Source organism: Arthrobacter sp. 05L417, from assembly GCF_056397865.1.
This window is the reverse complement of sequence record NZ_JBFTOG010000032.1, coordinates 1-57495: the sequence shown is the minus strand read 5'-3', so window position 1 is coordinate 57495 and position 57495 is coordinate 1. Positions and strand designations below refer to the sequence as shown.

49 protein-coding genes (1 of these 49 only partly in view) are annotated in these 57495 nt (G+C 64.5%); 14 read left to right on the top strand and 35 right to left on the bottom strand.

What is annotated here, in order from left to right; all coding sequences use genetic code 11:
- On the bottom strand, window positions 1-1650 hold the 5' portion of the coding sequence (locus tag AC1DJW_RS19645) for a nitrite/sulfite reductase (RefSeq protein ID WP_284755363.1). Its footprint begins 96 nt before the window's first position; only the first 1650 of its 1746 coding nucleotides appear in the window; it begins with the start codon at window positions 1648-1650; the stop codon falls past the left edge of the window.
- Between the two features lie 133 nt (window positions 1651-1783).
- Window positions 1784-2482 carry a sirohydrochlorin chelatase gene (locus AC1DJW_RS19640; protein WP_476902279.1) on the bottom strand — a complete coding sequence of 233 codons (699 nt, stop codon included), beginning with the start codon at window positions 2480-2482 and terminating at the stop codon, window positions 1784-1786.
- A gap of 63 nt (window positions 2483-2545) precedes the next feature.
- On the opposite strand from AC1DJW_RS19640, the gene AC1DJW_RS19635 reads away from it, so the two are divergent.
- Both AC1DJW_RS19635 and AC1DJW_RS19630 read left to right on the top strand, forming a co-directional pair.
- Window positions 2546-3217: a trimeric intracellular cation channel family protein gene (locus tag AC1DJW_RS19635; RefSeq protein ID WP_284755359.1), complete on the top strand. Its 672-nt coding sequence runs from the start codon at window positions 2546-2548 to the stop codon at window positions 3215-3217.
- 13 nt (window positions 3218-3230) lie between these two features.
- Window positions 3231-3653, top strand: coding sequence for a hypothetical protein (locus tag AC1DJW_RS19630; protein ID WP_284755357.1), 423 nt, complete (start codon window positions 3231-3233; stop codon window positions 3651-3653).
- Between the two features lie 152 nt (window positions 3654-3805).
- Here the strand turns inward: AC1DJW_RS19630 and AC1DJW_RS19625 are convergent, their stop codons facing one another.
- From AC1DJW_RS19625 to AC1DJW_RS19610, 4 genes are all read right to left on the bottom strand, one after another.
- Entirely contained in the window at window positions 3806-4711 is a 906-nt protein-coding gene (locus AC1DJW_RS19625) for a hypothetical protein (protein WP_476902275.1), read from the bottom strand.
- Between the two features lie 487 nt (window positions 4712-5198).
- Window positions 5199-6302 carry a polyprenyl synthetase family protein gene (locus AC1DJW_RS19620; protein WP_284755354.1) on the bottom strand — a complete coding sequence of 368 codons (1104 nt, stop codon included), beginning with the start codon at window positions 6300-6302 and terminating at the stop codon, window positions 5199-5201.
- 9 nt (window positions 6303-6311) lie between these two features.
- On the bottom strand, window positions 6312-7709 hold the full coding sequence (locus AC1DJW_RS19615) for a geranylgeranyl reductase family protein (RefSeq protein ID WP_476902274.1): 1398 nt from the start codon (window positions 7707-7709) through the stop codon (window positions 6312-6314).
- Window positions 7710-7731: 22 nt separating this feature from the next.
- The gene (locus AC1DJW_RS19610; protein WP_084784263.1) at window positions 7732-8508 is read right to left on the bottom strand and encodes a demethylmenaquinone methyltransferase; all 777 of its coding nucleotides are present in this window, start codon (window positions 8506-8508) and stop codon (window positions 7732-7734) included.
- Between the two features lie 128 nt (window positions 8509-8636).
- On the opposite strand from AC1DJW_RS19610, the gene AC1DJW_RS19605 reads away from it, so the two are divergent.
- The 4 genes from AC1DJW_RS19605 (at window position 8637) to AC1DJW_RS19590 (ending at window position 12986) form a co-directional block, all read left to right on the top strand.
- A complete protein-coding gene (locus AC1DJW_RS19605; protein ID WP_476902273.1) occupies window positions 8637-10049 on the top strand; it encodes an isochorismate synthase in 1413 nt (470 codons plus the stop codon).
- A gap of 200 nt (window positions 10050-10249) precedes the next feature.
- Window positions 10250-11203, top strand: a complete 954-nt coding sequence (locus tag AC1DJW_RS19600; RefSeq protein WP_284755349.1) for an ABC transporter substrate-binding protein — start codon at window positions 10250-10252, stop codon at window positions 11201-11203.
- A 35-nt stretch (window positions 11204-11238) separates the two neighbouring features.
- Window positions 11239-12213: an amino acid ABC transporter permease gene (locus AC1DJW_RS19595; RefSeq protein WP_284755347.1), complete on the top strand. Its 975-nt coding sequence runs from the start codon at window positions 11239-11241 to the stop codon at window positions 12211-12213.
- On the top strand, window positions 12210-12986 hold the full coding sequence (locus AC1DJW_RS19590; RefSeq protein WP_459341415.1) for an amino acid ABC transporter ATP-binding protein: 777 nt from the start codon (window positions 12210-12212) through the stop codon (window positions 12984-12986). The genes AC1DJW_RS19595 and AC1DJW_RS19590 overlap by 4 nt, the downstream gene beginning before the upstream one ends.
- A gap of 124 nt (window positions 12987-13110) precedes the next feature.
- Here AC1DJW_RS19590 and menD read toward each other — a convergent pair whose 3' ends face one another.
- The 4 genes from menD to AC1DJW_RS19570 all read right to left on the bottom strand — a co-directional run bounded on the left by menD (window position 13111) and on the right by AC1DJW_RS19570 (window position 19028).
- Window positions 13111-14820 (bottom strand): 2-succinyl-5-enolpyruvyl-6-hydroxy-3-cyclohexene-1-carboxylic-acid synthase, encoded by a 1710-nt coding sequence (gene menD, locus AC1DJW_RS19585; protein WP_476902272.1) that lies wholly within the window; start codon window positions 14818-14820, stop codon window positions 13111-13113.
- A gap of 166 nt (window positions 14821-14986) precedes the next feature.
- Window positions 14987-17077 (bottom strand): PhoX family protein, encoded by a 2091-nt coding sequence (locus AC1DJW_RS19580; protein ID WP_476902271.1) that lies wholly within the window; start codon window positions 17075-17077, stop codon window positions 14987-14989.
- Window positions 17078-17185: 108 nt separating this feature from the next.
- Window positions 17186-18175, bottom strand: a complete 990-nt coding sequence (locus AC1DJW_RS19575) for an o-succinylbenzoate synthase (protein WP_459341417.1) — start codon at window positions 18173-18175, stop codon at window positions 17186-17188.
- A gap of 25 nt (window positions 18176-18200) precedes the next feature.
- Window positions 18201-19028, bottom strand: coding sequence for a hypothetical protein (locus AC1DJW_RS19570; RefSeq protein WP_476902270.1), 828 nt, complete (start codon window positions 19026-19028; stop codon window positions 18201-18203).
- A gap of 370 nt (window positions 19029-19398) precedes the next feature.
- Between AC1DJW_RS19570 and AC1DJW_RS19565 the strand changes: the two genes are divergently transcribed.
- Window positions 19399-20451: a LacI family DNA-binding transcriptional regulator gene (locus tag AC1DJW_RS19565; RefSeq protein ID WP_476902269.1), complete on the top strand. Its 1053-nt coding sequence runs from the start codon at window positions 19399-19401 to the stop codon at window positions 20449-20451.
- Window positions 20452-20568: 117 nt separating this feature from the next.
- Here AC1DJW_RS19565 and AC1DJW_RS19560 read toward each other — a convergent pair whose 3' ends face one another.
- The 4 genes from AC1DJW_RS19560 to AC1DJW_RS19545 form a co-directional block, all read right to left on the bottom strand.
- Complete coding sequence (locus AC1DJW_RS19560) at window positions 20569-22041, bottom strand: glycoside hydrolase family 32 protein (protein WP_476902268.1); 1473 nt, start codon at window positions 22039-22041, stop codon at window positions 20569-20571.
- 24 nt (window positions 22042-22065) lie between these two features.
- Window positions 22066-22869, bottom strand: coding sequence for a carbohydrate ABC transporter permease (locus tag AC1DJW_RS19555; RefSeq protein ID WP_284755372.1), 804 nt, complete (start codon window positions 22867-22869; stop codon window positions 22066-22068).
- Window positions 22870-22961: 92 nt separating this feature from the next.
- On the bottom strand, window positions 22962-23930 hold the full coding sequence (locus AC1DJW_RS19550; RefSeq protein WP_284755334.1) for a carbohydrate ABC transporter permease: 969 nt from the start codon (window positions 23928-23930) through the stop codon (window positions 22962-22964).
- Window positions 23927-25345 (bottom strand): extracellular solute-binding protein, encoded by a 1419-nt coding sequence (locus AC1DJW_RS19545; RefSeq protein WP_284755333.1) that lies wholly within the window; start codon window positions 25343-25345, stop codon window positions 23927-23929. Before AC1DJW_RS19545 ends, AC1DJW_RS19550 begins: the two co-directional genes overlap by 4 nt.
- Window positions 25346-25787: 442 nt before the next feature.
- Between AC1DJW_RS19545 and AC1DJW_RS19540 the strand changes: the two genes are divergently transcribed.
- The 3 genes from AC1DJW_RS19540 to AC1DJW_RS19530 are packed head-to-tail and all read left to right on the top strand — an operon-like array spanning window position 25788 to window position 29935.
- Window positions 25788-27959, top strand: a complete 2172-nt coding sequence (locus AC1DJW_RS19540) for an amylo-alpha-1,6-glucosidase (RefSeq protein ID WP_476902267.1) — start codon at window positions 25788-25790, stop codon at window positions 27957-27959.
- Window positions 27960-28982 carry a glycosyltransferase gene (locus AC1DJW_RS19535; RefSeq protein WP_476902266.1) on the top strand — a complete coding sequence of 341 codons (1023 nt, stop codon included), beginning with the start codon at window positions 27960-27962 and terminating at the stop codon, window positions 28980-28982.
- Window positions 28983-29014: 32 nt separating this feature from the next.
- Window positions 29015-29935 carry a phosphatase PAP2 family protein gene (locus AC1DJW_RS19530; RefSeq protein ID WP_476902265.1) on the top strand — a complete coding sequence of 307 codons (921 nt, stop codon included), beginning with the start codon at window positions 29015-29017 and terminating at the stop codon, window positions 29933-29935.
- 33 nt (window positions 29936-29968) lie between these two features.
- On the opposite strand, the gene AC1DJW_RS19525 is transcribed toward AC1DJW_RS19530, so the two are convergent.
- From AC1DJW_RS19525 to AC1DJW_RS19515, 3 genes are read right to left on the bottom strand one after another with little or no spacing between them, the layout of a single operon-like run.
- The gene (locus AC1DJW_RS19525) at window positions 29969-31225 is read right to left on the bottom strand and encodes a hypothetical protein (RefSeq protein ID WP_476902264.1); all 1257 of its coding nucleotides are present in this window, start codon (window positions 31223-31225) and stop codon (window positions 29969-29971) included.
- On the bottom strand, window positions 31215-32036 hold the full coding sequence (locus tag AC1DJW_RS19520; RefSeq protein ID WP_476902263.1) for a TIGR03943 family putative permease subunit: 822 nt from the start codon (window positions 32034-32036) through the stop codon (window positions 31215-31217). Before AC1DJW_RS19520 ends, AC1DJW_RS19525 begins: the two co-directional genes overlap by 11 nt.
- Window positions 32026-33078, bottom strand: a complete 1053-nt coding sequence (locus AC1DJW_RS19515; protein ID WP_476902278.1) for a permease — start codon at window positions 33076-33078, stop codon at window positions 32026-32028. Before AC1DJW_RS19515 ends, AC1DJW_RS19520 begins: the two co-directional genes overlap by 11 nt.
- Before the next feature lie 385 nt (window positions 33079-33463).
- Here AC1DJW_RS19515 and AC1DJW_RS19510 point away from each other — a divergent pair, with 385 nt between their 5' ends.
- Window positions 33464-35446: an S-layer homology domain-containing protein gene (locus tag AC1DJW_RS19510; RefSeq protein WP_284755320.1), complete on the top strand. Its 1983-nt coding sequence runs from the start codon at window positions 33464-33466 to the stop codon at window positions 35444-35446.
- Window positions 35447-35588: 142 nt separating this feature from the next.
- Here AC1DJW_RS19510 and AC1DJW_RS19505 read toward each other — a convergent pair whose 3' ends face one another.
- Window positions 35589-36371, bottom strand: coding sequence for a hypothetical protein (locus AC1DJW_RS19505; RefSeq protein WP_476902262.1), 783 nt, complete (start codon window positions 36369-36371; stop codon window positions 35589-35591).
- 93 nt (window positions 36372-36464) lie between these two features.
- On the opposite strand from AC1DJW_RS19505, the gene AC1DJW_RS19500 reads away from it, so the two are divergent.
- Window positions 36465-37259, top strand: coding sequence for an alpha/beta fold hydrolase (locus tag AC1DJW_RS19500; RefSeq protein WP_476902261.1), 795 nt, complete (start codon window positions 36465-36467; stop codon window positions 37257-37259).
- A 43-nt stretch (window positions 37260-37302) separates the two neighbouring features.
- On the opposite strand, the gene AC1DJW_RS19495 is transcribed toward AC1DJW_RS19500, so the two are convergent.
- The 15 genes from AC1DJW_RS19495 to AC1DJW_RS19425 form a co-directional block, all read right to left on the bottom strand.
- Complete coding sequence (locus tag AC1DJW_RS19495; protein WP_476902260.1) at window positions 37303-38574, bottom strand: acyltransferase family protein; 1272 nt, start codon at window positions 38572-38574, stop codon at window positions 37303-37305.
- Between the two features lie 174 nt (window positions 38575-38748).
- On the bottom strand, window positions 38749-39969 hold the full coding sequence (locus AC1DJW_RS19490) for an MFS transporter (RefSeq protein WP_476902259.1): 1221 nt from the start codon (window positions 39967-39969) through the stop codon (window positions 38749-38751).
- Between the two features lie 106 nt (window positions 39970-40075).
- Window positions 40076-41083 (bottom strand): hypothetical protein, encoded by a 1008-nt coding sequence (locus AC1DJW_RS19485; RefSeq protein ID WP_476902258.1) that lies wholly within the window; start codon window positions 41081-41083, stop codon window positions 40076-40078.
- A gap of 123 nt (window positions 41084-41206) precedes the next feature.
- Window positions 41207-42082 carry a glycoside hydrolase family 25 domain-containing protein gene (locus tag AC1DJW_RS19480; RefSeq protein WP_476902257.1) on the bottom strand — a complete coding sequence of 292 codons (876 nt, stop codon included), beginning with the start codon at window positions 42080-42082 and terminating at the stop codon, window positions 41207-41209.
- 369 nt (window positions 42083-42451) lie between these two features.
- Window positions 42452-43741 carry a MinD/ParA family ATP-binding protein gene (locus AC1DJW_RS19475; protein ID WP_459341435.1) on the bottom strand — a complete coding sequence of 430 codons (1290 nt, stop codon included), beginning with the start codon at window positions 43739-43741 and terminating at the stop codon, window positions 42452-42454.
- 142 nt (window positions 43742-43883) lie between these two features.
- Window positions 43884-44480, bottom strand: a complete 597-nt coding sequence (locus AC1DJW_RS19470) for a P-loop nucleotide/nucleoside kinase family protein (RefSeq protein WP_476902256.1) — start codon at window positions 44478-44480, stop codon at window positions 43884-43886.
- A 104-nt stretch (window positions 44481-44584) separates the two neighbouring features.
- Entirely contained in the window at window positions 44585-45880 is a 1296-nt protein-coding gene (locus AC1DJW_RS19465) for an MFS transporter (RefSeq protein ID WP_284755307.1), read from the bottom strand.
- Between the two features lie 114 nt (window positions 45881-45994).
- On the bottom strand, window positions 45995-46642 hold the full coding sequence (locus tag AC1DJW_RS19460) for a bifunctional 4-hydroxy-2-oxoglutarate aldolase/2-dehydro-3-deoxy-phosphogluconate aldolase (protein ID WP_476902255.1): 648 nt from the start codon (window positions 46640-46642) through the stop codon (window positions 45995-45997).
- A 54-nt stretch (window positions 46643-46696) separates the two neighbouring features.
- Window positions 46697-47227, bottom strand: a complete 531-nt coding sequence (locus AC1DJW_RS19455) for a DinB family protein (protein WP_476902254.1) — start codon at window positions 47225-47227, stop codon at window positions 46697-46699.
- Window positions 47228-47375: 148 nt separating this feature from the next.
- The gene (locus AC1DJW_RS19450) at window positions 47376-47717 is read right to left on the bottom strand and encodes a DUF5655 domain-containing protein (RefSeq protein ID WP_390278376.1); all 342 of its coding nucleotides are present in this window, start codon (window positions 47715-47717) and stop codon (window positions 47376-47378) included.
- Window positions 47718-47900: 183 nt separating this feature from the next.
- On the bottom strand, window positions 47901-48332 hold the full coding sequence (locus tag AC1DJW_RS19445; RefSeq protein WP_390278373.1) for an arsenate-mycothiol transferase ArsC: 432 nt from the start codon (window positions 48330-48332) through the stop codon (window positions 47901-47903).
- A 43-nt stretch (window positions 48333-48375) separates the two neighbouring features.
- Entirely contained in the window at window positions 48376-49746 is a 1371-nt protein-coding gene (locus AC1DJW_RS19440) for an FAD-dependent oxidoreductase (RefSeq protein ID WP_390278370.1), read from the bottom strand.
- A 48-nt stretch (window positions 49747-49794) separates the two neighbouring features.
- Window positions 49795-50217, bottom strand: a complete 423-nt coding sequence (locus AC1DJW_RS19435) for an arsenate reductase ArsC (protein WP_284755300.1) — start codon at window positions 50215-50217, stop codon at window positions 49795-49797.
- Entirely contained in the window at window positions 50214-50939 is a 726-nt protein-coding gene (locus AC1DJW_RS19430) for an aquaporin (RefSeq protein ID WP_476902253.1), read from the bottom strand. Before AC1DJW_RS19430 ends, AC1DJW_RS19435 begins: the two co-directional genes overlap by 4 nt.
- Window positions 50936-51286 carry an ArsR/SmtB family transcription factor gene (locus AC1DJW_RS19425; RefSeq protein WP_390278943.1) on the bottom strand — a complete coding sequence of 117 codons (351 nt, stop codon included), beginning with the start codon at window positions 51284-51286 and terminating at the stop codon, window positions 50936-50938. Before AC1DJW_RS19425 ends, AC1DJW_RS19430 begins: the two co-directional genes overlap by 4 nt.
- Window positions 51287-51429: 143 nt before the next feature.
- On the opposite strand from AC1DJW_RS19425, the gene AC1DJW_RS19420 reads away from it, so the two are divergent.
- Complete coding sequence (locus tag AC1DJW_RS19420) at window positions 51430-52242, top strand: DeoR/GlpR family DNA-binding transcription regulator (RefSeq protein ID WP_284755297.1); 813 nt, start codon at window positions 51430-51432, stop codon at window positions 52240-52242.
- Between the two features lie 27 nt (window positions 52243-52269).
- On the opposite strand, the gene AC1DJW_RS19415 is transcribed toward AC1DJW_RS19420, so the two are convergent.
- Window positions 52270-54618 carry a glycosyltransferase family 2 protein gene (locus AC1DJW_RS19415; RefSeq protein WP_476902252.1) on the bottom strand — a complete coding sequence of 783 codons (2349 nt, stop codon included), beginning with the start codon at window positions 54616-54618 and terminating at the stop codon, window positions 52270-52272.
- A gap of 218 nt (window positions 54619-54836) precedes the next feature.
- On the opposite strand from AC1DJW_RS19415, the gene AC1DJW_RS19410 reads away from it, so the two are divergent.
- Entirely contained in the window at window positions 54837-56402 is a 1566-nt protein-coding gene (locus AC1DJW_RS19410; protein WP_476902251.1) for a chitinase, read from the top strand.
- A 213-nt stretch (window positions 56403-56615) separates the two neighbouring features.
- On the opposite strand, the gene AC1DJW_RS19405 is transcribed toward AC1DJW_RS19410, so the two are convergent.
- Window positions 56616-57245: a LysM peptidoglycan-binding domain-containing protein gene (locus AC1DJW_RS19405; protein WP_476902250.1), complete on the bottom strand. Its 630-nt coding sequence runs from the start codon at window positions 57243-57245 to the stop codon at window positions 56616-56618.
- Window positions 57246-57495: the final 250 nt, after the last annotated feature.

Below are 57495 nucleotides of genomic sequence, written 5' to 3'. Positions count from 1 at the left end.
GTAGTCGGGCAGGTCCTCGACGTAAACCTTGAGGCCGCGCACGGTGCGTCCGAGGCCTGCTTCTTCGCGGTTGGACGAAGCCAGCCCGCCGCCCAGGTGAACCTGGAAGCCCGGGGTGGGGTCGCCGTCGGGCGTTGGCAGCATCATGCCCTTGAGCCCGATGTCCGCGGTCTGAATGCGGGCGCAGGAGTTGGGGCAGCCGTTGATGTGCAGGGACAGCGCCTGGGGCAACTGGCCGCTGTCCGCGAGGTCGGCCAGGCGGCGTTCCAGTTCGGCGACCGCGGTGGCTGCCGTGACCTTGGTTTCCACGATGGCGAGCTTGCAGAATTCGATGCCGGTGCAGGCGATGGTGCCGCGGCGGAACACGGACGGGCGGGCGGAGAGGCCGAGGGTGTCCAGTTCGGCGACGAGCGGTTCCACCTGCTCCTTGGCGACGTCCAGCACAACGATCTTCTGGTGCGGCGTGGTGCGCAGGCGGAAGGAGCCGCGGGCTTCGAGGGTGTCCGCGAGCTTCACGAGCTGGCTGCCGGAGAGACGACCGGCCAAGGGCGTGGCTCCGATGAAGAACTTGCCGTCCTTCTGCTCGTGGATGCCGACGTGGTCGCCGGGCGTCGAGGGCTTGGGCGCTGCGGGGCCGTCGGAAAGCTTGAAGCCGAGGTATTCGTCTTCAAGGATCTGGCGGAACTTCTCGGGACCCCAATCGGCCATGAGGAACTTCAGGCGTGCCTTGGTGCGCATCCGGCGGTAACCGTAATCGCGGAAGATGCTGGTGACGCCGAGCCACACTTCGGCGGCTTCCTCGGGCTTCACGAATGCGCCGAGCCGCTTGGCAAGCATGGGGTTGGTGGAAAGCGCGCCGCCCACCCAGAGGTCATAGCCGACGCCGAGTTCCGGGTGGACCATGCCGACCAGGCCGAAGTCGTTGATCTCGTGGACCACGTCCTGCGAGGGGTGGCCGGTGATGGCGGTCTTGTATTTGCGCGGCAGGTTGGCGAGCTCGGGGTCGCCGATGAAGCGTTCCGCGAGTTCGTGGATCAGCGGCGTGGGATCGATGATCTCGTCCTTGGCGATGCCGGCAACCGGGGAGCCCAGGATGACACGCGGGACGTCGCCGCAAGCCTCGGTGGTGGACAGGCCAACGGATTCGAGGCGGCGCCAGATCTCCGGCACGTCCTCCACGCGGATCCAGTGCAGCTGGATGTTCTGGCGGTCGGTCAGGTCGGCGCTGCCACGGGCGAAGTCCACGGAGATCTGGCCGATGACGCGCAACTGCTCGGTGGTGAGCGCACCGCCGTCGATCCTCACACGGAGCATGAAGTACTTGTCCTCAAGCTCGTGCGGCTCAAGCGTGGCGGTCTTGCCGCCGTCGATCCCGGGCTTGCGCTGGGTGTAGAGGCCCCACCAGCGGAAACGGCCGTGCAAGTCCGTGCCGTCGATCGAGTCGAAGCCGTGCTTGGAGTAGACAGACTCGATACGCTCGCGGACGTTGAGCCCGTTGTCTTCCTGCTTCCAGGTCTCGTTGGCGTTAAGCGGCGCAGTGCCGTCGACCTTCCACTGGCCATGGGGTTTCGCGGCAGGACGGGCGGTGCGGGCCGGGCGCTTGGGTGCAGCCTCGTCCGCAGACGCTCCGGCTAGAGCTGTATCAGTCATGCATCGACTGTAGGGCTGGCCTGAGAGGCGTAACAAAGGTCCGGGAAACGGAAAGTCACCTAGGGAAACATTTCGTCACGAACCGCCGTCGGGCCTTGTGGGACCGGCTCGGCTATGCATCCAAAAGAACAGTTCAGGAGCGCGCAGCAACCACCGCGTCGTAGCGTTCCAAGGCGATCTCCGCGAGGACCGGAGAGGGCAGCAGCGGCGCCGTCACGATGTCGGCTCCGGCCTTGGACAGTTGGTCGTGGAAGTAGCCCGTGGCCAGCAGATACGACGACACCACCACCCGGCCGCCGTCGTCGGTGAGTTCGGCGCGTAAGGCCGCGACGCCGTCGGGCACGTTCGGCTCGGCACTCGCGCCATAGGCGACGCGCACCTTGTTGGGCAGCAGCTCGGCGAGCTGGCGCGCCTGCTCTTCCGAATCGACGGAACCGTCCGGCAGCGACGAGCCCGCGGCGGCGAGCAGCACGCCGTCGTCGTCGCCCAGGCCCGAGTCGCGCAACCGTGCGGCGAGCAGCTCCGCGAGCCGCGGATCCGGCCCCAGCGGCGGCGCCGCGGACACCTCGGGTCGGGACTTGATCGCCTTGGGGATGTCCACCTTGACGTGGTAGCCGGTGCTGAGCAGCAAGGGAACGACGACGGCGGGCGTGCCTTCCGGGAGGCCGGCCACCACGCCGCCCAACTCGGGCTCCTGGACGTCGACGTAGGCCTCGACGACGGTCAGGCCGGGGCGCAAAGCCTCGATTTCGGCCAAGACCTGGCGGATAGCGGCTTGCCCTTCGACGTTCCGGGTTCCGTGGGCGCACGCGATCAAGACGGGGCTGTTCATGCGTGCAAGCGTAACGTTGGGCGAGCATGATCGCCCGTCTGTGAACGAAGAACGGAGCTGCATTTGTTCACTTTTGACCTTGCGCTGGTATGGCTGGATCTGGCCGGCGTCTTCTTTTTCGCCGTGTCCGGATCCTTGCTCGCGGCCAAGAAGCAGTTCGACATCATCGGCTCGCTCCTCTTGGCTTCGCTGGTCGGTCTGGGCGGCGGTGTCATCCGAGACATCGTCATCAACGCCGGCCCGCCCGCGGCGTTCACCAACCCGGTGTACCTGCTACCACCCTTGTTGGCCGCGGTGCTGGTGTACTTCCTGTTTTCGAGCATCCAGCGCTTCACGTCCCTCTTGACACTGTTCGACGCCGGCGGGCTGGCCTTGTTCTGCATCACCGGGACGCTCAAGGCACTGGCCGCCGGGATGAATCCGGTGGCTGCAATCTTGTTGGGAGTCACCACGGCTGTGGGTGGCGGCTTGCTCCGCGACATCACGGCCAACGAAATTCCCACCCTCTTCAACGCCCGGGACCTCTACGCCCTGCCGGCCCTAACGGGAGCCGCCCTGACGGCCTTGCTCTGGAACATCGGCGCCTTCAACGGGGTTACAGCCGGGGTCATTGCCGCCTGGGTTTTCGCCTTCCGGGTGGTGGCTTGGCGGCGCGGTTGGCGGGTGCCCCTCGCGGTCCGGGGATGGCACCGCGCCGGGGTGTCCTCGGGCGCCGATTCACGTGGCCGCGATTAGCTAGGATGGGAGCATGACTGACATGTTCCTCGAGAAGTTCCGCGCGCTTGTACCGAAGTATCTCGAGGACGAATGGCAGGAAGAAGACGGGCTGTCCGCGGCTGAGCTGGACGAGGCCCTATCCGCCCACTCGTTCACCATTCCCATGGTCCTGCGGGAGTTCTACCTCGCGATCGGTGGCTGCGAGGATCTCATGGAGGCGTACCACTACTTCTGGGACCCCGAAGAGCTCGAAGTGGACGACGAAGGTTTCCTCATGTTCCTGGAGGACGAGGAAGAGCAGTTCACCTGGGGCTTCCGCGTAGGCGACCTCGGCGTCCCCGATCCCATCGTGTGGCGCCGCAACAACGCCCGCGGCCAGTGGAAATCCGAAGAAGGCACGTTCTCCGAGTTCGTGTTCGACATGTTCGACTGGGCTTTCAGCGACGAAGACTAGGGTTTTTTGGGGGGGCTTTAGTGGGCGCCGCGCCTTCCTGACCCTGTTTGAATTTCGAAGAGCCGCGACACGCCTGGATCAGGGTGTGTCGCGGCTTTTTTCGTGCCAAAGAGGGTCGGACGGCGCGCGCTTTGGTGGAGTCTGCTGCTGGATTACGACGGCGGCACCCACCCGGGCGCGTATCTTGCGGGGGCGAAGCGGCCGACTTCCCGGTGCCGCAACACGGTCAAGACCTCGTTGACCATCTCTTCAGGACGGTGGACCACGTCCTTGTAGAAGTAGTGCAACGACAAGAGCCCACCCTTCACACTGGCGTTGTCCCGGTACCGGTCCTTCTTGACCTGCCGCGGCTCCAGATGCGTATGGCCGTCGAGTTCCACTACAAGGCACTCGTTGATCAAGCAGTCCACCTCCCCCACCCCCGCCAGTTCCACATGCATCCGGACCCGGAGGCCCGCCCGGACAAAGTGCGTGTGTGCGAGCACTTCCAGCAAGGAATCAGCCCTGGGCAGCACAAGATCCAGCGCAGCCCTCGCTGCTCCGTTGCGGTTGCCTTGCAGTTTCGTCTTAAGGAAGTCTGTGGTGATCAACCCGCGGCTAACTGCGGACTGGACAATTACCAAGGATTCCAGTTCGGGTCGGCATCTCAGGGCGTGGATAAGGACATCAGCCAGGCCGGCCACAGGAAGGTACGGATGCCCCGGGTGCCTACATCGGGCATGGTCCACCACACCGTCCCGGACTAGGCCGCTACCGCAGCTGAGATGGATGGCCTCGGGTCTCCGGGAACTCCCCAGTCCTTGGACGCCTCCTGGCTCCTGCAGCTGCCACAAATTGTAGAAACGAACAGCCGAAACGCAGGTCAAGACGCCATTCGCCGCTAACGCAGCAACGATGCCTGGATCCGCGCCCTCAATCGTGTAGATCCCGCGGCGCAACAGGTTGAGCGTTCCGTTGCGGAGCCCTTGGGCCAACGCCGACTTGGGAAAGCCCGCTCGAAGCAGTTGCGCAGTCCGGGCCGCACCGCCCCGCCTCTGGAGGAATTGCACTATATCCATGTGGCCACTCCAGCAGCATCGCTCAGGCGACAGTAGCTCCGGGTTCCCCTATGTGGACAACTTTGCTGGCCCTTCCTGACCTTCTTTGGGTCCATAAACTGCCGGACACACCCCTTCTCAGGCGTGTCGGGGCCATTTTGAATTCAAAGAAGGTCAGGACGGCGCGCAGAATTCCCCGAAAACTCCGGAAAACCCTTTGACCGGGAAAGTTGCACCCGTGACAAAGTTGTCATATGCTGTAACCGGATTCACTAAATTCCTCCGGTGGGTCTGATGCGAACGGAGATTATGGTCCCGGTTCGTTGCAGCGCGTGACTCGTAGCGTTGCAAGGAACCGGGGCCATTGCATTTAAGCCCGGCCTTCGCGCGCCCCACCCAACTAGCTCGCAGTTGTTGTCGTTATGACGGGTCAAAACGACAACAACTGCGAGTCAGTTGGGTCTGCGGGTGGCGGTGGGGATCAGTTGGGTCTGCGGGGCCGCCAAACTTAGCTGGCGCGCTCCACCACGGCGTGGGCGAAGTTCGTCAGCGACTCCTTGACCACGCCTTCGGGCAACGGCTTCAAGGCCTCGATGGCTTCCGCGGACCACTGGCGCGCAATGACCCAGGATTCGGCGGTGACGGGATGCTCGCGCAGCCCGGCGACTGCCAGGGCCAACGCCTCATCGGACGACAGGTCGCCGTCCACCAGTTTCAAGAGTTCGACGGCGGACTGGTCACCGTTGTCGGCGGCCCTGCGGAGCAGGAGGACGGGCAGCGTGGGAACGCCTTCGCGGAGGTCTGTCCCCGGGGACTTGCCGGACTTGACCTTGACACCAGTGACGTCGATGACGTCGTCGGCCAATTGGAACGCCACGCCCACCTTCTCGCCATACTCCACGAGCACGTCTTCGAAGGCTTCGTCGGCGCCGGCGAAGATGGCACCGAGCTGGCCCGAGGCCGCAACCAGGGAACCGGTCTTGTCGGCGATGACGGACAGGTAGTGCTCCACCGCGTCTTCGCCTTCGCGCGGGCCCACGGTTTCGTGCAGCTGGCCGAGGCACAGGCGTTCGAAGGTGCGGGCCTGGATTCCCAGGGCACGCGAACCGAGTTCGGACACCAGGATCGAGGCGCGGGCGAAGATCAGGTCACCGGTGAGGATGGCCACCGAGTTGCCCCAGACTTCGTGTGCGGTGGGGGCACCGCGGCGGTAGGGCGCGGAGTCCATAACGTCGTCGTGATAGAGGGTTGCGAGGTGGGTCAGTTCAACCACGACGGCGGCCTGGACCACTTCGGGACGGGATGCGTCGCCGAGGTGGGCACACAGGAGGGTCAGCAGCGGGCGGATGCGCTTGCCGCCGGCTTCCACCAGGTGACGCGACGTTGCGTCAGCCAGGGGGTCCGAGTTGGCAATAGCTTCGCGGAGCTTCTTTTCCACTCGGGCAAGGTTCGTGGTGATGGCAGGACCCAGCTCCACGTCCTTGGCGATAGCTGCGAAACCGGCGGGAAGCTGCAGGCCGGTGGCGATCGCGGTGGTGGTGGGAGCGGGTTCGACAGTGTCCGGCAGGCCGTGCCCGGCGTGCGTCCAACTGTGTTCGGCAGAGTGAGTCACGGGTTAACCCTAACTTTTCGCGGTGGAAAGCGTTGATTCGGTGCCGGCACGGGTGGAAGCGGCGGGGGACGTGGTGTTGGATGTAGCCGGGACCAGCATCTCGAGGACGCGGATCACGCGGTCTTCGAAACCCTTGGCGGACGCATCCGTGAGGTTGGCGAGCATCCTCACCACAAAGCGCATGAGCACCGGAACGGGCATGCCGGTCCGTAGCGCGAGTTTCATGACGACGGGCTTGCCGATCAGCGTGGCAAACATCCGGCCGAGGGTGAAGTGCGAACCCCACTGGTCCCGCACGTAGTCCGCGTAGCGCGAAAGGTGAGCGTCGCCGTCGTCGGCTGTCCATCCGGCTGAACGCGAACGCGATGATGCGTCGATAATGAACTCGGCCGCAAAGCGGGCCGACTCCATGGCATAGGAAATGCCCTCGCCGTTGAACGGTGAAACCATGCCGCCGGCGTCGCCCAGGAGCATGAGGCCGGGCGCGTAGTGCGGGGTGCGGTTGAAGCCCATCGGCAGGGCAGCACCGCGGATCTCCCCCACCTGGTTTTCGGGCGTGAAGCCCCACTCGGACGGCATGCCGGCGGTCCATTCGCGCAGGACCTGCTTGTAGTCGAGCTTGCCGAATTCCTTGGAGGAGTTCAGGATTCCGAGGCCCACGTTCGACGTGCCGTCCCCGACGCCGAATACCCATCCGTAACCGGGCAGCGGCTTGCCGGACTTGCCAAGAGAGCCGGCGCGGGTACCGCGCCGAGCTTGCGAGGCGTGGGAAGCCGGCGAATGGAGCTCCAGCCAGCCTTCCATCCAATCGTCGTCGTGCCGGGGCGACGTGAAGTAGGTTCGGACGGCGACGCCGAGCGGGCGGTCATCGCGTTTGTGCATGCCGAGGGAAACGGCCGTGCGGGTCGAGTTGCCGTCCGCCGCGAGTACGACGTCGGCATGAAAGTCACGCGTTTCGCCCGTCTTGCGTCCGGACTCGTCGAGCAGCGCGGCGCGCGCGCCGATCACCCGCCCGGCGTCGTCGCGCAGGGCCTCGGTGACGCTGTGGCGTTCAAGCACGACGGCGCCTGCCGACTGGGCGTGCCGGGCCAGCTCCTCGTCGAATCCTAGGCGTGTGCGGATAAGTCCGTATGTGGGGAAATCGGCGACCTCGGGCCACGGCAATTCAATGGTGCGGCCTCCGGCGATGAGCCTGAGCCCCTTGTTTCGGCGCCACCCCTCGTCTTCGGCGTGCGGGAGGCCAAGCTTCTGGATTTCGCGGACCGCGCGGGGAGTGAGGCCGTCGCCGCAGACCTTCTCACGCGGGAAGGCGGTCTTTTCCAGCACTGTCACGGAAATGCCCGCCTGGGCAAGGTAGTACGCGGCGGTGGACCCGGCTGGCCCTGCGCCGACTATCAGTACGTTCACAGCGTCCTTGTTAATAGGCCGGTTAGCGGGACTGATCGCCGGCTTGGCGGCGCGGCTTGATCTGCCGACGCAGCTTGGCCACGGGAACGCTTTCCCGGTGTTCGGCACCGGGCTTCTGTGCGCGGTGCACCGCCACGATGCCGCCGCTCAAGTTGCGGTAGTTGACGTCGGTCCAGCCGGCTTCCTGCAGCCACGCGGCAAGGTGGTCCTGGTCCGGCCAGGCGCGGATGGACTCGGCGAGGTACACGTAGGCGTCCGGGTTGGAGGAGACCTTGGTGGCGATGGCGGGCAGTGCGCGCATGAGGTACTCGGTGTACATGGTCCGCCAGAGGGGGACCACGGGGGCCGAGAATTCCGCGATGACCAGGCGTCCGCCCGGCTTGGTGACGCGGAACATCTCCGCGAGGGCCTTGTGTGGTTCGTTGACGTTGCGGAGGCCGAAGGAAATGGTGCACGCGTCGAAGGAGTTGTCCGCGAACGGCAGCTTGGTGGCGTCCCCGGCAACGAAGTTGATGTCCGGGCGGCGGCGTTTGCCGACCTTCAGCATCCCCAGCGAGAAGTCGCAGGCCACGACGTCCACTCCGGCGTCTGCGTACGGTTCGCTGGACGTGCCGGTACCGGCAGCCAGATCCAGGACTTTTTGGCCTACCCGAACATCCATCGCATCCACGACGACGCGGCGCCAACGCCGGGTCTGCCCCATAGACAGGACATCGTTGACGACGTCGTATTTGGGGGCGACATCGTCAAACATCGTCGCAACTTCGTCCGGACGCTTTTCCAAGGATGCTCGGTTCACCCTGCAATTGTCTCAGACAAATTTGGGAAGAACTTTCGGGGCGCTCCGGTCCGGCCCGGGTTCGCGCTCCGGGTTCCCGTTCCGGCCAGCGCGGCTACCGTTGCCCGCGGGAGTAATGTAGTTCCATCATGACGAGTACGCTCCGCACCTTGACAGTCCCCCTCGATGTTGATTCATCCTCCGGGGGGCTGCCGTCGTTTCTGGTCCGGGACGACGTCCTGTGCTGGTCCCGCCGAGAGAACGGACTGGTGGGCTTCGGCGAACTCGCGCGCTTCACCGCTTCCGGGCCCGATCGCTTTCTCGAGGCCGACATTTGGTGGCGCCACCTCGTCATCGAGGCCGACGTCACGGATCCCTTGGAGATCCCCGGCACCGGCCCTGTTGCATTTGGCTCCTTTGCCTTCTCCAAGACGTCCGATTTTGAATCCCGCTTGATCCTTCCGGAAATCGTTGTCGGGATCCGGGATGGGCAGTCCTGGCTCACCCAGTTGACGCTCGACGACGTCGAACTCACCGAGGCCGGCGCCCTCGCCGCCCTCGCGGGCTGGCTTAGCGGCGAGTCAGGGGAACGCGAGTCAGCAGCCGGTGAGCTTACGGCGGCAGGAGGCTCCGGCGTCGGGCACCCAACTAACTCGCAGTTGTTGTCGTTTAGAGGGCCCATAACGACAACAACTGCGAGCCAGTTGGGGGACGGGAAGGTCACGCTGGAGAGCGGCTCGCTGAGCGAAACCGCGTGGAAGCAGGCCGTGGCCGACGGCGTCGCGGAAATCCGGACCGGAAAGCTCGAGAAGCTGGTCCTGGCGCGCGACGTCGTAGCGACGCTGCCCGACGGCGTCAACGCCGCCAAAGTGCTGCAGCAGCTGGCCAGCCGTTACCGCGAATGCTGGACCTACGGCGTCGACGGCTTGGTGGGCGCGACGCCGGAAATGCTCATCCAGGTGGAGGGCCGCACAGCACAGGCGCGGGTCCTGGCCGGGACGCTGGACCGTCGCGACGCCGAGGGCGTGGACGGCTCCCCCTTGGAATACGCCGAACGCGTGCTGGCCGGCTCGGAGAAACAACGGCACGAGCACGAGATCGCCATCCAATCGCTGACCACCCAGCTCGCGCCCTTCTCCGAGGCCATGAACGCCCACAGCGAACCGTTCATCCTCGAACTGCCCAATGTGTGGCACCTGGCATCGGACGTGAAGGCCGAGCTCGCCGATATAGAGGGACATGTCCCCACGTGTTTGGCCCTGATCAACGCCCTCCACCCCACGGCCGCTGTGTGTGGCACACCTACTTTGGTTGCCGGGGAACTGATCCGGGAGCTTGAGCACATGGATCGGGGGCCATACGCCGGACCGGTCGGGTGGCTCGACGCCGCGGGGAACGGTGAGTGGGGCATCGCACTGCGCGGCGCGATCATCGAGAGTCCTACGACGGTGCGCCTCTACGCGGGCTGCGGGATCGTGGAAGGCTCCGTTCCCGACGCCGAACTGGCCGAGACCTGGGCAAAATTCCGGCCGATGCTCGAGTCGCTGGGGATCAGCAACTAAGCCCCAAACCCACAGATTCCGATCGAAACCTACCCTCCCAACTGTCTGGGGTGCGAGACAATAGCCACGTTGGGGGTCTTGATTTTTTACTTGGTAGGTTATCCAATAGTAAAACTTAGTTTTCTGTGACGCACATCTCATGTTCGGCGCTACACTATGAACCGATTAGTTTCGCATCCACTGCAACAAAAGGTAAGAAAATGCAGAAATTCCGTTCGCTTCCGGTCAGTTCGACGCTCAAGGCTGCAACCATCATCGCAATCGGCGCCTTGGCACTGACTGCCTGCACCAACGCCTCAGAGGCGGGCCCGTCGAGTGCCGCCTCGCCTTCTGGCAGTGCCAATGCAAGCTTTGACCCCAGCACCATCACCAAGGACGACACCCTCGCTGCAATGGTCCCCGCGGCCATCAAGTCCAAGGGCACGCTGACCGTCGGCTCGGACACGACGTACGCTCCTGCGGAATTCCTCGGAACCGACGGCCAGACCCCGGTCGGTTACGACGTCGACATCGCCAAGGCGATCGGTGCAACCCTTGGCCTGAAGGTCCAGGTGCAGACCGCCGAATTCACGGGCATCCTTCCCGCCCTCGGCCCCAAGTACGATCTGGGCATCTCGTCGTTCACCATCAACCCCGAGCGTCTCGGCGCCGTTAATATGGTCAGCTACTTCAACGCCGGTACCGCTTGGGCCGTGCAGAAGGGCAACCCGAAGAAGTTCTCCCTGGATGACGTCTGCGGCAAGTCCATCGGCGTGCAGACCGGCACCGTCCAGGAAGACCCGGACCTCTCCGGCCGCAACAAGAAGTGCGCAGCTGACGGCAAGCAGCCGATCAACATCGTGACTCTGAAGAACCAGACCGACGTCACCACCCGGCTCGTCAATGGCAGCATCGACGCCATGGCAGCCGACTCCCCCATCATCGGTTACGCCCTGACCCAGACCAACGGCCAGCTTGAGAGGCTCGGCGACGTTTACGACGCCGCTCCCCAGGGCATCGCCGTTGCCAAGTCGGACACTGCCCTCGCCGATGTCATCCAGAAGACGCTGACCAAGCTCATGTCTGACGGTTCCTACAAGAAGATCCTCACCGGCTGGGGCAACGCCGAAGGCGCCATCACCAAGTCCGAGGTCAACCCGGCGGTCAAGTCTTGAGTATTCCCGCCACCGATAACAAATCAGGTGCACAGATGGATCATCATCAACCAGGCCACGCAGCGCCCGTGCTGAACGATGCGGTGCCGGTCAGGCACCCCGGCCGCTGGATCAGCGCCATCGTCATCGTTGGCGTACTAGCGCTGATGGTGCAGAGCGTGATCACTAACCACAACTTCCGTTGGGACGTTGTGGGCACCTACATCCTGGACGTAAAGGTGGTCCAGGGTGTTGGCTGGACGTTGCTCCTGACTGTCGCTTCGATGGCCATTGCGATTGTCCTGGCCATCCTGCTTGCCGTGATGCGCCAGTCGGACAACCCGGTTCTTCGCTACACAAGCTGGGTCTGGGTGTGGTTCTTCCGCGGCACCCCGGTCTACACCCAGTTGGTCTTCTGGGGCCTGATCGCCGTCCTCTATCCAAAGATCAGCGCCGGAGTGCCATTCGGCCCGGAATTGTTCAGCGTGGACACGAGCACAGTCATTACGGCTCTTGTTGCGGCGATCCTAGGCCTGGGCCTCAACGAATCGGCCTACTTGGCCGAGATCTTCCGCGCCGGCCTGAAGTCCGTGGACAAGGGCCAGACGGAAGCCGCCGAAGCCCTGGGCATGGGCAAGGGCAAGATCATGTGGCGGATCATCCTGCCGCAGGCCATGCGCATCATCGTCCCGCCCACCGGCAATGAAACCATCGGCATGCTGAAGACCACCTCCCTGGTTTTGGCAGTCCCGTTCACCTTGGACCTGACCTTCGCGACCAACGCCTTGGCCAACAGGATCTACCTTCCCGTGCCGCTACTGATCGTCGCAGCCATCTGGTACCTGGTCATTACCAGTCTTCTCATGGTCGGCCAGCATTACATCGAGGCGTACTACGGCAAGGGCGTGGACACCAACCTCGCGCCGGCGGTCATCAACCCCGCAGCCGCCAAGGCTGCCGCAGCCGTGGCACCGAGTGCAGAAGCAGAGCCGTCCTTGAAGATGGACTTCCCGGAGGATGAGGCAAAATGACGATCACCACCCAGAAACCGCTGGTGCGGATCGAAGGCCTCCACAAGTACTTCGGCCCCCACCATGTGCTTCGCGGCATCGACCTGACGGTCAACCAAGGCGAGGTGTCCGTTGTCATCGGGCCGTCAGGTTCGGGCAAGTCCACGATGCTCCGCTGCGTGAACCTGCTGGAAACCATTAGCGCCGGCCGCATTTCCGTGGGCGACCAACTGATCGGCTACCGCGAAGTCAAAGGCCGCCTCCACGACCTGAAGGTCAAGGAAATCGCCGCGCAACGCCGGGAAATCGGCATGGTATTCCAACGCTTCAACCTGTTCCCGCACAAGACCGCCCTGTACAACGTCATGGAAGCGCCCGTGCAGGTCAAGGGCAAATCCAAGAGCGACGCCAAGAAGGCCGCCCTCGAATTGTTGGACCGGGTGGGCCTGGCCGACCGCGCCAACCACTACCCGGCTCAGCTTTCCGGCGGCCAGCAGCAACGTGTCGCGATCGCCCGGGCCCTGGCCATGGAACCGGAGCTGATGCTCTTCGACGAGCCGACTTCCGCACTTGACCCCGAACTCGTAGGCGATGTGCTCAACGTGATGAAGGACCTGGCCAAGTCCGGCATGACCATGATCGTGGTGACCCACGAGATCGGCTTTGCCCGCGAAGTCGGCGACCGCCTGACCTTCATGGACGGAGGTGTGGTTGTGGAATCCGGTGACCCCCGCGAAATCATCGCCAACCCGCAGCACGCCCGCACGAAGGAATTCCTCAGCCGGGTGCTGTAGTTCCTGCGCTGCCTGCGACGCGGAAATGCCCTGACGCGGCTGGAAATCCAGCCGCGTCAGGGCATTTGCGCGTCGCCAGCCAGATTGCGCGTCGCCGGCCAGTTTGCGCGTCGCCAGCCAACACCTACGCCCCGAGCAGCACCTGGGACACTGCCGCGGCCACTGCAACCTTGATGCGCGCGTGCAGCGGACGCAAGTCGGAACGGTCCGTGCGTACCTCGACAATGCTGCGCCCCTTCAAAGGCGAGGCAAGCACGGTGGCGAGCTCCGCCGTCGTACGCACCAAAGTGTGCCCGACGCCGTATGCCGCGGCCAGCGCTGAAATGTCCACGCTGTGCGGGGTGCCGAAGAGGCGCTCGACGGCGGTGCCGTAGCCGCCGTCGTCCTCCACCTTGCCGTGCTCAAGGAGGCCGAAGATGCCACCGCCGGCGTCGTTGAGGACCACGATGCGCAAGTCCGGTCCGGGTTCGCCGGCTCCGAGGAACAGGCCGCCGGCGTCGTGCAGGAAGGTGACGTCGCCCAGGAGGAGGGTGGTTTCGCGGCCCGCGCCGAGGGCGATTCCTGTGGCCGTTGAGATGGTGCCGTCAATGCCGGCGAGGCCGCGGTTCGCGAATACTGTGACGAGGGGCTCGGGGCCTGGCTGTCCGGCGAGGTCTACGTCGCGGATGCCGTTGGAGGAGCCCAGGACCAGCTGCCCTCGCGCATGTTTCCAGACGGCGGCTCCCACTGCGGGTCCGTTGGCTGCGCGTTCTGCCTCGAGGACGCCGTCGAGCGCGTGTTGGGCCGCGGCACCGGCCAGCAGCCAGGCGTCGAGCCACTCATCGGATCCTCTGCCAGCGAAACCGGCCAGTTCAACCAGGGAATCAAAGCGCTCCTCGCGACGCCGGCCGTGCTCGTACCAGGCCACCGGAACGGGCTCGTACATGGCGGCGGGGAGGTCGTTGCGGGCCAGCAGGGCGGCGACGGGCCGTGAAAGAGTCGGCCGTCCGAAAACCACCACCCGCTCGATCGGCAGCGCAGACCCAGGCCCGAAGTTGTCCAGCATGAGGCGATACGGCCCGACGGCGTTGGGACCGAAACGCGCGTTGGAGGAGGGCTCGGCCAGCAGCGGAAGCCCGTGGGCGCGGGCGAACGCCTCGGCGACCGGACCGGCGTCGTGCCCCGCCAAAACCACCGTCCGCCGTTGCGTCAGTCCGGCAGAAGCGGGGGGCATGCTCAGTGGTTGGGGGCCCGAGTCGTAGTGGAAAACGCCGTGGCCCTTGGTGGCGGGCAGAGCCTCACCGGGTTCGGGAACCAGCGGCTCCCGGAACGCGAGGTTGAGCTGCACCGGCCCGGGAGGCGTGTCCTCGAGGGCGCCGGTTGCCGCATAAATGGCGGTCTCGACGGCCCGCTTCGGGTTGCTGCCAGCGGCGATGTCGACGGCGAAGCGAACGTGTTCGCCGAAGAGGTCCAGTTGGATGGTGGTTTGGTTCGCGCCGGTCCCGTGTAGTTCGGCCGGGCGGTCGGCCGAAAGGACTACGAGCGGCACGGCGGCGTGGTTGGCCTCCATGACCGCAGGCAAAAGATTCCCGACGGCGGTGCCCGAGGTGGTCAGGACAGCCGCCGGGGCGCCCGTCGACAACGCCAAGCCGAGGGCCGTGAAACCGGCAGAGCGTTCGTCGATCCGGACCAGGAGCCGGACGTTCCCGGCCGCTTCGGCCTCGGCCAGCGCGTACGCCATGGGTGCCGAGCGCGAACCGGGAGAGACCACCACGTGCCGCACACCGCCGTCGAGCAGCGCCTTAACAGCGATCCGGGCAGCGGCGAGGGAGCTCAGGGAGCCTTGCGAAGTCACCGCACCAGTCTATTAGCGGCGCCTCCCTCCAAACGCTCGCTCACCTATGGGGCCAAAATCCCAAACGCTCGCTCACCCATGCAGGCATAGGTGAGCGAGCGTTCCCCGAAAGACCCACATACGTGAGCGAGCGTCAGGCAGGGCGGCGGGGAGGCAGGGAGCAGCCTTAGCCGTCCTTGCGGAACACCTGCACGATCGACGGTCGCGGGGCGCGGACCTGGCCGGCGGCCGGGGTGGCTCCGGCGCCCACGTAATCCGGGAAGAAGGAGTGCGGGGCGTCGAACGTCCCTTCCTCGCCCGGGTGCTGCACGGCAACGAATACTGTCCGCTCGTCGTCGTGCACGATCGGTCCGCACGTCTCGGCGTCGCGCGGCACGGCGAGGAACTGCTCAACCTTGCCGCGGTCGCTGCCGTCCAGCGTGACCTTGAAGAGGCCGTCCGCATACCCGATCGACGACGGCGCGCCATCCGTGGCGATCCACATGTTGCCTGCGGAGTCGAAGGCCACGTTGTCTGGGCAGGAAATGGGCGAGACCTTGTCGGCCGGGAAGCCGGAGAAGTAGGTGGAGGAGTTCTTGGCCGGGTCTCCACAAACCATCAGGAGCGTCCAGTTGAAGCGCGTGGACGCCTGGTCGCCGGTTTCTGTGATTTCCACGATGTGGCCGTCCCGGTTGAGGGTGCGCGGGTTGACCTCGGTGGCGCCTTCCTTGCCGGGCTTGCCGCGGTCCGAGTTGTTGGTGCAGACCACGTAGACCTTGCTGGTTGCCAGGTTCGGCTCGACGTCTTCGCAGCGGTCCATCTTCGTGGGGCCAACCTTGTCCGCGGCGATGCGGGTGTAGACCAAGACCTCGGGGACGGACATGCCCGGAACTGCGGAGGCGCCGTCGACCACCAAAGGAAGCCACTCGCCGGAACCGTCGAACGCGCCGTCGGAGGGAAGCGCACCGTTGCCGGTGATCTCCGACGCCGGTGAGTCACCCGTGAACTTGGCCACGTAGAGGTCGCCTTCGGAGAGAAGGTTCATGTTGTTCCGGCGGGCCGCGGCCGAGTCGCCGGGCATGTACTTGCCCTTGGAGACGAACTTGTAGAGGTAGTCGAAGCGCTCGTCGTCGCCCATATAGGCCACCACACGGCCGGAGGCGGCAACAATCACGTTGGCGCCCTCGTGCTTGAAGCGGCCCATCGCGGAGTGCTTCTTAGGTGTGGAGGAGGGGTCGAACGGATCGACTTCCACGATCCAGCCGAAGCGGTTGGTTTCGTTGGCGTAACCGGCGTTGTTGGTGTTGAAACGCGGCTCATCCAGTTCCCATTTGCGGGCCGTGGGCTTGTTCGAGAGGCCGTAGCGCTTGTCGCCCGCCGAGGTGCCGGGAGCCACGAAGTAGCCGTTGAAGTTTTCCTCGCCGGAGAGGATGGTTCCCCACGGGGTGGTCCCGCCCGAGCAGTTTCCCAAGGTGCCCTTGATCTTCCGGCCTGAGGGGTCGTCGATGGTCTTGACCAAGTCCGTGCCAGCGGCGGGGCCGGTGAGCTCATAGGTGGTGTCGGTCAGGAAGCGGCGGTTGAGCGGCGCACCCTTGACGTAGTTCCACGGCTTGTTCTTGTTCTTGCGCTCGAGTTCAACAACCGTGAGCCCGTGCGCGGCCCGCCCGATCGCACGCGCCTCCGCGGCCGCCAAATCTGCCGGGAACATGATGTTCTCGTTGGTGTACTCGTGGTTGGTGAAGAGCACGGCACGGCGGTCCTTGGAATCCGGGATGGGCAGGATGTCCGTGTAGTCGTTGTTGTAGCCGAACTGGCGGGCCTGCGCCGCTGCGGTCTGGCTGTTCAGCTCGAAGGCCGGCGAGTCGGCAAAGAGCGGATCGCCCCAACGGATGATCGGCTGCCACGCGAAACCATCCGGCACCGTGAAGGCATCAACGGTGTAGTCGACCGGCTTGATCGGCGCGAACTTGAGCTTGGCCTTGTCGAAGCCCGTCTTTGCGGCCTCGGACAGGCCAACACCGCCGGCTTCGGGAAGGTTGCCAGACAGGCTTCCACCGAGTACGACGGCGAGCGCACCCACGGCGCCGAAGCCCAGGGCGGCGCGGCGGGACACGGCTGCGGAAGCGATGTCGCGGAAGTAGGCGTTGGAGCTCGTGTTGCACACCTCGCCCGAGCAGGCGTTGTCGCACTTCAGGGCGCACGTGACGGGACTGCGCTTGCCCTTCGTATGGCCGAGCATGGGGAGCAAGTCAAACTTGCGCTTGGTTGATTCAGACATGGGAATACCTCCGGGGATTGAGTGATTTCCCCACCCTTACAGCGCTAACGGAATCCGAGAGGACGCTCCGGTAAAGTTCCGGTGAATTCCCAGACTTTTCCCAGCAATCTATGCATCAAGGAGTGCGTGCACCCTGCGGAGCCGGTCCAGCCACCAATCGCGACGCTCGGCGGGAGCCGCATACCGCTCCAGCAGCCCCTCATCGGCGACGGCATCGCGGACGCGGATGGCGCCGTCGTCGGGCACTAACGGATCCTTCGTGATGTCCGAGGCGAACAGCCGCACCGTCCCCAGCCCGCACGCGAACGGCAGCTCCGGCAGCGCGGCGGCGAGCGCGAGCCCCGCGCGGATCCCCACCGAGGTGTCCAGCGCCGAGCTCACGACGGCGGGAAGCCCGGCTTGCGCCACGATGTCCAGCGCGCGCCGCACTCCCCCAAGCGGCGCGACCTTGACCACGATCAGGTCAGCCGCGCCAGCCCGGGCCACTTTGAGGGGGTCTTCCTCCTTGCGCACGGATTCGTCGGCGGCGATGAGCACGGGCGTTCCCTGCTGCGCGAGCAGCCGGCGGACTTCCGCGAGGCCCTCGATGTGCGGCACGGGCTGCTCGGCGTATTCGAGCCCGACGGCGGAGAGCCGCCCGAGTGCCTCGACCGCCTGCGGCACGTCCCAGCCCGCGTTCGCATCCACACGGATCGCGGCATCCGGCAGGGCGTCCCTGACTGCGGCGACGCGCGCGACGTCGTCGGCCAGTTCCTGACCGCGCTCGGCGACCTTGACCTTGACGGCGTCCACGCGGCCGAAGCGTTCCAGGACCTCGGGCACCCGGGCGGCAGGCACGGCGGGGACGGTCGCGTTGACGGGAATAGTGTCCCTTAGCTGCGGCGGAAAACCCTGCCATGCGGCTTCGACGGCGGCGGCGAGCCAGCGGGAAGCCTCGGCGTCGCCGTACTCAGGGAACGGACAAAACTCGCCCCACCCGGCCGGTCCTCGGAACAGGAGGGTCTCGCGCTCGGTGATGCCCCGGAACTTGACCCGCATCGGCAGGCTGACCACTTTCGCGGTGGCAAGGAGCTCGTCGAGGGTGGGGAATGGAGGCATGGTTTCACTGTAGCGTGGGGCGCGGTTAGGCCGGGGTGCCCGGCGACGGGGTCGGGTCAGCTGGCGCCGTGGCCGGCCCGGTGGGCTGCTTTGCGCCGGGAGCGCCCGGCAATTGATCGCCGGCATGGTCAACGATCGCGTTGACATAGCTGCTGAGCTCCTGGATGACAGCATCGGTGGGCTGCGCGTCCGGCAGCGGGTGGACCCCCGTGACGAACAGGCTTCCGCTCATGGTGACCATGCGCAGCACATGGATCGGCGCTCCGGAGCCCGTGATGCTGGTGACGTAGGTGAACGACTTCGACCCGTGAAGGTCCATACTCAACCGTTTCAGGGACGAGTGCACCTGTTGGTTCCCCGAACTGATAGTCACCTCGGGGCAATATCCAAGAGCCCGACCGATGCTGTACATGCCCTGCCAGAAATAGCCGGAATCGTCGGACGAAGCCATGATGACGGACATGTTCTCCTGGGGCCCCAGCACCGCGGCCGCCGTCGGGATTCTGTAGTCGACCAGTTCTCCTGCTTTCAGGAGGTCCCGGCATCCAGCGGGATCGGTGGTCATGTCGGCGGGCCCGACTGCCATCGAATCCTGCAAGTCCTGAATCGCTGCCTCACCAATGGGTGTTGACATCACGCCGTCGGGAGCACGGAGGCTGCCGAGCAACGCCTGCAGCTCCTGCGACGAACGGACCCGCGTTTGGATACCACTGCTTGCGGTGGGTGTTGCGGATGGCTTGGTCGCAGGGGCGGAGGGCGTCCCTCCATGGGCCAACGGTCTGGCGGCAGTCACATCGAACACGCAGGCGTTGAGACTCAACGCCATTGCCGCCGCCAGCACGATCGTAGCCATTCGGCGCGAAGAAAAAATCGGACCCACCCCCATAGATCAGAACACCGGTTCTGCCCGGCACGCCCAACGATACCTCTTTGCGTTCAGGTCGAAGGGCGTATATCTGAGCGAGCGTTCAGGTCGAAGGGCGTATATCTGAGCGAGCGTTCGGCTGACACGCACAGGGCCCCACCGACGCTCGCTCACCTTTGGGGTGTTTTCCAGCGACGCTCGCTCACATGATGTGAGCGAGGGTCCGGGCTTTTGGCCCCATAGGTGAGCGAGCGTCGGGCTGGAGGCTGGGGAACGCGGGGAACGGGGACCGGAACCGGCCCTCACACGCGTTAGGTAGAATGCAGCAAGAAACGGAACCACAGCCGGAGGAGCCCGCATGCAGCGCAAGGCCACAGCACTCGACGTCGCCAAACGGGCGGGCGTCTCGCGGAGTGCGGTGTCGCTGGTGCTCAACGGCCGTGGCGACGGCAACGTGGCCAAGGAAAGCCAGGACCGTATCCGGCGGGCCGCAGCCGACCTCAACTACTCCCCCAACCCCATCGCGCTGAGCCTGCGAAACCAACGAACGCGCGTGATCGGCATCGTGTCGGACGAGGTGGTGGTGAGCCCGTTCGACGGCAACATCATCGGTGGCGCCGACGACGTCGCCCGCGCCCACGGATTTGTCACCGTGGTGATGGACACCGAGCGCGACGCCTCCCGTGACGAGAGCGCCGTCGAGACCCTGTTGGACCGGCAAGTGGACGGGCTGATGTATGTCACGGTCGGCTTGAAGCCGCTCGACGTGCCCCAGGGCATGTTGCGGATCCCCTCCGTGCTCGCCAATTGCTACGACAGCAGCCCCGCCCCACGGCTGCACCACGTGATCCCGGACGAGGTTTCGGGCGGCCGGGAAGCCACCGAGCACCTCTTGCAGCTGGGCCATCGCGATATCGCATTCCTCGCGGGCGCCGCCACCTCCCCGGCTGTGCCCCTGCGCATCGCGGGGCATCGGGAGGCAATGGCCAAGGCCGCCATCCCCGTTCGCGAAGACCGCGTATTCATGGCCGGTTGGGACATCAACGACGGTTTCCATGGCGCTATGGGGCTGCTCTCCGCCACCGAGCGGCCGACGGCGATTGTGTGCGCCAACGATCGGCTCGCCATCGGCGTCGCCCTGGCTGCGGCTCGGCTGGGCCTTTCCGTACCGCGCGACCTCTCGATCATGGGTTACGACGACGAGTCCCGCATCGCGGCCACCATGGTCCCCGCGCTCACCACCATGGCGCTTCCGCTGCGGGAAATGGGCGCGGCCGCGATGAGCATGTTGCTGGGGCAGATTGAGGACCCGGCACAGCGTCCGACAGCGGGCGGCAGCGGCCATCTGGAAACCATGGTTCCCTGCCGTTTGGTGGTCCGTGAGTCCACCGGGCCTGTACCCACTCTCTAGATCCGACTACTTTTGGCCGGGCCGTCGTCCGGGAACCCGCGGAAATACGGGGATCCCGGACTGCAGCACCGGCCAAAAGTGGTCAAATGTGGGGAAACTACGACGGCGGCCTGCCGCCTATTCCGGCAGCTTCAGTTCCCAGACGTCTGCGGCCGCACCTTCGGGAAGCTCAAGGATCCATGCTTCCCCGGCCGCAGGGTAGGCGCGGAGTGTCGTGGCGACGGAACCTGTCCGATACACCTCCACCAAGGAAGCATCCACGAAGATGCGGAGTTCCTCGCCCTCGGACAACGGCCCTGCAAACACAACTTGCCGTTCCGCGCCGGAGGCCAGGACCAGCCGAACCTCACCGGCTCCAGCAACAGTCCCAGCCGTCACAACTGCCTCGGCAAACGGCGGCAAGTCAACGGCCCCGGAAGCCCCGGCCGCGAGGACAGGACCCCGGTACGCGTCCACCTCAGGCGCAGGAGCAACCACCAATGCACCATCCTCAACCGAGAGGAAGCGCGGGTGGGTTAACACGCCTGCCCAGCCTGCGGCGTCGATCTCGTCTTGCGAACGGCCTCGCCGGCCATCACGGCCCGGGCCTTCGTTGGCCCATCCCCACAACAGGGCGCGCGGCTCCGGCGTCGCACCAGACGACGGCGTCGCCACAGACGTCGACCGCGCCCCTGACGACGGCGCAGTATCCAGCTGAACGATCTGCGGAGCGTAGAAGTCCCGGCCAAGGTCGGACCTGCCCCCGGAACGCGGGACGAACACCGGCAGCCCGGTCGACGGGTCCTCAACAAGCGAGCCGATCAGGTGGCCCACTCCGTTGGCGTGCTCATGGTCGTCACCGGAGAGCCAAAGGGAAAACATCATGACCCAGGTGTCAGTCCCGTCGGAAGGAACCTCGTCGGAAGGCACGCTGTCGGAAGGAACCTGAACCAGTTGCGGGCACTCCCAGATCTCGGCCGGAGTATGCGCAGCTGCCACAGGGTTCTCGGTGGTCAGCCAAATACCTTGGTACTTCCAGTCGGACATCTCCTCCACCGTGTACAGCAGCAGGGCAGCATGTCCATTGGCCAGCCCGGCGCCCTGCATGGCGTAGCGCTTGCCGTTGAAGTGGAAGATGAAGGGGTCGCGCACGGCCGTGACCAAGCCGTCGTCGGGCATGGAAGCGGCGATATGGCCATCCTGTTCCCAGCTCACCAGGTCCGTTGAGCCCCGGGAAATCACCACTTGCGAGTGCCCACCGTCGCCCCGCACGCCCGAGTACGCAGCGGTGGGGACACCGCCGTCGTCGGTCACCACACCGGTCCAGCAGCCGAACTCGTCCGGCCCGCCGTCCTGCGGGCGCAGCGCGACCGGGTGCTCATCCCAGTGGACCAGGTCCGGGGAGCTGACGTGGCCCCACTGGATCCGGTGGTGCCGGGCCGATTCCGGGTTGAACTGGAAGAACACGTGGTAGCGGCCGTTGATGTAGCTGATGCCGTTGGGGTCGTTGATCCAGCCTTGCGCCGGCCGGGGGTGGAAGCGTGGGAAAGCCGGGTCCGGGTGGGTGGCCGCCGCGGCGAGTGCAGGGGCGGTGGATATGAGGTCCGTCATCGAAGTCCTTTCAGGAAGTAGAGGCTATTTGCCGGTGCCGGCGGTGAGTCCGTCACGCAAGGCGCGCTGGCCGAACATGAACACCACCAGGGCGGGAATCATGGAGAGGATCACGCCTGCCAACACCACGGAGATGCTGCCCGTGCCCAGGTTGCCCTGTAGCGACACCAGGCCCAGCGGGAGGGTGAAGTTCTGCTCGGAGATGGTCAGGATGAGCGGGCGGAAGAACTCGTTCCAGTGGTAGTTGAATGCCAGGATGCCGACGATCGCCATGCCCGGCATCGCCAGCGGCGCATACACGGAACGGAACGTGCGCCACGGCGAGGCGCCGTCGATCGCGGCGGCCTCGCCCAAATCATTTGGCAGCCCCAGGAAGTACTGGCGCATCAGGAAGGTGCCGAACGCCGTCGGGATCGCCGGAAGGATCAGCGCGAGGAGCGTGTCGGACAAACCGATACCGCGGATCAGCATGAAGACCGGAACGATCGTCACCTGCGCCGGGACCATCATGGTGGCCAGCACAATCGAGAACAGCGCCCCGCGGCCCCGGAACTTGAGGTTCGCGAACGCGTAGCCGGCCAGCGCCGCCGTGAACATCTGCCCGACGGCGATCAGTCCCGTGACGAGGGCGCTGTTGAGGACCAGAAGCATGATGTTGAGCTGCTTGAAGACCTGGTCGTACGACGAGAAATCGGGGTTGAGCGGAAGGAACGACGGCGGCAGCTGGAACGATTCCGCCGGTGGCCGCAGCGAGGTGGACAGGGTCCACAGCACCGGGCCGAGGATGAAGACGGACGCGATCAGGAGCAGCACGATTCGTCCGGCCATGCTCCAGTTCCGCTTCTTGCGGGGCGCGGGCCGCTGGGGAGCCAAGCGATCGACGTCGGCGCGCTGGGTTGAGGTTGTAGTCATGGCGGGCCTTACTGGTAGAAGACGAATCGTTTGCTGAGCCGGAACTGGGCGGCGGTGATGGCCATGATGATCAGCGTGAGGATGACGCCGATCGCCGAGGCCTGGCCGAACTCGAGGCGCTGGAACGCGGACTCGAAGATCACCATCACCGCGGTGCGCGTGGAGTCGCCTGGGCCGCCGCGGGTGAGGACGTAGGGCTGGTCGAACACTTGCAGGGCGTTGATGATCGCCATGACGGATGCCACTAGCGTGGTGGGGCTCAAGAGGGGCAGCGTCACGTGGAGGTGTTTGCGCCAGCCCGTGGCGCCGTCGATGGACGCGGCCTCATACGTTTCGGTGGGGATCGACGCCAGCCCGCCGATGAACAGCAGGAACGAGAACCCGAAGTTCTGCCACACGTACACGAGGATCACGACGGCGGCAGAACCGGCCGGCGTCGTCAGCCACGGGACGGCGGGGATGCCGACGAAGGACAAAAGCCAGTTGACCACGCCGAATTGTTCATTGAACAGGTAACGCATGAAGATGGACACCGACGCGGCGGACAGGATCAGCGGGAAGAAGAAGGCGCTGCGGAAGAAGACGCGAAGCCAGGCCGGGAGCTTCTCCTGCACCATGATGGCCAGCGCCAAGGCGAGGCCGAGCTGCAATGCCACGGCGACCACTACGAACATGATGGTGTTCAGGAACGAGACACGCACCGTGGGGTCCTGGACCACTTCGGCGAAGTTGTCGAACCCGACGAAGCTTGGCGCGGAAATGATGTCCCAGCGGAAGAACGCGAGGACCACGGAAGCGACGATCGGCACGAGCGTGAACAGCCCCATGCCAAGGATGGTGGGAGCCAGGAACGCCCAGGGCAGCCAGCGCTGACGCTGCCTTCCGAATGATTCGCTCCCCGTTCCGCCGCCGTTCCGGCGTTTGGACCCCGCGCCGTTTCGGCGTTTGGTGGACATGCCCGTTGTTGCCGTGCTCATGCCTGCCTCCTCAAGGCAATCTCAAGGTCGCGCTGCATGGAGGCGAGGGCTTGCTTGAGCTGGTTCTCGTCACCGCTGACGGCCAGGGATACGTTTTTCATCAATGCGGTCTCGACGGCGGCCTGCTGGGGTGGTGCCGGGATGGGACCTGTGGTGGGGAATTTGTCGAGGGTGTCGTAGAAGACTTTCCAGTGTTTCGGCCCGCGTCCTGCGTACAGCTGCTCGTTGACCATGGAGCGGCGCGCCGGGGTGGTGTTCGGCGTCGGGAAGACCAGGCGCATTGCCTCCAGGCTGGAAGCGAACTTGAGCCACTCCCAGGCAGCATCCTTGTCCTTGGCGGTCTTCATGATGGCGTAGCCGGCGGTGCCGAACTGGTGCCGCTGGGTGCGCCAGCGCGGGAAGAACTGGACGTCGAAGTCGTCCTCCTTCATTCCGGCTTCGTGGAGGCCTTCCACCCAATATCCGCCGGCCGGTGTCATGCCGATCCTGTTGGAGGCGAACAGGCCGACGAGTGAATTTCCGCCGCCTTCTTCGGGACGGACACCGAGACCATCCTTGACGAGGCCGCGGAGGTAGTCGAAGGATTCGTAAACCCGGGGGTCGTCGGCATTGGGTTCAAGCCACTGGTAGCCGCCCGAACGCAATCCGCGGGAAGGATCCTGGGCATAGAAGCTGTCCCAGAGCCATTCGCCGCCCGTGGACTTGGATTCCTTGAGGAAGCTGGTGTCGTTGGCATAGAGCCAGGGCACCACACCGCCGAAGAGCCTGTTGGTCCAGTAGTACGGGGTGAAGTCCTGCGGCCTCGCTTTCCGCATCGCTGCCAGGTTGTTCCGGAAGTCCACCTGGGTCCAGTTGTCTGCAGGACGTTCAAGTCCGGCTTGCTGCAATGCCGAGGTGTTGTAGTACATGTTGGCGGCGTTCCAGTCGATGGGAAGCTGGAACAGGCTGCCCTTGTACATAAACGCTTCCACGAGGCTCGGGTGGACGTCTGCGAAGTACTCCTTCATGTCCGCGGCGTCGCGGCGAAGGTACTCGTCCAAGGGGTGCGCCAGCTTCTCGGCGAAGAGCTGGGCACCTTCGGTGGCCACGTAGACCACATCCGGTGGCGTTCCGGCTGCCACCATGGTGAGGATCTTGGTGAAGAAGTCCTTCCAGTCCGCGGCCTGGATGGCCTGGACCTTCACCTTGATTTCCGGGTGCACCTTCGCGAACGCATCAATGACCCGCTGGCGGGCGGCTGCGTCCGCTGCGGTTCCCAAGATGGCGATGCTGAGACTGTTGTCGCCGCGGCCCGGGATGTCCATGCCGGTCAACCGCGGCCACGACGCCACTGTTGCTCCGACAATTCCCGCACCCAAGGCACCAAGGGCTGTCCTGCGTGAGATCTCACGCAGCTTCCCATTGCTTCCTGGCATGTCTATTCCTTCCTAACACGTGTTAGGTAGCGTAAATCCATCACCTAACACGTGTCAAGCGTCACATTCGTGTTACGCGCCCCTCACCCCTCCCCGACGCCCGCTCACCCTTCCCGATGCCCGCTCACCTTTATGGCCTTTTGGTCCGACGCTCGCTCACGTATGTGGCCCAAACGGCAAACCCTCGCTCACGTATCGCCCCCAAACGGCAAACCCTCGCTCACGTATCGCCCCCAAACCCCTGGGCCCACCCCCACACCCGAGCGAGCGTCCACCCAAAACCCCCCACACCCGAGCGAGCGTCCGCCCAAAACCCGCCATACCCGAGCGAGCGTCGGGAGAAAAGCCCCCATATCTGCAGGAGGGTTCACTTCCGAAGACGCGGCGAATACGCTGAAGCAAGCTGCCCCATTCCCCCGTCCCTTAGCTTTGGAGCCCATTAATGACAGGTTGGAATGCCGAGAACCTCGCAGGTTCGGCCGGCGCAGGTGCCGTGACATTGTTGGCAGGAACATCGTTTTGCGTCTCTGCGGCCAACGGCGACATGGACCAACTGCGACCGCACGGGATGTTCTTCCGTGACACGCGTTTCGTTTCGAGCTGGGTGCTCGCGGTGAACGGCCACCCCATCGAAGCCCTGGGTTCTCCTATCCCGGAGCCGTTCCGCGCTGATTTTGTCGGCCGCGCGGCACGCACCGACGGCTTGGCAGACAGCCATCTGTTGATTGAACGCAGGCGGAGCTTGTTCGGCGGAGTCCGCGAAGATATCACGGTCAGGAATTTCTCCAACAAGCCCACCCACGCCACGGTTTCCCTCACGGTCAGCACGGACTTTGCCGACATTTTCGAGGTCAAGGAGGGCCGGGCACGCCACGAGAGCGTGCATTTGACTCGGGATAGCAACGGCTCGTTGGTCCTGGAGTCCCACAGGCAAGGGCGGCACGTCCTGGTCGCCGTTGACGCCCCGAATGGCGCGGTTGACGGAGATGTCATCAGCTATGACATCACCTTGGAACCCCAAGGCCATTGGTCCACAGGCGTGACAGCTACCCCCCGCATCGACGGGGTTGGTCCCGAGGCGGATGCCCAGGTTTGGGGGAACCAACGCCCCGCCGATATCCCCGAAGAGAGGCTGCAGGAGTGGCACGGCAAGGTTCCCACAACGGAACTTTCCAACAAGGCCTTCGAAAAAGCGTTGGCCCAGAGCAGGGCGGACCTCGGCTCCCTCAGGATCTTCGACCCTGACCATCCTGGGCGGACAGTGGTGGCTGCAGGTTCACCTTGGTTCATGGCCCTTTTCGGCCGGGACTCGCTCCTGACCTCGTTCATGACCCTTCCACTGGACCCATCGCTGGCGCTCGGAACGCTGAAAACCCTGGCTGACCATCAAGGCCGAACCGTCAACCCGCTCAGCGAGGAGGAGCCGGGCCGGATCCTGCATGAGGTGCGTCTCGGTGCCACCACGGGCCTCGCGCTTGGCGGCGGCAGTGCCTACTACGGCTCGGTGGACGCCACGCCGTTGTTCGTCACCCTCGCCGGGGAGCTCACCCGTTGGGGATTCCATTCCGAGGTCTCGGAGTCTCTTCTGCCCGCGGTGGACCGGGCCCTGGACTGGATCCGCGACTACGGAGACGCCGACGGCGACGGCTTCGTTGAGTATTCGCGGGCCACGGACCATGGTCTCCTCAATCAAGGCTGGAAGGATTCCGGGGACGGCATCAAATTCGCCGACGGCACCCTGGCAGAGCCGCCGATCGCTTTGTGCGAAGTCCAGGGCTATGTGTACACCGCCTATCTCAGCAGGGCCTTGATGGCCCAGGAGGACGGCGACCTGAAGCTGGCAGCAGTGTGGGGCACGCGGGCGGCCGAACTCAAGCGAAAATTCAACGAGCAATTCTGGCTTCCCGAACGCGGCTATTTCGCGATCGCCCTGGACCGCGACAAGCGGCCGGTAGACGCCTGCGCGTCCAATATGGGCCATTGCCTGTGGAGTGGAATCGTCGACGACGACAAGGCTCCGTTGGTCGCGGAGCGGCTCATGTCGGACACCATGTTCACGGGCTGGGGTGTCCGGACCTTGGCTTCGGACATGGCGGCCTACAATCCGGCGAGCTACCACAACGGTTCGGTGTGGCCACATGACAATGCCCTCATTGCCGGCGGATTGATGCGCTACGGCTTCATTGAGGAGTCGCAACGCCTTGTGACGGGCCTCCTCGATGCGGCCGAAGCGTTCGGTGGGCGGCTCCCGGAGTTGTTCTGCGGACTGGACAGGAAGACCTATGGGACGCCCGTCCCATACCCTTCGTCATGTTCGCCGCAAGCGTGGGCCGCTGCCACACCGGTGCATCTGCTCCGAGTCCTTCTCCGTTTCGATCCATGCCTCACCCACGGCGGCCTCTGGCTGGCACCCGTAGTCCCTGAAGGCTTCGGCGAGATCAAAATGCGGAACATCCCGCTGGCCGGCTCCCGGATCTCCGTTGAGGTAACCAATGGACAAACACGGGTCACGGACCTGCCCGAGAATGTCGCGCTTCACCTCGAAGCCCGCAAGCCGCTTTCCGATCTCTTGGATGTCCATCCCGTCACCGCCGGACCGCAGCGGGGGCACTAGGTGCGCATCGGCCTCGTTGCCCCGCCTTGGCTTCCGGTCCCGCCGCCCGCATACGGCGGCACCGAGTCGATCATCGATATCCTGGCTCGCGGCCTGGTTGCCGCGGGCCACGATGTGCTTCTTGCGGCTGCGTCCGGAAGCACATGTCCAGTGGCCAAAGTCCCCGGCCCACCGCTTGCCGACGGCTCGAGGATAGGGAACGGGACGGACGAACTCCGCCACAGTGTGTACGCATTTGCGGCCATGAAAGACGTCGACCTCATCCACGACAACACCCTGGCTGGGCCGCTGTACCGGCATCGGCCGAAAGGAACGCCCATCGTCGCAACGGCGCACCTTCCGTTTTCAGAAGAAAACCATGACATCTACCAGGCCATGGCCATAGACACAGCGATCATTGCCATCTCGCACCATCAAGCGGACACTGCCCCCGGCATCAAGATACGGAGGGTCATCCACCACGGGATAGACACGCAGTCCGTCCCCCTCGGAGCCGGCGACGGCGGCTATGCCAGCTTCCTCGGCCGGATGCATCCCGGCAAGGGCCTGCCCGAAGCGATAGAGACGGCCCGCCTGGCCCAGGTACCGCTGCGGATTGCCGCCAAGATGTACAGCGCGGAAGAGCATGAGTACTACGGCGCGATCATCGCACCGCTGCTTGGGCCCGACGTCGAATACCTCGGCGAGCTGAACGCTGCGGACAAGTTCGCCCTCCTGGGCGGGTCGGTGGCCCTGCTGAATCCGCTCCAGTGGGATGAACCTTTCGGGATGGCCATGATCGAGTCCCTCGCCGCGGGGACACCGGTGGTGGCAACATTCCGGGGATCCGCCCCGGAGATCGTTTCCGAGGGCGTCACGGGCTACCTCCGTTCCAGTCCCCCGGAGCTGGCGAAGGCCGTGGTTGCCGCCGCCTCGCTGGATCGCGGCGAGTGCCGCCGCGCCGCGGAAAACTACTTCAGCGCCGAGAGGATGGTTGCCGAACACTTGGCGCTCTATGAGGAACTCCTCGCAGAGCAAAAGTGATCCTCCCAGCCAGATATGACACCCTGAAAGCAATGAGTTTTCCTAAGACGGGCCGGCTGCCGGCCACACGTGGGACCGTCACCGGGCGCCGGGCGGGCGCCGGGATGGGCTTCCTTTTTGTGCTCGCAACCCTGGCATGCATGGCCGCATTCGTTGCCACGTACTATTTTTTCGTACGCACCACAACGGGACAGTACATCGACGAATCCGCCCTGGTGGAAGCCGCGACCATCAACGGTCCCACCGAGCGGGCAACAACCCAGTTCCTCGATTGGTTGCCGGTCATCTCGGTGGCGATCGCCGCCGTCGTCGTTCTTTTCGTCACGATAATGCGCCGCCGCTGGAAGTCCGCCGGGATCGCGCTGGCCGCTTGTGTCGCGGCGAACCTGGCCACCCAGCTCCTCAAGGACTGGTTTCCGAACAGGCCGTTCCGCGGCGTCCAAACCATCGAACTGAACTCGCTCCCCTCCGGACACACCACGCTGGCGGCGTCTGCGGCTGCCGCGGTCTTCCTGGTGGTGTCTCCGCGTTGGCGGCCTTTGGCGGGGTTCCTCGGTGGCTCTTTCGCGGTGGCGGCAGGGGTTTCCACGCTGATCAACCAGTGGCACCGGCCCGCCGACGTCGTCGCCGCGTTCCTCGTGGTGGGAGCGGTCATGCTACCGGCCGGCTGGTTGGTGCTGCGCACGGGGAAGCGCTGGAACGTCCAGGACGGCCGTGGTGGGCACTGGGCGTCGTCGCGTTTGTGGCTTTTGCTGTCGGCGCTGGCGGGCGTGGCCGCTGCGGCGGTTTCGGTGTATTCGCTGATCAAACTTGCGCCCGGTTTCGGTCACGAAAGCAGCACCACCAACTATTTCTGGGCCGGTGTCTCCCTGATTGTCATCACCGGTTACCTGGCGACGGTCGCTGCCACCTGGCTTTTCGACTTGAGTGCCCGACGGCGGCAGTCGCCTTAGCGCCGAGCGCTGGCCGCCGCCGTGGTTTCCTAATCAACCGCACCAGCTGGGGAGAAATCCAGGAACGCTTTTCAGGACGGTGCCTGATTTCAAATCGACGAGGTCGGTCCGGATGGGGGTCGGCTCGGGGCGGACGGGGTATTGGTCGCCCGTGTATTGGGGTGCCGCTGTTTCGATGGCGAGGTAGTCGCTGGCCGGGGAAATGCAGGTGTCCAGGATGCGCGACCATGCGGCGGCAGGCCGGTAGAGCTGGCGCGAGCCGTTCTTGTCGGTGAGGTTGACGACGGAGGCTTCCTGTCCGGCGTCGTACTTTCTCACTACCTGCGCGTACTGGCCGGAGGCATCGAGGACCATGGGCTGGCTCGCGGTGGTGGTGACCCCGTTCACGGCATCGGGAACGAAAGCGCCCGCGAGCGTGAGCGGCGTGGATGTCCCGGTGGTGAGGTTGATGGTCGAATAGCGTGGCGGGTCTATGCCCTTTTTTAGCCCTGCGTCGGCGACGGCGAGTTCGTTGGTGCCAGGAACGAATCCGAGGATCCCGGCATGCGCGCCCAGGGGCGATACTTTGCCCGTTTCCAGCGCGTCAATGAGGAACATGGACTGGTCGTCGGTCTGCGCCACCAAGGTGGCCGCACCCGGGACAAAGCGCCAGTCCGCGGCCGAGACCGGACCGTTGATTCCCTGGACGGCCCGCGGAGCCGAAGACGGATTGTCGACGTCGTACACGAAGAGTGCTTTCCAGTACTGCTCAGTGCCCGAAGAAGCGGTGAAAGTGAAGCCTATGAGGTGCTTGGATCCTGCCGCATGGAGGTTTGCGACTGTCCCCAGGCTTGGCAACGGAACGAGCGTTGGCGGGCCGCCGGTGAGCGGGACGATCTCGAGGGAGCTGGTGTTGTCATCGTTGAGGGTGACGACGGCGAGCGCGGACGGAAGGGCGGCATACTCCTGGATGCGGGGGGCGCTGACAATGACCGTGCCCTGATCGTTGCCGGACAGGCTCGTGCCGAGGATGGTGTCCGGCTTCTTCAGCCCTTTGTTGTCTTTGCCGGTGTCCCTCCGCAGGCTGTACAGGCCGAAGGCCGCAGGTGTGGCAGAGCGGGCCAGGGCCGAGGTGGAGTTGGGGTGCGGCAGCTTCGAAAGGTTCGCTACCGTCAATCCGCCGGCAAGGAGGGCGAGGATCGCGATGGTGCCGTAGAGGCGGCGGGCGAAACGCCGTCCGGCCAGGAGCTCGGCCGCGGCGGCAATCGCTGCAGCCCGTTTGGCCGAGACGGGGCGGCGCTTAGTAGACATAGGGCTGCGCCGGCTGTGCGGTGGGGTTGATGGTGTGCGGTATCAGGACGATTGCCTCGCGACTGGCCGGGTTGGGGTTGGCGCGGAAGCTGCTGGTGAGCGTAACCCAGCTGTCGGTTTTGAATTCGTTTTGCCACCCGGGGTGATAGACGGGAACGCCAATCGGCTGGGCGTCGACAGCGCAGCAGGTCACCACAAAACGGGTCACGAAGAAAACGTTTGGATCTGTCTTGTCCGCACTGATGAACCCGGTCACCGTGGCAGTCTTGTCGGCAAAAAAGTCCTGCCCCGCGCCGGATCGAAGCAACGATGCCCAGTCCCTCACCGTAAAGGCGGAGTAGTCTCCCTTGCCTGGCAGCGCGGGTGCTTTGAGCGTGAGGGCGGACGCTGAGCCGTTGAGGTCCCGCTGTGCAACGGTTGCGGTGGTAAGGGTCGACGGCGGCAGGATGAGCAAGGCGACGACGGCGGCGACGATGGTCAGCACGCTTCCGAGCGGCCACAGCCAGCCCCATCGCGAACCGTGCCCGTCATTGCGGGCGTGGGCGTCGCCGTCGTGCTCGTGGCCGTCGCCGTCGTTGTGGGCGTCGCCGTCGTGCTCGTGGCCGTGCTCGTCTTTGGCGGTGGGGGCCAGGGCGAAGGCCGCAAGGGCAAGCACGCCGGCGATCACGGCCATGATGACGGTGAACACGAAATACCGTGGATGGATATACAAGGCAAGCTGCCCTGTCAGGCCCAGCCAGATCGTCGCGATGAGGCCGATCAGGCTGAGGACCACGCCCTGCCACCGGCCCACGAGCCGCCTAATGACCATAGTTGACCGCCAATCCGAGGACCGCCGCGCAAAGCGCCACCAGCAGGCTGAGCTGAAGGAGGGTTTTCGCGGTGAACGTGGTGCGCATCAGGGCGAGCATTTTCACGTCGATCATGGGCCCGAAAACGAGGAAGGCAACGATGCCTCCCGGCATGAAGGTCGCGCCGAACGACAGGATAAAGAAGGCATCCACGTTTGAGCAGATCGCGACAACGAAGGCCAGCAGCATCAATGCCAGGACAGACCAGACCGGATTGCCGCCCAGGGCGACCAGCACTTCGCGGGAAACGGCAACCTGGATCAGCCCCGCCATGCCTGCACCAATAAACAAGGCAGGCATCATGGCGCGCGTCTCCTGCGAGAACATCTGCACGCTGCGCCCCACCTTGCCGGCAGCACCGCCGTCGTGGTCTGCCACGTTGCACGTTTCCTGGAACCGGGCGGTCAGCAGCTCCCCGGGCCGCGGATGCCGGCTGTAGATCCAGCCGACAAGATTCGCGATGAAGAAGCCGCCCAGGACACGGGAGACCAGGATGCCGTTGTTCCAGCCAAAAGCCTGCGCCGTCGTGACGATGGTGACGGGGTTCAGGATGGGCGCCGCGAACAGGAAAGTCATCGATTCCGCAACCGTAAGGCCCTTGACCACCAGGCCCCGAGCCAGTGGAACATTCCCGCATTCGCAGACCGGCAGGAGCATTCCCAGAAGCGACAGGACCAGCCTCCGCAGCACCGGGCTCCGCGGCAGGCGACGAAGCAGCATGCCCTCCGGCAGCCAGACCTGGACGGCGATCGAGAGGACAATCCCTAGGAAAACGAAGGGCAAGGACTCGACGACGACGCTGATGGACAGCGTGGCAAAGTCTCGGGCGGCGTTGGGAAGCCCAAGAGTCTCCGGCGTGGACGGCGCCAGGACCCGCACGACCGCGAACAAAGCAACGATCGCGAGGCCGATGGCGAGGCCGGCAGCAGACTTCGACGTGAAAGCACGGGCCGGGCTTCTGTGCCCGTGTTCCGGCTGTTTACGTTTGTCGACTGCAGGCAGCGTCACGGGCACTCCTTCCTCCACGGAGCCGGCCGGGCGCGCCTGACCGGAAGGGGCTGGCGAAGTCGACTGTACACGCGGGGTGCTTGCGCGACTACCCCTCGGAAGTGCCCGGGAACCGTTCCGAGTGGACGATCGGGAAGCTACCTAGGCACATCAGAAGCTGCACCTAAGGAAGCGTCGGAAGAACAAGTACTGACCACTCGTTTCAACGGCCGCTTGGGGTCGTAGCCTCGCAAATACGCGAGTGTGAATAAAAAGCCGGCACCGAGTGTCACCGCTGGAAACCCAGATCGGACTCCCCTTTCGAGCGGCACCTTCTTGGCCCACCAACGAGGGATCACCCGGCTGCTAGTGCATTACCTAGCCTGGGGAGGAGTTGACCATGAGTACCACGAATGAGCAGCGAGGGGCGACGGAATCGCCACGCGAGGGCCGCGCACGGCCCAATGCGAACGGGATACGGATCGGTAAGCACTTTCGCAAACGCTGGACCGCCTTCGGCAGCACGGCGCTGATGATTGCCGGCCTGCTGGCCGGGGTGGGATTCGCCGCTCCGGCTCATGCTGCCCCGAACACGGTAGTGTCGCTGACGTTCGATGACGGTAACGCGGACCAGTTGACGGCTGAAGCCACAATGAAGAGCCTGGGCTTGGTTGGCACGTTTTTCATCACCACCGGGTGGATCGACCAGCCCACCTACTTGACCACCGCTAACCTGCAGCAAATTGCCGCCGACGGCAATGAGATCGGCGGACACACCGTGACCCACCCGGATCTTGTGTCCCTGATCCCCGCCGAGTCGAGCCGGCAGATCTGCGACGGCCGCGTGGCCCTGATGAACATGGGCTTCAAAGTCACGAGTTTCGCCTACCCCTTCGCTTCCGAAGACCCGGCCACCGAGGCCTTGGTGAAAGGGTGCGGCTACAACAGTGCCCGCGGCCTGGGCGACGCCGCCAGCAAGGACCCCGCATCGGCGACGCTTCCCGCGGCAGACACCATTCCCCCGGTCAACGCCTACGACACGAAGGCGCCGGATGAGGTAGACAGCACGTGGACCCTGGCGAATCTGCAGAACCAGGTGACCCACGCCCAGACAACCACCGGCGGGTGGGTCCAACTGACCTTCCACCACATCGCCGTCGGCACGGACCCGACGCTGACCATCACCCCGACCCTGTTCACCCAGTTCGCCACTTGGCTGGCACAGCAAAAGGCCGCCGGTACCGTCGCCGTGCAGACCGTGGACCAGGTGGTCGGCGGCACCCAGCAGCCTGCGGTCGCGGGCCCCGCTCTACCTCCGCCGCCAGGGCCCGGGGTAAACATGATCCAAAACGCCAGCCTGGAAACCCTGGTCAACACCATCCCGCAGTGCTGGGCAGCCGGCGGGTACGGCACAAACACCCCGGCCTTCTCCATCGTCACACCCGGGCACACCGGTACGAACGCTGAACAGCTCACCGTCACAGGCTGGGTGTCCGGGGACGCGAAACTCCTGCCCGCCCTGGACCTCGGCGGATGCTCGCCGTCAGGAACACCAGGACATACGTATCAGCTGAAAGCCTGGTATAAATCCACCGCGGCGACCCAATTCGAAGTCTATTACCGTGTCGGTAACGGGTTCTGGGCGTACTGGACCGCAAGTCCCCTGGTCCTCGCCGCGGCGAACTGGACCCAGATCACCTGGACTACGCCACCCCTGCCGGCCGGCGCTTCAGGCATCAGTTGGGGCCTGAACATCCAAACCAACGGCACCATCACCACCGACGACTACGAGATGTACGACAACGGCGCCTCGTTCGCCGACATCCCGCCAACATATCCGTTCTACAACGAGATCACCTGGCTCGCCGCCAACGGAATCACTACCGGGTTCCCGCAGCCCAACGGGACCACGCTGTTTGAACCGCTGCAGTCGATCAGCCGGGAAGCGATGGCAGCGTTCATCTACCGGTACAAGGGCAGCCCGGCGTTTACCGCACCTGCTGCGTCCCCGTTCACTGACGTTCCCACCACGGACCAGTTCTACAAGGAAATCACCTGGCTGGCCTCCACCGGCATCACCACAGGGTACCCAGGGCCGAACAACACGAGATCCTTCCACCCGCTGGATTCGGTGAACCGGGATGCGATGGCCGCGTTCCTCTACCGCTTGAGCGGCAGCCCGGCGGTAACCCCGACCGTGACGTTCCTCGACGTTCCCGCCAGCTACCCGTTCTATAAGGAGATCAGCTGGCTCGCTGCCAACGGCATCACCACCGGCTGGGCGGTACCGGGAGGAGCGATATTCCAGCCCCTTCAACCCGTGCACCGCGACGCGACCGCTGCGTTCCTGTTCCGCCTCAACGCCAAGTTCCCGAGGGTCTGACGTAAGGGGAACCCGGGGCTCACGGGCCCGGGGTTCACGGCCCCGGGTTCAACATTTCGACCACTTTTGAACAGCTTCCCAGTCCGGGATTCCCGTATATTCGGGGATCCCGGACTGCTGAGCCGGCCAAAGGTGGTGGGATCTAGAGGCTCGACCCGCTGGGCGCGTCCGCCCGATAGAGGTTTTCGATGGTGGTGTCGGCAAGCGTCGGGCCGATTTTGGGGTACATCGTGCGGAGTTCCTTGACAGCCGCCTCGTGTCCTCGGCTGACATGGATGACGCGTAGCCAATTGATCTGCAGGCCGGAAAGGCGCACCCCGATCTTGGAAAATTGCCGATGCTCGATGATGCGCCAAACGCTCACGGTCGCTTGGGCGAGTGCCAGCACGATGATCAACGGTGTGAAGTCACCATGTTGGTGTGAATCGAAAAAGAACGCCGCGGTGAACAAGAACGAAGCCCCGAGCGAGCCGGCACCGAAATTCTGCCATCTGAGCCAATCGAGGAAGTGCCCCGGGCGGAGCGGAGGAATCTCCCGGAGCGTCGCGTTCTCCGGAGTCGCTATCGAAATGACAGTGGACGCCAATAGCAGGCCACCCAACCACAGGTATGGACGGGCGGGATCTGCGATCTCTGGCACGGAAAGAAGCCCGGGCACGAGCACAGCGATGGGCAAGATCAAGGGAAAGGCGTCGGCCACCTGCGCCCGCACCAGGACCATCGGTTTGGACCAGTAGCGCCAGGTCAGCATGACGACACCCAAGATCAGGGCACCGACGGCATACAAGAAGGAAAGCAGAACAATCCTGCCGTTCTCCGGTCCAGGCGGCGCTGTGGCGGCCAGCCACATCCCGGCACAGCCCTCAAGCACCAGGGCGCTGCCTGCCACGATGGATATTGCTTTCGCATTCCGGATTACGCGCATGAACTGTCCCTCCACGCGCCGAGGCAGCTCCCCCTGCGATCATCGAACGCCAATGCTTCCCAGGTGTCAACGATTCCGGCGTACCCTGATGCTATGGGCCCCGAAGTCCTGGATCTCAGGCTCACCACGGGCATCCGGATTCCGTGTCTTGTCCACGGCGACGCCGATGCGAAGCCGCTGTTGCTATTGCACGCCTGGGGTGAATCACGCCGTAGTTTTGACCGCCTCTTACCTCTGGTGACGGACTTCAGGGTCTATGCGCCCGACCTCCGTGGGCAGGGCGACGCCGAGAAGCCCGAGCACGGGTATTCGCTGATAGAACAAGCCGAGGACGCCGCAGCCATCCTGGATGCGCTCGGCGTGCACAGAGCGTTCGTCCTTGGTTCCTCCAGCGGCGGCTACGTGGCCCAGCAATTGGCCGTCGGGTACCCTGATCGCGTCGCGGCGCTTGTGCTGGTGGGCGCTCCCCTAAGCCTGCGGGGTCGGCCTGCTTTCGCTGACCAAGTCGTAACTCTCCAGGACCCCATCGACGAGGACTGGGTAAGGAATTCCCTGGCTTGGTTCCCGTTGCTGCACGCAATTCCTGCCTGGTTTATCGAGGACCGGGTACGCGACGGAGTCAGGATGCCCGCCCATGCGTGGAAGCGCATCCTCGATGGTTTGCGCACGGCAACTCCGCCCACCGAGTCCGGAACCATTCTCGCGCCCACCCTGATCTTGTGGGGCGCGCATGACGCCGTGCTGCCTCGAAGGCACCAGGAGGCCCTGGCGGCTCGAATACCAGGCGCCGTGTTGAAGATTTATCCGGGGGTCGGGCACCTGGTCTTGTGGGAGTGTCCGGACCAGGTGGCAGCGGACACGGCCGCGTTCCTCAATCCCCTCGACTAACGGGCTCTCGCTGCGCAAACGGGCGGGCGTCGCCCAGATCCGGTCACACCCGCGCGGCACCCGCCCTCGGCACGAGTGCGCGCAGCCGGAGCCGGGCCGGTTCCTCGACGTACTTGAACAGCAGGTGGGTGGCCAAGGCAATCCCGAGCAGGCACGTCGCCGCGAGCAGGTTCTCCACCAGCGGTCCGGCACCGTGCGGCCAGTCCCGGATGAGCCAGTAGAAGAGGTAGATGAAGAACATGTGGACCAAGTACAGGCTGTAGGAGCTCCGCCCGCCGTACTGCAGCCACCGCGCGGACAACGCCGAGCGGAGCCATCCCCGGGTCAGGCTAAGCAGGGCGATGAGCAGCGGGAAGGCAAGCACAGCCAGGCGTCCGGGGCCCGGTTTTCCGGCCATGGCCAGGAAGATGACGACGGCGGTTCCGGTCAGCAGGGCGCCGGGACCGGCCAGTGCGAGGTTGAACTTCATGCGGTCTACGTTCCGGGCGGCGATGCAAGCGAATGCGCCGGCAATGAAGCAGCATACGATCCGCAACAGCCATTCGTACGGCTGATGCCCGTCCGTGGCGACTGGCAGGTCCGGACCCCAGACGGCCGTCGGCAGGAGGACCAGGACAGAAGCTGCCAGCGCCGCCAACGGATGCAGCCCGCGCAGCCGGAACAGGACCAGGGCCAGTAGCGGAAACGCCAAGTAGGCCAGCCACTCGGCACTGACTGTCCAGCCCGGGCCGAACCAACTGGCGCCGTCGGTACCCGGTTGGAACCAGAGATGCATCATCAATAGCTGCTTGGCCAGCCCCCACGGCGACAGGTCCGGAGCCTGGGTCTGGAGTGACCACTCGCGCACGGATTCCTGCGCGGTCCCGTACACGAACCATAGGCCCAGGACGCCCACCACCAGGGCGAACGCAGGCCACATCCGGGCGAACCGGGCCCAGACAAAGTCCGCTGCGGCTCGCCAGCGGAACCGTGGGCCGAGCCGGTCCAGGTAGGTGTAGGTGATGATGAAGCCGCTGAGCACAAAGAACACGTCCACGCCAAGGTCGCCGTTGGCAATGACGGGACGGAACAGCTCGTAGACGGGGGCGAGGAAGGTGTGCTGCATCGCTTGAAGATGGAAAAACACCACCCACAGCGCGGCAACAAAACGAAGTGCGGTGAGTGTCGCGAGATCCGGCCGGGACTGCTTTGCTTCGCTCTTCGGCAGGCGATTCCCCGCCCCGGAACCAAGCGGCTGGGCGCCGTGTGTGTCGGGTTTCCCAGAGGTCGGATTCGCAGTGGGGGCACGATGCGGAGGCGAGATGACTGAGAACATCCAATCCACCATACCGGAGGCACCTGACCGGAGTCTGGGAGCTGCCTACCCAACTGACTCGCAGTTAATGTCGTTCTGAGCCTTCAAAACGACATCTATTGCGAGCCAGTTGGGCCCACACCGCCGCTGGTGACCTGCAAAGCCTGGGGGCTGGGCCAACGCCTTCGGTGGGGACTAGTAGTTCCTGCGGTGCTTGAGTTTCGGGAGGACGACGGCGAACACCGCCGCCGCGGCCACGCCCAGAACGCCTGTGGCCCAGACGCCCGCCGCGAGCGACACGGCCGCAGTCAGGGCCGAGAGCAGCACGGGCCCGCCTGTGGCACCCGCGTCGGAGATGAACCTCCACAAGCCGAGGAATTGCCCGCGGCCCTTCTCCGGGGAAAAGTCGGCCCCGAGCGTCATGATGAGTCCCGAGCTGATGCCGTTGCCGAAGCCGATCAGGAGCGAGGCCAGCAGCAGGCCCACGAACTCGGCGGACGACGGTATCAGGAACAACGCCGTGCCCATGATGAGGGTGGACGGCACTGCGACCCACATGCGCCCCTTGCGGTCCATGAGCTTGCCGGCCGGATAGAACACGAGCATGTCGATCGCGCCGGACAAGCCGTAGATCAGCGACGCATGTGTTGCGTCCATTCCCAGGTGGTCCGCCCACAAGGGAATGACCACCTGGCGGGAGGCCCGGAGCGCGCTCAGCAGCAGGATCCCGGTCCCGACCGTCAGGAACACGCCCGCGTGGGAAACCGCGACGCCACGGAGGGTGGGCTCGGGGCCCTTGCGGCCGCCGTCGACGTCGTCCGGCAACACAAGATCCGGGATCGTGAGGGACAGCACCGCGGCGGCAGCCATGCCCACCACGCCAACCCAATACGCGCCGCTGATGCCGGCGAACTGCATCACGGCCGCGCCGACGAACGGACCGATGAACACGCCGATCCGGGTGACGCCGCCCAACGTCGAGAGCGCGCGTGCCCGGTAGATGACCGGGACGGCTTCCGTGAGGTACTTCTGGCGCGCGAGGTTGAAGACGCTCGTGCACATCCCGACGACGGTCATCGCCGCGGCGAGCAGCCAGATGCCGTTGTGCGCAAGGAGCGGCGCGAATCCGGCGGCCAACAAGGCCAATGCTCCGGCGGCGCCTGCGGCTACGATGGCCCATCGTTCACCGAACTTGATGGTGATGAGTGACGCGGGCAGGTTGAAGAACCAGGATCCCAGCCCGATCAGGGTGACCACCAACGCGGACACGGCCACGGAAGCGCCAAGGTCGCGGGCGGACAGCGCCACCACCGGAAGCACCGCGCCTTCGCCGATACAGAACAGCAAGGCGGGCCCAAAAGCGGGCAACGCGATGCTGCGGAGATTGAAGGGTTGAACGGTGCTGGTTGTCGTCATCCCTTTCATCCTAGGACGCCACCTCCTTTGCGACGCGCCAAATACCTGTCGCACAGGGAATTCCGGCAGCGCCAGGCACTCAGCGCAGCGCCAGGCACTCCGCGCCTCATCGGGATCCACGCGGACGACGCCGGGGCACCCCTGCCGCTGCCAGCTTCCGTTCGAACACGCCGGGAGCCATGAGTTCTTGCCACACCCAACGGACGACGCCGCACCCCGTGGCACGGATCCGGTCCTCGCGCAGCTTCTCCTCGACGACGGCTTGAGCGGGGGTGCGTCCCTTGAGGAATTCCGGTTTCAGGTACTTATCGATGCCGTCGAACTCCCCGGCCAGCCGCACGCCCTTCCAATAGAAGTCCGAATAGCCCACCAGGCCCGCTTCGTCGCGGAATTCACGTTGAAGAACCGGGGCCTCGAATCCGGCGACATGCATCAAAGCGCGGCTGTAGGATTCCCCCGCAGATCCGGACAGGGGATCTGCGAAATCGATCGCCGCTTGGATTCTCCGGGTGGCCGCCGCCGTGTAAATTCCATCCACTCCCGCCAGAAGTGCCTCTTTCGTGATGGCGGGCAACCCCCTTTTCCGGTCGGATTTGAGGACGTGATCCAATGGAGCGATGGATTCGACGAACGGGGTGAAAGCGGCCAGATCCAGCACCGTGCGCACCCTGTCAGTCACCAGAAGTCCCTCTCGGCGATACACCTTGAGGCTGGCGGGGTCCGCGTAGTGGCGGGATATTCCGGCCCGGGAGCGGCCGCCGTCGTTCCTCAGGGTCACGGCCTGCACCGGATGATGCAGTCCGATAGTGGGGATACCCCATACAGACGCCGCCGAGTGTCTGGCGAAAATGGTTCGTGAGCTGGAGGTTTCGGCCGCAGCGTTGACCCGGACACGATATTGTTCCCACGGTTTCAGTGCGTCCCACGCAGCGCCGTCAACGTACACTCCTTGGCGGACGCGATGCAAGGCGCCCGCCTTGGCACTCCGAGCGAGTTCCTTGAGAGTCGTTCCGTGAAAAAGGTGATCTCGGCTGAGGATCAGGCGGGGCAACTGGGTCATGCCTACGAACCTGCCACGTGGATCGAGGCCCACGACAGCACCGAATTCCCCCATGTGGACAACTCCAAGGAAACAATCCCGACGCGTCCCGTGCCTGACGCCCCCGGAATTCCTGACGCCCCCGGAATTCCCGTTGCGTCAGGAATTCAGCGCAGCGCAGGGCAAGAAGCGCAGCGCCTACTTCAGGAAGCCGGCGTCGAACGAGTTCAGGTCGACGTTGATGCCGTTCAGGGTGTGTTCGAACTTCTGCTGGATCCCCACGCGCATAGTGCCAGCCGTGTTCCAGCCGCCGTACTGCACAGGGGCCGGTGCCAGGTAGTCCGCGGTCCAGCCGGCGTAGTTGAGGTTGCTCGTGTCGGTATCCCACAGGGGCACGTCCGAGAATGCGGTGCTGTTGCCCATCAGTCCGGGCCACATGCCGCTGCCACTGTAGATCACGGGCCGCACGCCCAGGCTCCGCACGCCATCCACCATGGCCCGCGTGACCAAGGATCCACCGGGTTCGATGTCCAGGGCGAAAAACTGCAGTTGGGACAAGTACGGGCCGGCGGCCTTGATCCCGTTCTCCCAGCACGAAGCGTCACGTGTGTAGACCGCGATCTTGAGGCCGGCGTCGAGCGCCATCTTCAATTGGGCCTGGGTCTGTTGCCACGGGGTGCACGTGCCCCAAACCGTAGAGTGCATGACGTAGAGACGGAAGCCCTCGGCGTAGGCCTGGCGGAACCAGTTGGGGTCGGTGATGGCCGCGGTGGTGTCAAGCACCTTCACGGAGCCATCTTTGGGCACGACGACGGCGGACGCGGGTGCGGCGGCAGGCTGCGGCGCGGCGGGCACGACGGCGGCGGGGGCGGGTGCGGCGGCCGGCTGCGGTGCGGCGGGCGGTGCTGGAGTTGGCGCGGCGAGCGGGGCCACCTCAGCGGCGGGTGCGGCGTTCGCGATTGGCGCGGGGTCGGCGTCGGGCGCTGTGTTGGTGGAAGGTCGAGTGCCACTGGCGCCCGTCAGTCCGAGAAGAAGCACGGCAGCGAACAAGAAGGCAAGTTTTTTGGGAATCAAATGAGGCTCCTGGGTGCTGGCCTCGGGTTCAGAAACGGGCGCAGCAGGGTGTCATGAAGGCACGGGATTGGCGCACCATGCCCGGGCCCAGTTCCCGGTCATGGCGAGGACGCCCCGCAAAAGCGAATGACGTCCAGGTGCAACTCTAGGGAAATCCCGGCGGCAGCGACAATTTGCAATCCACGTAGTAGTCGAGTAAGAACCCGCTGACTCCCGCGAAAACCAAGTAGTAAATAGAGTGTCGGCGGCGTCACCCTAAGCAATAACTAAGTAGCCCCACCCAACTGACTAGCACTTAATGTCGTTTTGCCCCCTCTGAACGACAACAAATGCGAGTCAGTTGGGCGGGGCGACCGAAAAGGGGAGCCGCTACACGTACCCGTCCACGATCGCGGCCGCGATCTCTTTGTATGCACGGCGGGTATCGGGGCGCAGGACGTCCAGGGTAACCAGGTCGCCGTCGGCCACTCCCCTGTCATGCGGTACGGCGATCAACTGGCGGCAGATCCCGGAGAGGTGTTCCTCGATTGCGTCCTTGTCCACGCGGGACGACACCTCGTCCTTGTCCGTGATGACCACGATCGCGTTGCGGGCCAGGTCCTCGTAGCCATGGCTCGCAAGCCACTGCAGGGTGCTGCGGGCACGCTTGGCACCGCTCACGGCATAGCCGGCGGCGATGATGAGGTTGTCGGCCGATTGCAGGATGCCGCTCATCGCATTGTGCGTGACGCCGGTGCCGCAGTCCGTCAGCGCTACGGAGTAGTAGCCCGAGATCAGCTCCCTGATGCGCAGGTATTCCTCGGCGGTCAGTGAGTCCGAAACTTCCGGGTCCTGTTCGCCGGCGATGAGGTGCAGTCGGCCGGCATGGTGCATGTACCGGGCCAGCGCCGTGAGCGAATCGACGTTGTCGACGTTCTTGAGCAGGTCCGTGATGGTGCGCGGCGTGGCCTTCTGGTAGATGCCCTCACCCAGGGCGCGCTCCACGAGGTCGCCGGAATCGGGGTTGGCGTCGATGGCGCAGGGCGGGTCGCCGCGGAATTCCGCCAAGGTGAGGCCCACGCCCACCGTGGTGGAGGTCTTGCCGATGCCGCCCTTGAGGCTCAGGATGGCCGTGTTGTAGCTGCCTTGGAGCTGCCGGGAAATGCGCCGCGCCAACTCGTCCTCTTCGCGCTGCTTGGCGCTCGGGCCGAGGTTCCAGGCGCCGCCGCTCAGCTTGTACAGCATGCCGCGGAAGCCACCGATGGGACGCGGCTTCTGTTCCCGCACGAAGGAACCCGGCGAAGAAATGAAGTCGGAAATCGGAGCGCTGGCGGCTGCGGCGCGTCCGGCCCGTGCGGCAGCCGGGGGGACAGCGCCCGACGCCGGTGCTGCCGCCGTCGGGATCTCGCGGCGTGGTTCCTCACGGCTCGCGTCGCCGCTGGCCGGGTCGGTTACGGTCCCGGCGGACGCGTCGGCGGCTGCTGCCGCTTCAGCCCACGATCTGCTTTGGAGCGGGGCAGGAGTGGATGCGGACGCGTCGGAATCGTTCGGCGTAATGATCGGCATGGTTCCTGTCCAGGGGTCACCCTCTTCGCGGCGGCGATCGCGGCGTCGACGAAGTTCGGGCTGCCCTTCGTTAGATGCAGCGGCGCTGGCTTCGTTGTCCACAGAATCCGGCATGGTCTTGTCCCCTAGGATTCGCAGCGTTGTGCGCCGCGGCTCTCGTTTGAATTGCTTCAACCAGCAATTCTAGGTGGAGACCGTCACAAACCCGTCATAGCAGGCGTGCCGCGCAGTTTGGACAGCAGTTTTGGGCTTGCGCTCAAGCCGCCGGGCCAGACGACGGAACACCGCCGACGCCGAAGGCAATGTCGAGAAGCCCGACGTCGATCGCGTCGCCGCTGTTGTCGAGGTCGACGTGGCGGGCGCCTTTCCACTCGCAGGCGTTGGCCTGGGACGTGGTCCAGAATTGTTCCCAGTTATTTAGCTTCCACTCGTCGCGCTCATATCCACGGGCTACAAGGCGCGCCCTCACGGCCTCCCCATTTGTTCGAACATGCACCACGATCAGCTCGGCCTCGGGCCAATGGTGCTCCCGCCGGGCGTTGATGAGGTAGTCCGGATCGGCGAAGAACTTGCCAAAAGGCGCGTCCAGCACCACGGAGCGGCCGATGCCCAGGTTGTCACGGGTGAGGTCCAAAATGGACGCGTATTCCAGCGGCAGGATGGACCGCTGGTAGAACTCATTATTGTCGCGCTCGTTCGGATCGGAGCCGTTGAGTGTCAGCAGCAGCTCCGTGAATCGCTTGGTGGCGGTGTCCTTGTCGATGTAAGCGGCACCGTAGTGTTCGGCGAGGAGCTTGCTGACGCTCGACTTGCCGGAGCCCGCCGGCCCGATCACGAAAAATACCTGCGGCATGGTTATCTTCAACTGTCTGTTCTGCATTGAACTCTGGATCAAATTCTTTCAACAAAGGGCTGTGGCGGGTAGGCATTGCTGCCGTCCCCGCCACAGCGCCGAGGCTAGGCCGTAACTGTGGCCCGGCGGTCCTTGACGAAGAAACCGTAGGAGAGTGCGCCCACCACCAGCAGGACTCCGCCGATCAGGAAGACCAGGGTGTAGTTGCCGCCGGTCTGGGTGAGGATGAACCCTGTGACGATCGGGGCGAGTGCCGCACCGAGGAAGCCGCCGAAGTTCTGGATGGCGCCCAGGGATGCAACCTGCGTGGGTTCTGCGATGTCCGCGGCCAGCGTCCAGAGGACACCGATCGGCACCTGGGCGGCGAAGTAACCGACGGAGAGCAGGACGATAGCCAGTGCGGAGTTGTCAACGTAGGCAACGGGCAGGACGGCTGCGGCGGCGAGGAGCGCGCCTCCAACGATCGGGAGCTTGCGGGCGGTGACGGTAGGAATGCCGCGGCGGATGGCCCTGCTGGAGATCACGCCGCCGGTCAGCACACCGATGATGCCGCAGAGAAACGGAAGGGCTGCGAGCCATCCACTCTGGCTGAGGCTGAAGCCACGGGCGGTCTGCAGGTAGCTCGGGAGCCAGGTGAGGTAGACCCACACCGTGTAGAAGATGCCGAACGCGCCCAGAACCATGAACCAGGTGTTCTTCTGCTTGAGCAGTTCGCCCCAGCCGGCTTGCTTTTCCCTGGGCTTGGCCTGCTCTTCGAACTCGGCACCCTTGATGAGGAACTGTTCCTTGAGGGTGGGGTCACGGTAGACGCGGAGCCACACGAGGGCGACGATTACGCCGAGTGCGCCGATGACGACGAACATGCCACGCCAGCTCATGGTCAGCAACAGGAAGGTCAGCAGCGGTGGGGCAATGGCGTTGGCAATCTGCGAGCCGGTGTTGACGATCGAGACAGGCAGGGCGCGCTCGGTCTTGTTGAACCAGCGATCGGCAACCTTCAGACCCGAAGTGAAGAATGGGGATTCGGAGATACCCAAGGCCACACGGGCGGCGTACAGGAAGCCGAAGGAGTTGGCGAGGGCTGAGAGCATCGAGATGATGGACCAGAGTCCGGCCGCCCAGGCGAACATGCGCTTGGGACCATATTTGTCCACAAGGTAGCCGGCCGGCAGGTTGGCAATAGCGTACGGCCACGAGAACGCCGAAAGCAGCAACCCCATCTGAAGCGCGTTGAGGCCGAATTCCTTGGCGATCGTGGTGTTGGCGATGCTGAGGTTGTTTCGGTCCAGGTAATTCACGATCCCGCCGATGACCAGCAGGGCTACCAGGTACCACCTGATTCTGACGCGCCTCAGGGGATTGGTGTCCGTGGCGTCTATATCTGCTGATGCTTGGCTCATGCAGCTCACTCCTTTGTGTTCTGACCGACGGTCTTTGTCGGGTTGTGCTTTCGCCGGCTCCTGCCGGATTTGTTTGCCGGCCGGTGCCGGACTCCGGCTGCGCCGGGTTTTCGGCTAGCGCCGGGCTTCGTCGATCGCTGCGATGAAGGTCTGTGCAGCGCGGACAACGAGTCCGTAGTCGCCGTCGTTCTGGGCCGCCTTTGTCACAAAACTTCCCACGCCGACGGCGGTCACACCCGCGTCGAACCAGGCGCCGACATTCGCGGGGGTAACTCCGCCGGAAGGCATAATGGGCGCCTGCGGCAGGGGCGCAAGGATGGTCTTGACGTATGAAGGCCCGCCCAGTTCAGCGGGGAACAGCTTGATGATGTCCGCCCCGGCTTCCAGGGTGTTGACGACCTCCGTGGGGGTGAACGCTCCGCTGGCAGTGACGGCTTGGTAGCGGTTTCCTGCGGCGATCATCTTCGGATTGAACTGCGGGCTGACCAGCAACCGCGCGCCCGCAGAGATGCTGGCAAAGGCAGCCTCTGCGTCGAGCACGGTACCGGCACCGATTACGATGCCTTGGTCCCCGTATTTGTCGGCAAGCCGCTCGATGACTCCCAGGGCGCCGGGAACAGTCAACGGGACCTCCACTGCACGGATGCCGCCCTCGATGGCAGCTTCAGATACGCGGTAGGCCTCGTCGGCACTGTCCAGGCGGGCAATCAGCAAGGCGCCGGTGCGGACGATGGTCTCTAGTACTTCAAATTTGGTTAACATTGATTAAGAGATTACCCCAAATATTCACAAATCGGAACAGTCTGTGAAAACTTGTTAAGACTCCAGTGACCGGAGGCTCAGCTGCTTCGCGTGGAAGTCGAAATGCTGCGTGGCATACGCGTAGGTGTCCGCGAGGGTCATGTCAGCTGTGAAGAAGGGGTCCCACCGGGTCGGGAGGGGCATCGACCTGGCCAGGGAGTCCGGGGTTTCGCGTTCGAGTCGGCGGGCCAGCGCAGCGATCGTCTTTTCGAGTTTCCGGCCCATCCGGCGCCGGTCATAGACCACGGCGGCTGCAACCGATCCCCAATAGTTCACGACGTCGAACGGGCCGGTAGCTGCGTTCAAACCGGCGGCGAATCCCCTACCCCAGGATCGGGGCAGGCGACTCATGACGCGGACCAAAGGCAAGAGGGACCTGACGATCATGTACCCGAAGACCATGTGGAAGAGCAGTTCCTCGTTGGTCCAGCGGGTACCGTTACTCTTGCGTTGCAGATCCGACGGCGTCGCGCTCGCCAGCCAACTGTTCAGCTCCCGAAGGGCCCGTCGGTATCCTGCGAGGCATTCTTCCCGGGCCGGATCCATGGCTCCAGTGTCCCGCAATCGGCGGCGGAAGAAGCGCTGATCGTGTCAAGTGTTTTCCGGCCCCGGTGGGTCGGTCAAATCTGGTCCGGTGCGGCAGGGCCCGTAAAAAGCTTCATGCCCTCGGAAACGAACCTGCGTTCATCCTGTTTCAGGCGGTGAGCGCATATCCTTCGCGGATCCAGGCCAGCATCTCGGCGTCAATCTCTGAAGGGTCCTTCAGGATGACTTCGTTATGCCACCGGTTAGCAGATACCCGCTCGGCGCGGTGCACACGATCAGATTCGAGTTGCCTGTCCAAAACAATGTTGACCAGAATCCCGCCTCGGCGGGGATGGATCCCCAGAAACGCGCGCCCGTGAGCGACATGGAACGACGAGGCGTTCTCCTGCAACTCACACCCGTCAAGCGCAGAAATCTGATCGAGGAGGGCACCGTAAACGCCCGAGGAAACGGGATCGCCATCAATGCGTTCTCTTGCGGTACGTGCCATTCTGCCAGCATAAGGCGAAGGCTTGTCTCCGAGCCTATGGCCCATGCCTCACCATCCTCCGGTTACCCCCGTGCCGGACCGCCACCGGACGGATCGAGAGGCCCTCGACCCGGGCGAAGTGGGGCTAGAAATAACCGCCCTACCAGGGGCATCTCAACCTGTCACAGTCAAAACGCCGACGGCTTAGTTTTCCACGAGTTCGGCGTAGAGCTTTTGGACGCGGGCATTGATGTCGTCGCGGACCAGGCGCATGCGGTCCATGCCTTCGATGCCACGAGCGGAGGGTTCGTCGGTTTCCCACGTCAGGACGCGGGCCGTGCCGTGGCGTTCGAGTTTGGCTTCGGTGCCCAAGACAACGACGACGTCGGCGGCGTCCAGCACGTCGTCCGTGATGGGTTTGGGGTGCTCGCCGGCGATCCCGATACCGAGCTCCTTCAAGGACTCCACGGATTCTAGATTCAAAGAGCTTCCGGGATTTGTGCCGGCCGAGTAGACAGCGACGGCGTCGCCGGCAAGGTCTCGCATGAGTGCCGCAGCGAGTTGGGATTTGCCGCCGTTCTTGCTGCAGACGAACAGGATATGTGGGGTCTTACGGTTTTCGGTCATGAATGTCATTCTTCCTGCTGTTCGGATGCGCTCAGCAGCGCATGGTGGGTGCTCAGAGTTCGCCGGAGCGTCCGTGGGTCAGGCCGGTGGGGAACCCGACGAGGACCGGCTCGGGAGCGGCGCAGCAGCCGGCGTCTTCGGACGATGCCCTCGTGTTCGTGGCGGGGACGTCGCAGCTGGTGCCGGCATCGGTGGAGCAGACTCCTGTTTCGGGCAGTTCAAGCTGGACGGTGTCAGCGGCTGCCTGGTCTCCGGCGAGGGCGGCAGCGATGGAGCGGACCTGTTCGTAACCGGTGGCCAGCAGGAAGGTCGGGGCACGGCCATAGGATTTCATGCCCACGATGTAGAAGTCCTTCTCAGGGTGCGCCAGAAGCCTCGCGCCGTGCGGAGGCACCGTGCCACAAGAATGGAATTCGGGATCGATCAGCGGGCCGAGCCCCACAGGTGCTTCGACGGCGGGGTCAAGGTTGAGTCGGAGTTCGCGGAGCATGTCCAGATCGGGGCGGAAGCCGGTGCAGGGCACGACGACGTCAACCTGTAGCGTGCGGCCGTCGCCTGCGGTGACGGTCAGGTGGGAGTCCAAGGATTTCAGCGAGCTGATGCCGAATCCGGTGTGCAATTCGATCTTTCCAGACTCCACAAGGCGCCGAAGCCTTCCGCCAAGCTGACCGCGGGCAGGTAGCCCATCGGCGTCCTCGCCGCCATAGACCTTTTCGGCGGAAGCGCCCCGGACTGCCCACAGGATTCGGGTTCCGGGCTCGTCCCTAGTGAGCTCCGTCAGGTTTATGAGGGTGTTGGCGGCAGAGTGTCCGGCACCGACTACCAGGACACGGCGTCCGGCGAAGGACTCGCGATCGCGACCTGTCACGTCCGGCAGAGGTGAGGAGATCCAGGCAGCTGCAGCGTGTTCACCGATGGCAGGCAGCCCTGAGGTGCCCAAGGGGTTGCGGGTGGACCACGTTCCGGAGGCATCGATCACACCTGACACCCGGTAGTGGCGGGTCCCACCGCCGTCGTGCTCAACCCGCACAAGGAATGGTGTGGAGTCGCGTTCACAGACGTGCGTCTTGTCCAGCCCTACGCGGGTGACCGCGCCAACCCGCGCACCGGTCTGGAGCCGGGAGCGGATGGCAGGAAGGGCGGACAAAGGTGCCAGGTAGTTGTCGACGAGTTCCCCGCCGTAAGGCAGTGCGGTCAGGCGCGGCGTCTCCCAGCCGGACGCCTCCAACAATCTCACGGCCGCGGCGTCGAGGTTGAAACGCCAAGGTGAGAACAGGCGGATGTGCCGCCAGTGTTCGATCGCGGCGCCCGCGGTCGGGCCCGCTTCGAAGATCACCGGTTCCAGTCCACGCTCCAAGAGGTGCGCGGCTGCGGCCAGGCCGATGGGCCCGGCTCCGATCACGGCAATGGGAAGCTCGTTCATTGAATCCAGGCTCCTCTGTTTCATCCATGGACTTACTACGGTGCTGCGCTACTTTGCGGCAGGGGTGAGGGACTCGATCAGGCCCTCGATGCGGGTCCTGATCTCGTCCCGGATCGGACGGACGGCTTCGATGCCCTGGCCGGCCGGGTCTTCGAGGACCCAGTCCTCGTAGCGTTTACCGGGGAAGTACGGGCATTCGTCGCCGCAGCCCATGGTGATGACGACGTCGGATTCCTTCACGGCTTCGGTGGTGAGGATCTTTGGGATTTCGGCGGACATGTCGATGCCAAGCTCGGCCATGGCCTCGACGGCGGCGGGGTTGACTTTGTCAGCGGGCTGGGACCCGGCGGAACGGACCTCAATCCGCCCATCAGCAAGGGCGGTGAGGAAAGCGGCAGCCATCTGGGAACGCCCGGCGTTGTGGACACAGACGAAGAGAACGGAGGGTTTCTTGACAGTTTCAGTGCTCATGAGAGGGCCTTTCGATCGGGTGCAGAAGCCGGCAAAGCCAAGGGTAAAGGCGCAGGCAACGCCACAATGGCTGGGTACAGCGCGCGGATCAGGAAGAACCCGACGGCGCCGCCCAGCAGCTGGGCGAGGATGAACGCCGGGGCGGAGGCCGGGGCAATCCCGGCGAAGGTGTCTGTGATGGTCCGGGCCACGGTTACGGCAGGGTTTGCGAAGCTGGTGGAGCTGGTGAACCAGTAGGCGGCGGTGATGTAGCCGCCGACGGCGAACGCCACGCGGTCGGCCCGCCCGGAGCGGATGGTGCCGAAGATGACCAGGAGCAGCCCGATAGTGGCGATGACTTCGCCGAGCCACAGCCCTCCCCCGGCGCGTTCATGCGTGGAGAGTGTCACGGCGTCGAGGCCGAACATCAGGTTGGCGAGCGCGGTCCCTGCCAGGCCTCCGACGAACTGGGCAGCGATCAGCGCCAAGGCGGTGGGCGTATCCAGGATCCCCAGGGCGCGCTCCACCAAAGTGACCACTGGGTTGAAGGATGCCGAGACCGGCTGCAGCGCCAGGATCAACGCCACGAGAGCGGCGCCGGTGGCGACGCTGTTCTGCAGGAGCTGCAGTCCGACGTCGTTCGGGGACAGTCGCGAGGCCATGACGCCGGACCCCACCACGGCCATCACGAGGAAAGCGGTGCCTGCGAACTCCGCCACGGACCGCCGCGTCAGCACGCTCACTGGCCCTGTCCCCCGATCAAGGCCGCCAGGCCGGACAAGGCATCGGTGCGTGCGCGGTAGTAGACCCACACGCCGCGCTTTTCGCGCTCCAACAGCCCCGCTTCGTGCAGGACCTTCAGGTGGTGGCTGATGGTCGGCTGTGACAGCTCAAAGGCGTCGTTCAAATCGCATACGCAGGCTTCGCCGCCCTCGTGGGATGCAACGAGCGACATTAGCCGGAGCCGCACCGGATCGCCCAGCGCCTTCAGCAGGGGCACGATCCCCGCGGCTTCCGATTCCGAGAGCGGTTCCCTGGCTAGCGGCGAACAACACTCCACCGTTTGGACGGGCGTTAATTGCAAAGACATAGACACTCGTAAATATTCACATCTGTCGATGTTTAAGGCAAGGCCGCGGCGACAACGAAGTCTTCCGACTCTCCGGCAAGCACAAATCGGAACACTGTGTGAAAACTTGTTAAGATGGGGTTGTCCATCGCGAAGGAGCAACTTTGAGTTCGTCAACATCACCTCCCCTGATCCCGGAGCAGCGCCATCAGGAGATTCTTCGTTTGCTTCGCCGCGAGGGGGTGCTGAGCATCCGCAGCCTCACGGAATCCATGAACGTCTCCCACATGACCATCCGGCGCGACATTACAGCCCTCGAAGATGCCGGGCATGTGTTGTCGGTCCAAGGAGGCGTGCGTTTGGCGGAGGGGACCAGCCAGGAACCTCCCCGGGAGAGGGAATCCCGAGCGCAGCTGGAGCTGCCGCGGAAAAAAGCAATCGCCGAGCTTGCGTCCCAGTTCGTCGAAGACGACATGGTCCTGTTCCTCGACGCCGGTACAACCTGCCAGTCCGTAGTCCCCTATCTGGGCGCCCGGAAGAACATCACCGTGGTCACCAACGATTTTTACGTGGTCACGTCCCTATTCGCATACCCGAACGTTGAGACCATCCATACCGGCGGCGTGGTGGATGCTTCCAGCGCCTCAAGCTCAGGCCGCATGGCGGCCGACGCCATCAAGCACATCAACATCGATCTGTTCTTCATGAGCACGGGCGCATGGAGCCTGTCCCGCGGCGTCACGACGCCGTCCATGGACAAAGTGGAAATGAAACTGGCCGCGCTCGAGTCAGCGTCGCGCTGCTTCCTGCTGGCGGACAGCACCAAGTTCGGAACCTTTGCGAAGTTCCGGGTCGCGCCGATCGAGCAACTCGACGCCGTTGTCACCGACGATGAACTGGCACAGGACACCCGGGATAACATCCAGGAATTGGGCGTCACAGTGCACGTCGCGGCAGCGAACGGTTCCGGACGCTAAACACCGACGTCCGATGCCGGCGTAGCCTTACGCCGATCCGGCCCGTTTCCGGCGGTCGTTCTTGCCGCGGAGGTCGCGGTTCAGGCGGCGGTCACCGTGGTAGAGCAGCGACTCCCAGTCGACCTGTTCCGGGGTTTTGGGGATGATGGCCGGAGGCTGCGCTTTCGGCTTTTTGGGCTCGACGTACAGCCAGTTCAGCACGCCAAGGTACATGTCCACTCCGGAGTTGGCCAGTCCGATGTAGGCCCGGATCGCTCCGGCGGCCATGACGGCGTTGAAGGCAGCGAATGCCGCATTGCCCCAGTTTCCGAGTTGCCAGTTGCGCCAGACGGTCAACAAGGAGAACGCGACGATCAAGTACGGAGCGAGGACGTAGAGGGCCGGGGCCGCCGTGCGGTCCTTGACCTTCGGGGTGCGGACGAACGGGATCTTGTCTCCCGTGAGCGCTTGCTGGAGGGACTTCAGGACACCGGCAAGATTGACCGGCAGGAGCACAAGGTTGAAGCCGTAGATCCGGAAGATGTCGCTGAACCGGTGGCCGCAGTCCCGCAGGTCGCTGCCCATCGCCAGGAAGTAGGGCAGGGCCGCGAGGAAGACCAAGGGGCTGAGGAGACGGCTGTCGTAGGGGTACGCGAGGAGGAACAGCAGCCCGAAGCTCGCCCAGGTGATGGAGGCCATGTAGTTGACCCGCAGAAGGATTTCACGGAAGAGCAGTGGCCGTGCTTGGCGGGTGCGGTTGCGGATCTGTTCCCAGAGTTTGGGCAGGATCAGCAGTCCGCCGTTGGCCCATCGCCGTCGCTGCACCACGAGCGATCCAAAGTCCGGCGGGGTGGCGCTGTAGCTGAGCCGCTCCGGGTAATTGGCCAGGGTCCAGCCGTGCTTGCCAAGGTCCACGCTGGACTCGGTGTCTTCGATGACAGTGCGGTCCTGGATGTAGGTCCTGACCTCGAAGCCGCCCACCGTCGAGATCTCGACGATGTCTTCCAGGGCGCGTTTGCGGATCACGGCGTTCGCCCCCACCCAGAACGTCGCGCCGTATTGGGTCATCCCTTGGTGCTGGATGTGCTGGATGTCCGTGGTGGCCCCGGCGATGCGTTCGATCCGGGTCGGGGCACCGCGGAAGGAGGAGTACGGGGTCTGGGTGACGGCTACCTGCTCATTGCCCGGGGATTCGAGGAGATGAACCAGGCGGAGGCAGTAGTCGCGCAGCAGCATCGAGTCCGCGTCCAGCGTCAGGACGTAAGTGGTGTCCGGGACCGACAGCACATCGCCGTCGTCGACCCCTGCGGGCCGCAAGACGGTGCCGTCGGCTGTCTGTTCCGGGTGCCAGGTCCCGCCCATGAGCGAAAGGTAGGCGTTCAGGTTCATTGCCTTGTTGGCCTCGTGGGAGAGGCTCGCGAACCGCTTCCGCTCGAACGTGGACACCCGGGCGTTGAAGATCCAGGTCAGCCGCGCGTACAGCTCAGCGATGCGTTCCGGGCCGGGCGAGGTCCGCTGTGCGTTGGCGGCCGTCAGGGCCAGGATCACGAGGCGTAGTTCCCGGGCCAGGCCCATGAGGACCAGGTCCACGAAGAACTCATCCACGTGGTCCTCGACGGACTCGGTCTCGGCCATAGCTTCGAGCCATTCCGCAGCGTATTGGTATTCGGCGATCAGCCGCTCAACTTCGGTGCCGGCGTTAGTGCCGGCCCCCGGTTCAGGTTCTTGATCACGACGACGACGGCGGTACCTCGCGTAGGCGGCGTTGACCCTCGCCGCTGGTTCCTTGAGGGTGTCCGTGATCTGGCTGGCGAGCGCGCGGGTGGCTTCGAGGCGCCGGAGCACGTCGGGGTCTTCCGGGAAGGGTGGATCATCGAGAAGCAGCACGACGCTCAGGTCCGGGAATTCCTGCAGGACCGCGGACCACATGGTGCCGCGGACTACTTCCGGTTCTTCCGCGTAGGAAGGAATCAGCACGGTAATGCCCTCGGAGTAGTCAAAGAAGTGCCGGTCCAGTTCTCCTCGGGGAACGCGTCGGTGGGCCCGGAAGCGGGTCAGGGCGCCTTGCCGGGCGGTGAGGTACATCAGGGCCGAGAACGTCAGGAAGGACACCACCACCAAGTAGGAGAGGGATTCGGCGCCGAAGCGGAATCCGGCGCCGGGGTTGTCCACCAGCTGTTTGAGGACGGTCGTGACCACATAGCCGAGCCAGGCGAGCACGGTGGTGAGGACGCCGATCCGGCCGAGGACTATTTTGCGCCGCGATGGTGCAGGGTGGACGATCGAGAGCGGTTCAGATCGTTTCTCTGCTCCCCACTGACGCTTTCGGGCTTTTGAAGACTGCCCGTCAGCCGTTCCTTGGTCATCGGGGCGTAGCAGCACGATCTGATCCGACATGAATCCCCATTCGCGGTCCGTGCGCCCCCAGCGGGCGCGCGGCACAATGCAGGCGTAATGTGACGGCCCGCAGTACAGTGCGCCCCTATGATAGGCGAACGACGCGTAGTTGGGACAAGACTCGTGGAAATGCTACGCCAAGCTGCGAAGCTACCACCGGAGTGAAGTCTTTCCCGGACATCCGCGAAGTCCTATTCGAATGCTCTGGGGGTATCTCTGTGTCGAAGCGCTTTCCCGGCCGCCGGCTGTCCGTCCTGCGTTTGGGCATCCTTTGCGTCATCGTGGTCGCGGCGGTCACCGCGGGCTACCTCGGCCTCCGCAACGTCCAGGATGTGAGTGCCGCCGCATCCATGCCTTCGGTGTTTTCCGGCTATGTGGACGTGACAGCGACGCCGCGCTTCGCGTTCGAAGATCCAGCCGTCCCCAGCGCGAAAGCCGTGGTGCTGTCCTTCGTCGTCGCCGATCCGAAGCAGGGCTGCGCCCCGTCCTGGGGTGCGGCATATAGCCCGGACCAGGCAGCTTCCGACCTCGACTTGGACCGGAGGATCGCCCGTCTCCGTCAGCTTGGAGGGGCCACAGCGGTTTCCTTCGGCGGGATGAACAACAACGAACTCGCGGTTTCCTGCAAAGACACGAAGGCCCTGACAGACGCCTACCGGCAGATTGTGGATCGCTACGACGTCGCGACGGTAGATCTCGACGTCGAAGGCGTCGCCTTGGGCGACATATCCGCTGCCGACCGACGGGCGCAGGCCATTGCCGCCCTTCAGAAGGAGCGCAAAGCCAGCGGCAAGCCCCTCGCCGTCTGGCTGACCCTTGCGGCCGACCCGGACGGCCTCACGAGCCAAGGCCAGGTCATCGTGGCGCACACTCTCGCGGGCGGCGTGGAACTGGAGGGCGTGAACATCATGACGATGGATTTCGGCGCCAGTAAGCCTGCAGCTTGGAGCATGTCCCGTGCCGCGGAATCAGCTGCGGATGCGGCCCACGGACAGCTCGCCGCCCTCTACCGCAACGCAGGAACCGACTTTGGCAGCGAAACCCTCTGGCGCAAGCTTGGCCTGACCGTCATGGTGGGCCAGAACGATATCGCCGGCGAAATATTCACCCTCGATGACGCAGCCACCATGAACAGCTTCGTCAAAGACAAGGGCCTCGGCAGGTTGTCGATGTGGTCCATGAACAGGGACAGGACGTGCAGCCCCAACTACCCCGATTTGAGCAGGGTCTCCGACAGCTGCAGCGGGGTGGTCCAGGGTTCCCAACTGTTCTCTTCCACCCTTGCCAATGATGTGGCGTTGCCTACTCCGGCTGTGGTTCCATCGCCTACAGCCACTGCCTCAGTCAGTGCGACGCCCACCATCGATGACCCGGCGACCAGCCCTTATCCGATATGGAGCACCTATGCCGCATACACCGCGGCGGACAGGGTGGTCTGGCACGGCAGCGTCTACGAGGCAAAATGGTGGACCCGCGCCGACGTCCCGGACAACCCGGTCCTGCAGGGCGGCGCCACCCCATGGAAACTCGTGGGTCCGGTGCTGCCCGGAGACAGGCCAAGCCCCAAGGCGACGGTGCCCGCGGGAACCTTCCCGGCATGGGCGCCGGAGACGATCTATCACAAGGGCGACCGCATTCTCTTCGAAGGCTCCGCATTCGAGGCCAAGTGGTGGACTCAAGGAGATAGTCCGGAAGCCGCAATCCAGGGTGCCCCGGACTCCCCGTGGGCAAAATTGACCCCAGCCCAGATCCTGACCCCGTCGCCCACCACGCCAGCTCCCTGAGCTTAGGCGCGAGCTGGCAGCTGATGCCCTCAAAATCGCTTCCTGAGGGCATTTGCTGCCTGTTCGGGGTGGGGTTGGGACGAAGCGGCAGACGCCGTCCCCCAAATGCGCTTGCAAGCTCATGCCCCGTTAATGTCCGGCAGCCCCGAAAGTGTAACTAACCGCTTGACGTTGAGTGAGCTGCGTGGCCTTAGCCTGGGCGAAGGGCAATTCCTACGACGGGTTTTGCAACTTGAGTTTCATCCCGGGCTTGAAGGAGGCAGTGTCCTCGGGGGACAGCGAAAACATCCCAGGGAGCTTGTTGTCAGTTACCAACTGCCTGACTGGTATCCCAAAACGGGCTGCGACGGCACCGGGGTTATCTCCGGCCTGCACAATATAGACATCCGGTTGGCCCGACGCGTCCTTCTCGTATTCGCCACTGGCTCCCGGCCGCTCATGGTCGACTCCCCGCAGATCAACGACAGTCCCTGGTGCCGGCTCGGCGTCTATGGCCTTCGCCTGAAATGCTTTGAGGCTTTCTTCCTTGAGCCCGAATGCTTTCGCAATAGACGCCCAGGTATCCCCGGCGACCGTCGTGTACTTCACCGGCAGCTTGTAGGAACTCAGACTCACCTTGCCGGCCACCTCAGGCAAGGGCGCACTGGAACTGGATGCACTAGCCACCGCGGCTTGAGGTGGCGGAGAAATACTGGGGGAAGGTGCGGGCTCCGAATAGGCACAGGATGCCAGCAACATTGCCGACGCGGCCAGCAAAGAGAGCGATCCTATCGTCCGTACATGGAAGCTGCCGATACGAATGTAAGCCTTCAAACCATCCCCCTGAGTTGCGCCGCCGCCCACGGCAGCACGATGCGTGCTCAGTCAAAGATTAACCCAAGCCAGCTCACACCGGGGCGAGCCATACTGCTTCACCCCCGGGTTCTTAGGTGCAGGTGAATTGGCCGGTCTTGGGTGTGCCGGTCCAGGTGTTGCTGGTGCCGGGGACGGGGTATTGGTTTTGGACGGTCCAGTTCCAGGTTCCGAGGTGGGGGACGATTTTCGCGGTGTAGGTTCCGCCGCCGCTTTGGTTGCTGGTGCCGGTGAAGACGAC

What these genes read in the sequence shown, in the direction of transcription:
- AC1DJW_RS19640 (WP_476902279.1), bottom strand. Translation starts at nt 2,482, where the DNA reads ATGAACAGCCCCGTCTTGATCGCGTGCGCCCACGGAACCCGGAACGTC.
- AC1DJW_RS19630 (WP_284755357.1), top strand. Translation starts at nt 3,231, where the DNA reads ATGACTGACATGTTCCTCGAGAAGTTCCGCGCGCTTGTACCGAAGTAT.
- AC1DJW_RS19625 (WP_476902275.1), bottom strand. Translation starts at nt 4,711, where the DNA reads ATGGATATAGTGCAATTCCTCCAGAGGCGGGGCGGTGCGGCCCGGACT.
- AC1DJW_RS19605 (WP_476902273.1), top strand. Translation starts at nt 8,637, where the DNA reads ATGACGAGTACGCTCCGCACCTTGACAGTCCCCCTCGATGTTGATTCA.
- AC1DJW_RS19600 (WP_284755349.1), top strand. Translation starts at nt 10,250, where the DNA reads ATGCAGAAATTCCGTTCGCTTCCGGTCAGTTCGACGCTCAAGGCTGCA.
- AC1DJW_RS19595 (WP_284755347.1), top strand. Translation starts at nt 11,239, where the DNA reads ATGGATCATCATCAACCAGGCCACGCAGCGCCCGTGCTGAACGATGCG.
- AC1DJW_RS19590 (WP_459341415.1), top strand. Translation starts at nt 12,210, where the DNA reads ATGACGATCACCACCCAGAAACCGCTGGTGCGGATCGAAGGCCTCCAC.
- AC1DJW_RS19580 (WP_476902271.1), bottom strand. Translation starts at nt 17,077, where the DNA reads ATGTCTGAATCAACCAAGCGCAAGTTTGACTTGCTCCCCATGCTCGGC.
- AC1DJW_RS19575 (WP_459341417.1), bottom strand. Translation starts at nt 18,175, where the DNA reads ATGCCTCCATTCCCCACCCTCGACGAGCTCCTTGCCACCGCGAAAGTG.
- AC1DJW_RS19570 (WP_476902270.1), bottom strand. Translation starts at nt 19,028, where the DNA reads ATGGCTACGATCGTGCTGGCGGCGGCAATGGCGTTGAGTCTCAACGCC.
- AC1DJW_RS19565 (WP_476902269.1), top strand. Translation starts at nt 19,399, where the DNA reads ATGCAGCGCAAGGCCACAGCACTCGACGTCGCCAAACGGGCGGGCGTC.
- AC1DJW_RS19560 (WP_476902268.1), bottom strand. Translation starts at nt 22,041, where the DNA reads ATGACGGACCTCATATCCACCGCCCCTGCACTCGCCGCGGCGGCCACC.
- AC1DJW_RS19555 (WP_284755372.1), bottom strand. Translation starts at nt 22,869, where the DNA reads ATGGCCGGACGAATCGTGCTGCTCCTGATCGCGTCCGTCTTCATCCTC.
- AC1DJW_RS19550 (WP_284755334.1), bottom strand. Translation starts at nt 23,930, where the DNA reads ATGAGCACGGCAACAACGGGCATGTCCACCAAACGCCGAAACGGCGCG.
- AC1DJW_RS19545 (WP_284755333.1), bottom strand. Translation starts at nt 25,345, where the DNA reads ATGCCAGGAAGCAATGGGAAGCTGCGTGAGATCTCACGCAGGACAGCC.
- AC1DJW_RS19540 (WP_476902267.1), top strand. Translation starts at nt 25,788, where the DNA reads ATGACAGGTTGGAATGCCGAGAACCTCGCAGGTTCGGCCGGCGCAGGT.
- AC1DJW_RS19530 (WP_476902265.1), top strand. Translation starts at nt 29,015, where the DNA reads ATGAGTTTTCCTAAGACGGGCCGGCTGCCGGCCACACGTGGGACCGTC.
- AC1DJW_RS19525 (WP_476902264.1), bottom strand. Translation starts at nt 31,225, where the DNA reads ATGTCTACTAAGCGCCGCCCCGTCTCGGCCAAACGGGCTGCAGCGATT.
- AC1DJW_RS19520 (WP_476902263.1), bottom strand. Translation starts at nt 32,036, where the DNA reads ATGGTCATTAGGCGGCTCGTGGGCCGGTGGCAGGGCGTGGTCCTCAGC.
- AC1DJW_RS19510 (WP_284755320.1), top strand. Translation starts at nt 33,464, where the DNA reads ATGAGTACCACGAATGAGCAGCGAGGGGCGACGGAATCGCCACGCGAG.
- AC1DJW_RS19505 (WP_476902262.1), bottom strand. Translation starts at nt 36,371, where the DNA reads ATGCGCGTAATCCGGAATGCGAAAGCAATATCCATCGTGGCAGGCAGC.
- AC1DJW_RS19500 (WP_476902261.1), top strand. Translation starts at nt 36,465, where the DNA reads ATGGGCCCCGAAGTCCTGGATCTCAGGCTCACCACGGGCATCCGGATT.
- AC1DJW_RS19495 (WP_476902260.1), bottom strand. Translation starts at nt 38,574, where the DNA reads ATGTTCTCAGTCATCTCGCCTCCGCATCGTGCCCCCACTGCGAATCCG.
- AC1DJW_RS19490 (WP_476902259.1), bottom strand. Translation starts at nt 39,969, where the DNA reads ATGACGACAACCAGCACCGTTCAACCCTTCAATCTCCGCAGCATCGCG.
- AC1DJW_RS19485 (WP_476902258.1), bottom strand. Translation starts at nt 41,083, where the DNA reads ATGGGGGAATTCGGTGCTGTCGTGGGCCTCGATCCACGTGGCAGGTTC.
- AC1DJW_RS19475 (WP_459341435.1), bottom strand. Translation starts at nt 43,741, where the DNA reads ATGCCGGATTCTGTGGACAACGAAGCCAGCGCCGCTGCATCTAACGAA.
- AC1DJW_RS19470 (WP_476902256.1), bottom strand. Translation starts at nt 44,480, where the DNA reads ATGCCGCAGGTATTTTTCGTGATCGGGCCGGCGGGCTCCGGCAAGTCG.
- AC1DJW_RS19465 (WP_284755307.1), bottom strand. Translation starts at nt 45,880, where the DNA reads ATGAGCCAAGCATCAGCAGATATAGACGCCACGGACACCAATCCCCTG.
- AC1DJW_RS19460 (WP_476902255.1), bottom strand. Translation starts at nt 46,642, where the DNA reads ATGTTAACCAAATTTGAAGTACTAGAGACCATCGTCCGCACCGGCGCC.
- AC1DJW_RS19455 (WP_476902254.1), bottom strand. Translation starts at nt 47,227, where the DNA reads ATGGATCCGGCCCGGGAAGAATGCCTCGCAGGATACCGACGGGCCCTT.
- AC1DJW_RS19450 (WP_390278376.1), bottom strand. Translation starts at nt 47,717, where the DNA reads ATGGCACGTACCGCAAGAGAACGCATTGATGGCGATCCCGTTTCCTCG.
- AC1DJW_RS19445 (WP_390278373.1), bottom strand. Translation starts at nt 48,332, where the DNA reads ATGACATTCATGACCGAAAACCGTAAGACCCCACATATCCTGTTCGTC.
- AC1DJW_RS19440 (WP_390278370.1), bottom strand. Translation starts at nt 49,746, where the DNA reads ATGAACGAGCTTCCCATTGCCGTGATCGGAGCCGGGCCCATCGGCCTG.
- AC1DJW_RS19435 (WP_284755300.1), bottom strand. Translation starts at nt 50,217, where the DNA reads ATGAGCACTGAAACTGTCAAGAAACCCTCCGTTCTCTTCGTCTGTGTC.
- AC1DJW_RS19425 (WP_390278943.1), bottom strand. Translation starts at nt 51,286, where the DNA reads ATGTCTTTGCAATTAACGCCCGTCCAAACGGTGGAGTGTTGTTCGCCG.
- AC1DJW_RS19415 (WP_476902252.1), bottom strand. Translation starts at nt 54,618, where the DNA reads ATGTCGGATCAGATCGTGCTGCTACGCCCCGATGACCAAGGAACGGCT.